General features: G+C 45.8%; 44 protein-coding genes and 1 pseudogene (1 of these 45 only partly in view). 12 read left to right on the top strand and 33 right to left on the bottom strand.

Features of this window, described 5'->3' with window-relative positions; genetic code table 11:
- The 6 genes from BN1360_RS07590 to BN1360_RS07570 all read right to left on the bottom strand — a co-directional run.
- Nucleotides 1–1264, bottom strand: the 5' portion of a protein-coding gene (locus BN1360_RS07590; RefSeq protein WP_229520893.1) for a hypothetical protein. The gene continues 290 nt to the left of window position 1, outside the view; the window shows 1264 of its 1554 coding nt (coding positions 1–1264); its start codon is at nucleotides 1262–1264; its stop codon lies beyond the left edge, outside the window.
- A 311-nt stretch (nucleotides 1265–1575) separates the two neighbouring features.
- The gene (locus BN1360_RS07585) at nucleotides 1576–4371 is read right to left on the bottom strand and encodes an AAA domain-containing protein (protein ID WP_068779278.1); all 2796 of its coding nucleotides are present in this window, start codon (nucleotides 4369–4371) and stop codon (nucleotides 1576–1578) included.
- Between the two features lie 312 nt (nucleotides 4372–4683).
- On the bottom strand, nucleotides 4684–5322 hold the full coding sequence (locus tag BN1360_RS07580) for a hypothetical protein (RefSeq protein ID WP_068779277.1): 639 nt from the start codon (nucleotides 5320–5322) through the stop codon (nucleotides 4684–4686).
- A gap of 869 nt (nucleotides 5323–6191) precedes the next feature.
- A complete protein-coding gene (locus BN1360_RS25895) occupies nucleotides 6192–6974 on the bottom strand; it encodes an ATP-dependent nuclease (protein ID WP_229520891.1) in 783 nt (260 codons plus the stop codon).
- A gap of 8 nt (nucleotides 6975–6982) precedes the next feature.
- Nucleotides 6983–7915 (bottom strand): ATP-dependent nuclease, encoded by a 933-nt coding sequence (locus BN1360_RS25890; protein WP_229520889.1) that lies wholly within the window; start codon nucleotides 7913–7915, stop codon nucleotides 6983–6985.
- A 302-nt stretch (nucleotides 7916–8217) separates the two neighbouring features.
- Nucleotides 8218–8667 carry a VOC family protein gene (locus BN1360_RS07570; protein WP_068779276.1) on the bottom strand — a complete coding sequence of 150 codons (450 nt, stop codon included), beginning with the start codon at nucleotides 8665–8667 and terminating at the stop codon, nucleotides 8218–8220.
- Nucleotides 8668–8762: 95 nt separating this feature from the next.
- On the opposite strand from BN1360_RS07570, the gene BN1360_RS07565 reads away from it, so the two are divergent.
- Together BN1360_RS07565 and BN1360_RS07560 are read left to right on the top strand one after the other, a co-directional pair.
- Nucleotides 8763–9701, top strand: coding sequence for a helix-turn-helix transcriptional regulator (locus BN1360_RS07565; protein WP_068779275.1), 939 nt, complete (start codon nucleotides 8763–8765; stop codon nucleotides 9699–9701).
- 80 nt (nucleotides 9702–9781) lie between these two features.
- Nucleotides 9782–10045: an IS110 family transposase gene (locus BN1360_RS07560; protein ID WP_068779274.1), complete on the top strand. Its 264-nt coding sequence runs from the start codon at nucleotides 9782–9784 to the stop codon at nucleotides 10043–10045.
- Between the two features lie 278 nt (nucleotides 10046–10323).
- Here BN1360_RS07560 and BN1360_RS07555 read toward each other — a convergent pair whose 3' ends face one another.
- From BN1360_RS07555 to BN1360_RS07545, 3 genes are all read right to left on the bottom strand, one after another.
- A complete protein-coding gene (locus tag BN1360_RS07555; RefSeq protein WP_229520887.1) occupies nucleotides 10324–11985 on the bottom strand; it encodes an RNA-binding domain-containing protein in 1662 nt (553 codons plus the stop codon).
- A gap of 501 nt (nucleotides 11986–12486) precedes the next feature.
- Nucleotides 12487–13740, bottom strand: a complete 1254-nt coding sequence (locus tag BN1360_RS07550) for a copper amine oxidase N-terminal domain-containing protein (protein WP_068779272.1) — start codon at nucleotides 13738–13740, stop codon at nucleotides 12487–12489.
- Between the two features lie 148 nt (nucleotides 13741–13888).
- A complete protein-coding gene (locus tag BN1360_RS07545) occupies nucleotides 13889–14827 on the bottom strand; it encodes a VanZ family protein (RefSeq protein WP_068779271.1) in 939 nt (312 codons plus the stop codon).
- Between the two features lie 324 nt (nucleotides 14828–15151).
- Here BN1360_RS07545 and BN1360_RS07540 point away from each other — a divergent pair, with 324 nt between their 5' ends.
- Both BN1360_RS07540 and BN1360_RS07535 read left to right on the top strand, forming a co-directional pair.
- Nucleotides 15152–15415 carry an AbrB/MazE/SpoVT family DNA-binding domain-containing protein gene (locus tag BN1360_RS07540; protein WP_068779270.1) on the top strand — a complete coding sequence of 88 codons (264 nt, stop codon included), beginning with the start codon at nucleotides 15152–15154 and terminating at the stop codon, nucleotides 15413–15415.
- A 1-nt stretch (nucleotide 15416) separates the two neighbouring features.
- Nucleotides 15417–15818, top strand: coding sequence for a type II toxin-antitoxin system death-on-curing family toxin (locus BN1360_RS07535; RefSeq protein ID WP_068779269.1), 402 nt, complete (start codon nucleotides 15417–15419; stop codon nucleotides 15816–15818).
- Between the two features lie 10 nt (nucleotides 15819–15828).
- Here the strand turns inward: BN1360_RS07535 and BN1360_RS07530 are convergent, their stop codons facing one another.
- The 3 genes from BN1360_RS07530 to BN1360_RS07515 all read right to left on the bottom strand — a co-directional run bounded on the left by BN1360_RS07530 (nucleotide 15829) and on the right by BN1360_RS07515 (nucleotide 19130).
- Nucleotides 15829–16665: a YitT family protein gene (locus tag BN1360_RS07530; RefSeq protein WP_068779268.1), complete on the bottom strand. Its 837-nt coding sequence runs from the start codon at nucleotides 16663–16665 to the stop codon at nucleotides 15829–15831.
- Nucleotides 16666–17007: 342 nt separating this feature from the next.
- The gene (locus BN1360_RS07525; protein ID WP_068779469.1) at nucleotides 17008–17859 is read right to left on the bottom strand and encodes a DUF2785 domain-containing protein; all 852 of its coding nucleotides are present in this window, start codon (nucleotides 17857–17859) and stop codon (nucleotides 17008–17010) included.
- A 350-nt stretch (nucleotides 17860–18209) separates the two neighbouring features.
- The gene (locus tag BN1360_RS07515) at nucleotides 18210–19130 is read right to left on the bottom strand and encodes a helix-turn-helix transcriptional regulator (RefSeq protein ID WP_068779267.1); all 921 of its coding nucleotides are present in this window, start codon (nucleotides 19128–19130) and stop codon (nucleotides 18210–18212) included.
- Between the two features lie 281 nt (nucleotides 19131–19411).
- On the opposite strand from BN1360_RS07515, the gene BN1360_RS07510 reads away from it, so the two are divergent.
- A complete protein-coding gene (locus BN1360_RS07510; protein ID WP_068779266.1) occupies nucleotides 19412–20764 on the top strand; it encodes a TrkH family potassium uptake protein in 1353 nt (450 codons plus the stop codon).
- Between the two features lie 225 nt (nucleotides 20765–20989).
- On the opposite strand, the gene splB is transcribed toward BN1360_RS07510, so the two are convergent.
- Both splB and BN1360_RS07500 read right to left on the bottom strand, forming a co-directional pair.
- Entirely contained in the window at nucleotides 20990–22015 is a 1026-nt protein-coding gene (gene splB, locus BN1360_RS07505; protein ID WP_068779265.1) for a spore photoproduct lyase, read from the bottom strand.
- Nucleotides 22012–22275 carry a transcriptional regulator SplA domain-containing protein gene (locus BN1360_RS07500; RefSeq protein ID WP_068779264.1) on the bottom strand — a complete coding sequence of 88 codons (264 nt, stop codon included), beginning with the start codon at nucleotides 22273–22275 and terminating at the stop codon, nucleotides 22012–22014. The genes splB and BN1360_RS07500 overlap by 4 nt, the downstream gene beginning before the upstream one ends.
- Before the next feature lie 193 nt (nucleotides 22276–22468).
- On the opposite strand from BN1360_RS07500, the pseudogene shc reads away from it, so the two are divergent.
- A pseudogene (shc, locus tag BN1360_RS07495) lies at nucleotides 22469–24363 on the top strand (squalene--hopene cyclase).
- 107 nt (nucleotides 24364–24470) lie between these two features.
- Here the strand turns inward: shc and BN1360_RS07490 are convergent.
- The 6 genes from BN1360_RS07490 to BN1360_RS07465 form a co-directional block, all read right to left on the bottom strand.
- The gene (locus tag BN1360_RS07490) at nucleotides 24471–26048 is read right to left on the bottom strand and encodes a choice-of-anchor Q domain-containing protein (RefSeq protein ID WP_420707886.1); all 1578 of its coding nucleotides are present in this window, start codon (nucleotides 26046–26048) and stop codon (nucleotides 24471–24473) included.
- A gap of 42 nt (nucleotides 26049–26090) precedes the next feature.
- The gene (locus tag BN1360_RS07485) at nucleotides 26091–27017 is read right to left on the bottom strand and encodes a carbohydrate kinase family protein (protein WP_068779263.1); all 927 of its coding nucleotides are present in this window, start codon (nucleotides 27015–27017) and stop codon (nucleotides 26091–26093) included.
- A 79-nt stretch (nucleotides 27018–27096) separates the two neighbouring features.
- Entirely contained in the window at nucleotides 27097–28398 is a 1302-nt protein-coding gene (melA, locus tag BN1360_RS07480; RefSeq protein WP_068779262.1) for an alpha-galactosidase, read from the bottom strand.
- Nucleotides 28399–28441: 43 nt separating this feature from the next.
- Complete coding sequence (locus BN1360_RS07475; protein ID WP_068779261.1) at nucleotides 28442–29266, bottom strand: carbohydrate ABC transporter permease; 825 nt, start codon at nucleotides 29264–29266, stop codon at nucleotides 28442–28444.
- Nucleotides 29267–29285: 19 nt separating this feature from the next.
- Nucleotides 29286–30221: a carbohydrate ABC transporter permease gene (locus BN1360_RS07470; protein ID WP_068779260.1), complete on the bottom strand. Its 936-nt coding sequence runs from the start codon at nucleotides 30219–30221 to the stop codon at nucleotides 29286–29288.
- A 17-nt stretch (nucleotides 30222–30238) separates the two neighbouring features.
- The gene (locus BN1360_RS07465; protein WP_068779259.1) at nucleotides 30239–31543 is read right to left on the bottom strand and encodes an ABC transporter substrate-binding protein; all 1305 of its coding nucleotides are present in this window, start codon (nucleotides 31541–31543) and stop codon (nucleotides 30239–30241) included.
- Nucleotides 31544–31752: 209 nt separating this feature from the next.
- Between BN1360_RS07465 and BN1360_RS07460 the strand changes: the two genes are divergently transcribed.
- Entirely contained in the window at nucleotides 31753–32844 is a 1092-nt protein-coding gene (locus BN1360_RS07460) for a LacI family DNA-binding transcriptional regulator (RefSeq protein WP_229520884.1), read from the top strand.
- A 445-nt stretch (nucleotides 32845–33289) separates the two neighbouring features.
- Here the strand turns inward: BN1360_RS07460 and ahpF are convergent, their stop codons facing one another.
- Both ahpF and ahpC read right to left on the bottom strand, forming a co-directional pair.
- Nucleotides 33290–34822 (bottom strand): alkyl hydroperoxide reductase subunit F, encoded by a 1533-nt coding sequence (gene ahpF, locus BN1360_RS07455; protein WP_068779258.1) that lies wholly within the window; start codon nucleotides 34820–34822, stop codon nucleotides 33290–33292.
- An 11-nt stretch (nucleotides 34823–34833) separates the two neighbouring features.
- The gene (ahpC, locus tag BN1360_RS07450) at nucleotides 34834–35397 is read right to left on the bottom strand and encodes an alkyl hydroperoxide reductase subunit C (protein WP_068779257.1); all 564 of its coding nucleotides are present in this window, start codon (nucleotides 35395–35397) and stop codon (nucleotides 34834–34836) included.
- A 587-nt stretch (nucleotides 35398–35984) separates the two neighbouring features.
- On the opposite strand from ahpC, the gene BN1360_RS07445 reads away from it, so the two are divergent.
- A complete protein-coding gene (locus tag BN1360_RS07445; RefSeq protein WP_068779466.1) occupies nucleotides 35985–39947 on the top strand; it encodes an endo-1,4-beta-xylanase in 3963 nt (1320 codons plus the stop codon).
- A gap of 66 nt (nucleotides 39948–40013) precedes the next feature.
- Here BN1360_RS07445 and BN1360_RS07440 read toward each other — a convergent pair whose 3' ends face one another.
- Both BN1360_RS07440 and BN1360_RS07435 read right to left on the bottom strand, forming a co-directional pair.
- The gene (locus BN1360_RS07440; protein ID WP_068779256.1) at nucleotides 40014–40988 is read right to left on the bottom strand and encodes an ABC transporter substrate-binding protein; all 975 of its coding nucleotides are present in this window, start codon (nucleotides 40986–40988) and stop codon (nucleotides 40014–40016) included.
- A gap of 120 nt (nucleotides 40989–41108) precedes the next feature.
- On the bottom strand, nucleotides 41109–42710 hold the full coding sequence (locus BN1360_RS07435; RefSeq protein ID WP_148466532.1) for an AraC family transcriptional regulator: 1602 nt from the start codon (nucleotides 42708–42710) through the stop codon (nucleotides 41109–41111).
- 205 nt (nucleotides 42711–42915) lie between these two features.
- Between BN1360_RS07435 and BN1360_RS07430 the strand changes: the two genes are divergently transcribed.
- Nucleotides 42916–43371, top strand: a complete 456-nt coding sequence (locus BN1360_RS07430; protein WP_068779254.1) for a hypothetical protein — start codon at nucleotides 42916–42918, stop codon at nucleotides 43369–43371.
- Between the two features lie 68 nt (nucleotides 43372–43439).
- Here BN1360_RS07430 and BN1360_RS07425 read toward each other — a convergent pair whose 3' ends face one another.
- The 6 genes from BN1360_RS07425 to BN1360_RS07400 form a co-directional block, all read right to left on the bottom strand.
- Complete coding sequence (locus BN1360_RS07425; RefSeq protein WP_372775198.1) at nucleotides 43440–44003, bottom strand: cupin domain-containing protein; 564 nt, start codon at nucleotides 44001–44003, stop codon at nucleotides 43440–43442.
- A 202-nt stretch (nucleotides 44004–44205) separates the two neighbouring features.
- Nucleotides 44206–45027 (bottom strand): phosphonoacetaldehyde hydrolase, encoded by an 822-nt coding sequence (phnX, locus tag BN1360_RS07420; RefSeq protein WP_068779252.1) that lies wholly within the window; start codon nucleotides 45025–45027, stop codon nucleotides 44206–44208.
- Nucleotides 45024–46118 (bottom strand): 2-aminoethylphosphonate--pyruvate transaminase, encoded by a 1095-nt coding sequence (gene phnW / locus BN1360_RS07415; protein WP_068779251.1) that lies wholly within the window; start codon nucleotides 46116–46118, stop codon nucleotides 45024–45026. The genes phnX and phnW overlap by 4 nt, the downstream gene beginning before the upstream one ends.
- A 78-nt stretch (nucleotides 46119–46196) precedes the next feature.
- Nucleotides 46197–47222 carry an extracellular solute-binding protein gene (locus tag BN1360_RS07410; RefSeq protein WP_229520882.1) on the bottom strand — a complete coding sequence of 342 codons (1026 nt, stop codon included), beginning with the start codon at nucleotides 47220–47222 and terminating at the stop codon, nucleotides 46197–46199.
- A 71-nt stretch (nucleotides 47223–47293) separates the two neighbouring features.
- A complete protein-coding gene (locus BN1360_RS07405) occupies nucleotides 47294–48907 on the bottom strand; it encodes an ABC transporter permease subunit (RefSeq protein ID WP_068779249.1) in 1614 nt (537 codons plus the stop codon).
- A complete protein-coding gene (locus BN1360_RS07400) occupies nucleotides 48900–49658 on the bottom strand; it encodes an ABC transporter ATP-binding protein (protein ID WP_068779248.1) in 759 nt (252 codons plus the stop codon). Before BN1360_RS07400 ends, BN1360_RS07405 begins: the two co-directional genes overlap by 8 nt.
- A gap of 348 nt (nucleotides 49659–50006) precedes the next feature.
- Between BN1360_RS07400 and BN1360_RS07395 the strand changes: the two genes are divergently transcribed.
- Nucleotides 50007–50768: a DeoR/GlpR family DNA-binding transcription regulator gene (locus BN1360_RS07395; protein WP_068779247.1), complete on the top strand. Its 762-nt coding sequence runs from the start codon at nucleotides 50007–50009 to the stop codon at nucleotides 50766–50768.
- Between the two features lie 120 nt (nucleotides 50769–50888).
- On the opposite strand, the gene BN1360_RS07390 is transcribed toward BN1360_RS07395, so the two are convergent.
- From BN1360_RS07390 to BN1360_RS07380, 3 genes are all read right to left on the bottom strand, one after another.
- Nucleotides 50889–52373, bottom strand: coding sequence for a sensor histidine kinase (locus tag BN1360_RS07390; RefSeq protein WP_069188303.1), 1485 nt, complete (start codon nucleotides 52371–52373; stop codon nucleotides 50889–50891).
- Nucleotides 52340–53032 carry a response regulator transcription factor gene (locus tag BN1360_RS07385; protein WP_068779245.1) on the bottom strand — a complete coding sequence of 231 codons (693 nt, stop codon included), beginning with the start codon at nucleotides 53030–53032 and terminating at the stop codon, nucleotides 52340–52342. Before BN1360_RS07385 ends, BN1360_RS07390 begins: the two co-directional genes overlap by 34 nt.
- 103 nt (nucleotides 53033–53135) lie before the next feature.
- On the bottom strand, nucleotides 53136–54506 hold the full coding sequence (locus BN1360_RS07380; protein WP_068779244.1) for an erythromycin esterase family protein: 1371 nt from the start codon (nucleotides 54504–54506) through the stop codon (nucleotides 53136–53138).
- A gap of 1010 nt (nucleotides 54507–55516) precedes the next feature.
- Here BN1360_RS07380 and BN1360_RS07375 point away from each other — a divergent pair.
- Entirely contained in the window at nucleotides 55517–56773 is a 1257-nt protein-coding gene (locus BN1360_RS07375; protein WP_068779243.1) for a saccharopine dehydrogenase family protein, read from the top strand.
- Between the two features lies 1 nt (nucleotide 56774).
- The coding region (locus tag BN1360_RS07370) for a carboxynorspermidine decarboxylase (protein WP_068779242.1) at nucleotides 56775–57671 on the top strand (897 nt) is incomplete at its 3' end.

Raw genomic sequence — 57671 nt, 5'->3', positions numbered from 1 at the left:
TTACATGACTTCTTCTATTGACTCTAGATAAAAAAACTTGACCTTTTAACCTTTTAGCATCTTCTATGCTAATATCCTTAATATCAGAAATAGTATATTCTTCTTTAATGATAGGGGGGTATACTCTAAATGTATCTTCAATTAGATTTCTATTCTCATCATTAACTGGCCATAACATCAAATTTTGTTCTTTTGTGGTTATTTGGATCAACTCTTCATTTGAAATTTCCCCCAAACTTAATTTGACTATATCTTCTACTCTATACCGAATAAAAGATTTAATTGTTTTCGGGGAAGTAAATGAAATGTTTATGTTATCTTTAGAATTTAATTGTTCAAAATCAACTATCATTTTTGCTATTTCTTGTGAAAAGAAAATTCGGCTACTTTCATCTAAATCAATACTACTATTACAACCCACATTTAATTGTTTGCTTTCATTTCCTATACTAATAGTAAAATAATCAATACATTTATTATTAAAAGTTGAAAGTATGTGTTTTTTAAAATGAAGTTGAATTTCTTCAGGTAATGAATCAATGTTCAAGTTTTTACGATTAACCAATAAAAAATGATATATTGAAAAGAAAACTCCTGAAATACAATCCAATAAACTATAGAGAGAATCTTCCATAGTATAGATTTCAATTTCCAATTGATGAACCTCTTGGCCTTTTCTGTATTTGAAGGTTATTCCATTGTTATCAATTATATAGTTCCCATGAGATAATGAGTTCCTTATATTATTGTCAGTATGACTCAAAATTAAATCATATTCTCTTTTGGAAAGACATTCTACGATTGGAGTGAGTGTCTTTTGCATTAAATTTTTATTTTCTTTGATTCCCTCTATGATTAAATAATTTTTTAACAAGTGTGTATAAACATCATTTAACAACTGATTATACAATGGTAGGATAAATATTTTTGTTTTTAGTTGTGAATCCCCATTAAATGCCTCCATTAGTTCCAAACTTAACAAGATATGATTAAAATTCCTTTCTGATATTACTAGATTCTCTAGAAATAAATGCATTTTGGTAGTATCAGCTATTAAATCAACTGAACAAAGTTTGTTATAAGAAAAATTTTCGACGTTTCTGTTAAAATATTTTTTGAAGTTCCGAAAATAATATTCTTCAAATATTTGTATAGAAAATTCATGATTATCGTGACCATTATAATCTTTCAAGTCTTTAATGTTATTTAATACGTCATCATAGTGATTTTCTTGTGTTGTTTCCCACCATTTAATAAACGACAACATTTTGTCCCCCTCTATTTCTCCACTATGTTTTAAAGTTTTATCTTATCAAAAATAATAAATGAAGAACAAAAACCCGGATGATCCCCCCAAGGAGGTGTTTTTGCCGACTGTGTACTTTTCTCCATGGTGTCTTCGGCGATTATGATTCTTGTCTTTCCGATGGTTAAGACGGAGTGGGAAATATAATTCTTGTTTTCCCCCGTAAGCTGGAACGAGTAGTCGCCTTTAGCCATGTCTTTGTAAGTAATGTATTGTTATGAATGTTTTATATGATAGAAGATCGTATAACCCTCCACCTTTACAATTTTTCATTTATCTACTCTCTTTGAAATTTCAGAATCTAACAGTTCCCTGAGCCTTCTCTCCTCATCACTTTCATTGGTTCGAAATCGGTGCAAATCTAGCCCAAACTTCTTGAAGATTCTTTCTTTCCTTTTATCACGCTCTAGTTGTTCCGGTTTGTTCTCATGAAAGGCAAAGCCGTCTACCTCAATTGCAAAGACAGGCGATCTATCTAATTTGTAGTAAATTACAAAGTCAACTGAAGATCTATGCCTAATAAACTTACGCTCATCTTCTTCTAATCTATCCAGATTGGGAAATAAGTTCATCAGAAATACCTGGTTGCTTAATTCAAAGTTTCTGAATTTAGGGTCCTGTAAAATCCCATCCAGCAAAGCATGCATAATGTTCTCACTTCTATGTCTTTCCCTATTAAAAAGCTTCACCTTGTCTCTAAATGATCTGAGTTTATCCGAGTATTCTTTGTATAACAAGTCAAAGACTGAGATAACCTCACTTTCCACCACATTATCATCCAAGGTGCTGTATTCCATGTATCGCATAAGGTCCCCGACTTCGTTACCATATTTACGAAACGCAGACTGATCGGTAACTAGAATAAATTTATTTTGAGCCCTTGAGACAGCAACGTTAATCTTGCAAGGATCGTTAACAAACTTCATTCCCTTTTTTCCTGACTTTGTCTTGTCCAGAACCGAAGTCATAATCATAATAGGCTTCTCACGCCCTTGATACTTGTGGATGGTATCACTCTCGATTTCTGAACTGAACTGTTTAGATGCTTTTTCCACTTGCTTTCGATAAGGGGTTACAATACCTACATCTTCATGGCTCGCCGACACTTCAGCAAGACCTAGAAGGACCTCTCTTTCAATGACTTCTAGTTCTCTCTGGTTGAACTTTCCCTTCTGATAATGAGTTAATTCCCGCATATGGTTGCCTGGAGCTGTTCTGTAAATTGCTAAAGGGAAATCTGAGTCGGACTCAGTTGTAAATGTAATCAATTCTCCATCATAGTACTTTCTATTACAAAACTCGATAATTTTGGGATGGCAACGGTAATGCTCTCTTAACATCACTTGCGGTATAGAATCTCCATACAAAGACATCATGGAGGACAGCAAATTATGGTTAAAGTAATTATAAGGACTGTCTGAATTCACAGATAAATCGTCCTTTATGATCTTCTTAATGTCTTGATCTACAATCTGCGGCAGTTGTTTAGTATCACCTACGACTATAGCTTGCTTACAACAAGATAAAGCCAAAACCCCAGATAATAAATCAACTTGAGAAGACTCATCAATAATACAGTAATCAAACAGGAAGTTTGTTGGTGCGCAATTTCTCAAAGAATGAGTAGTGCTAAGTATGAAAGGGTAATCCTCAATAAACGATTTAAAATTATTATTTCTTCTGTATGTATTAGCTCTGTATTCAACAAAAGTACGATTTTGATACATATCGTATAACTTGTTACGAAATAACTTCTCAGAGTATTTTTGATGTTGTTCTATTAATTCTTGGTAGGACTGTGAGCTTAATTCCTCTTCAAGGACTGTAATTTTCTCAGATAGTTCTTCGATTTTCAATTCATAAAACTTTCGTTGAAAATTTAAAATCACATCAAGTTCTTGATCCCTTATTGCCTTCAGATTGATAAATCCATGTTTGAAAAAAAGCTTGAACATAAACAAAAGTTTGTTTCCTTTTTTCATTTCTACAGATAGAAAACTGTCTTTCATAAACTCCAGAACTTTGTCAGGTGTCTGCCGATAAAGTGAGAGCTTCTCAAAATGTTGTGTTCCTTGCTTATTAAAGAAATGTTCAAAGTGCTCTTGTTCTAAAAGATAGGCCGAGAGCTCTTGTTTTAGTTGTGCTGTTTCTCTGTGAATTTCCATCAACTGTGTAATTTGACTGTCTAGATCTCTTACTTTAATTTGCAACTCGCTTTCAGTTTCGTCACTTTTCCAACCCACAACATTCCGGTTTGGTAATTTAGAGAAGAAGCGCTCTTTATTTTCTCGTCTTCCTAAACCAGCAACAAAAAAGTGGTATCCTTCACGTTCTAACTTCTCCCCTACATTTTGTACAGCGGAGTTGTTCCCAGATACAACAGCTACCTTCTTTTGCTGAAGCATCAGATTAGCCAAAATATTTAAAATCGTTTGGGTTTTACCAGTCCCAGGTGGTCCTTGAATTATACTAATTTTACTCCGTAACGCTTGTTCAAGAGCCTTCTTCTGACTTAAGTTATAGCTAAAGGGAAAGATAGGTTCGGATGAAAATCGATCCTCGTCGTCTTTTATCGATTTTGCATTTATGTAATGGTTCAAGACACTGTCTGGGTGGACATAATTTAACTTAGCAAATTCTTTTGTAATAAATCCTTCTTGATCCTCAGTTTCTTCTCCACTTTTCACATGCTTAGAAATGGCCTTCCAATAATTTAAAATCTTTTCTGCATTAGAGCCTTGAATGCCGTTCCTTTTTATCTGAATATTCTCTCGATCATATAATCTATTACTACCATTTTTGAAATAAACCTTAATCTTTGGTCCAAAGTCCAATACTCGCTGCACATTATTGAAAGGAAAGCCATCCTTGAAAATAACTATGTCTTCAGTTATTTCTAACACTCTAGGCTCTTTTAGGATCAACACATCCGATAAATTGTAAAAGTAAACCTGCGTTGAACTTTTGAATTGAATTTGCACCCTTGAATCAGTTTTATCATATGAGGAAATTTCACTTGTCCTGTCATCACCCTTCAAGATGATGAGATATTTTTCTTCATCCATGGTAAACCTCGCTGTATATTATTTGAAAATATCCATAATGTAGAAGATTTGATATTAGGGAGGGTATTTCCTTGATAATCGGTAATATTTATTGAATATATTCTACAACCAGGAGTTTAAGATAAATATAAAAAACTAAATTACAGAGTTATTCCCTACACATACATAACAATGAAATGGTAACCATTGCTATTGTAGGTGTTGCCAATTGATGTTTTTTCCTTAAATACAAAAAGCACCGAAAGGTGCATTTTTGTATAAAAAATTCCTTATAAGACCTCTACATTGATACCGCATATTATATAGAAAGCATCACCGTTTTTTTAGATTGTTTTCCCTTTGTTTTTTTATTTCAGTGACATACTCTTTCTTCACATTATACGCATCTCCAACACAAGCATTTAAACTAAAAAGCCATTTGTATCTCAAAAAAACAAACATAAAGATTAATATGAATGGAACTATTATAGTAACTAACATATTTCCTTGATGTTTCTGTAATCTTAACAATCCACTTTGATACTCCTTAATATCTTTATCTATTGTTTCTTTTAAACGAATCAGTACATTTTCTTTCTCTGTACTATTTTGAGTAATAGCAAGTTCTTCCTTTGCAATCATTATCCTTAGTTCGTGTTGCCAATCTATTGGTTTTACTGATTGTTGCAAATAAAATGTTAATGGTGCAAGTATAGTAGACAATACAAAAGTACAAATTGCTATCATTAAGTTTATTTGCTTTCCAAACTCGACTTGCGTTTCAATTCCAGATTTTAATGCTATAAGTTCTGATAAACTATTTTCCTGAACGAGTGCTTTTCTAACCCGGATTGCGTTATTAAGTGAAATGCTACCGAATATCCATAAAAGTCCTGTTGCATGATAGTGTGAGTACAAGACTCTACTAGCTGATTCGTGCTTAAATTTGTTTTCTATTAAATCTTCCTTCATGCGGTCCTCCAATAGTAAAATTATTACTTCTTAAGCTTTTTAATAAACTCTATTTCACATACCTATCAGGAAAAAATACTCACGTATAACTTTTACTTCAATGGGAAACGGTTATATATTTTTATCCCTCAACGGGATGTTTCACCATCGATGATTTCTAAAGCAAGCGTCCTTGTTCCATTGAGAAAAAACACTGATATTTCGATAGAATTTATATAACGAAATATATGAAAGTCATGACCATTTTCATTGAAAGTAATATACGGAAACCCCTAAGAATCCATAATCCTGTGTATTAGAAAAATTATATTTTTTTATTGATCGCGTTAACCAGGGGTTTAAGTTATACGTACCTAATGTTTCGGCATACCATTTAATCATAATTCGAGCTCTGAATAATTTAGACCAAAACACTTTCGAGACAATTCTATATTTTCCTCAAAATGATGCGAATGCTCCGTTTCGATTCCATTTTCAATACCAAAATAAGAACTATTGACTGTCGGTAGTGTCATTATGTAATCATTAAGCTGTTTAAAAACTTTCTTCACTGTAAAATTTATGTTCGACAAATCTAGTTAATAAAATGCAACCATTCTTTATGCGAAAACCTAATGAAAATTGACTATTATTTGTTGTATGTTTGCCTTGTAAATAATATGGCCATCATTTTTAAAAAAACTTGATCTCTGTCCCTGCTATATATACCAGAATAGCAGAATAATTCTCCTTGTTTAGAAAAGTATATTGCTTACATCCCCACCTTGATCGGCAAGAATATTATCCAATAGCAATGATTGATTACGGCTAGATTTCATCAAGTTAACTTTCTAGATGATTAAGTTAAAGTAAGTTTTTATCTGCCAAGCTCAAACCTTTAATGCATCTTTCTTCTCTTTTTCTGCTTCTTCACGCATTTTCTGATCGATCAAGCCAATAAATAATTTATCGTAATCTTCAGAAGTTGTGACTTTTTTGAACCCTTCAGTTAAAGTCACCTCCTTATTACGATCTATTATCTGTTCAAATATATTTTCAATCAAAGCTCTAGCTTCACTATATTTGAACGTTTTAGAATCGTCTTGTTCTTGTCCACGTAAAATTTGATAGATTACTTTTGTTTTTTGATCATTTGAGACATCTCCGATGCCGATAGCATTTTCAAAGTGAGTTATTGAACAGAATACTCTAATGTTATTGCTCTGTTTAGAACTATATATTTTTTTGCAATTTGTCAACTGAGCTTTAAGAGTAGAGGAAGAATGTTTATCATGATTATCTACATCATGCAGTACATCATAAGAAGAATTGAATTGATTGAGAACCTTCATTAAAGTTACAATGGTGGCCTTACCTCTGGCACGAATTATATGAATGTTAAGGCCCTTCTCTTTAGCAAGATGCTTAAAGGCGATATACTCAGTATCCCCCTCCACAATTACCACTTTATCAGCAAAGAAGAATTCATTTACATAGGAGTCCACGTAATTTAAAATTTTCATATTTGCTATGTCATCATCATCGAATTGCTCACTTACAGACTTGTACAACTGAATAGCCTCTTTTTCGCCTACTCTGAAAACCTGAATGGAGGTGTGTCTTTCAGATAAATCTATAAGTATTGGTGAATGAGTTGATATCATTAATGGCATTTTTTCGCCTATCTGATAAAGGGACGACTTAATGCTCGAACTGCCTCGGGATGTAAAAATGCTTCTGGCTCATCTATTAGTAGTAATTTATTGTCATTTTCACCCAAAAGTCTCTTCTCTATCATATTCTGAATGAGATATATAAGACTCATTCTTTGGAGACCAGTACCTTGGTTAGCTAAAGGCATTTTTTCTTGTTTGTTACTATCAATATGTACACTTGAATTTGTGGACTTTAATAAGTCTGCTGATGAAAATCCCTCACTTTCACCACCTATTACATTTAGTGATAGGTGATTATTAGAAAACAGTATTCTTAAATTATCAGAAACATCCTTACTTACCTGTGATAGTATGCTGTCTGTACTTTGTTTGACTTTTCTTAAAAATGCGGGATACGCCTCTTTTAATCTAGAATATTCTTTAGCCAGTTCAAAGGTATCTTTATCTTCTTCTGAATCCCCATCGAAGCCCTCAAGTTTTAGCAGATCATTTTTTATTATTTCAGAGTATATATCTTGAATTAAATCGTTTATGTCATCAGGTAACATGGAGGGAGTTATGTAAAAAGGCTTATTGTTTAAGATTTCCTCCAACTTATCATATAATTCGTGTGTTTTTTTGATATCTTTCCCTTGCTCATCACAAAAAATCGGGGCACTTTCTTCCTTGTACTTCTTTTTAATAGTTATTTTATCTTCATCATCAGATTCAAATACTGCCTCGAATAATATTTCTGTTCTACGCTGGGAAAAGCAGTCATTTGGTATAGTTTTGGCTTTAGTTTCCTTTTGAAAAAAACAATTAATAGCTTCTAATATAGTTGATTTGCCTGTGTTATTTCTTCCGGTTAGAATAACGATAGAATCTTTTGAAAAATCAATCGTAAACTTCTCTTTAAAAACCTTATAATTTGTCACACTAAATTTAATTAATCTCATAAGTTTTTCTCCTTCATATCTATGAAATTAGCATTGTTTTTTATGTGATACTAAATTTTATAATAAAACCCTTTTCTCCCTACAGATGCACCAACCCCTGACTTAGAAAGTTGAGTCTCAATCCTCTATACTAATTTAAAAAAAGCCCCCTATCCTATTTACTTCCACACCATCCGACATATTCCTTTAGAAAACCAGTTTCTTGTCACTTCATCAAAGACAAATAGGGCTTGGTTACCCTAAGCCCTTAAATTACCAGTATTCTTATTCTAATTTCCCTTTTAATATTTATACTTAAATCCTCACCCCAACCTCTCATCCACCATCAACTGCAATTGCACCCCAAACGGATCCTCGATAATCCCGTACGCCTTGCTAAACACATTGCTAGCTAATGGAACAATGACCCTCACCCGATCATCCGATGTTAAGCTTTCATAAAAGTTCGTGATCTCCTCCAAATCCGCGCTTTGAATGCACAGGGAGGTGTTGTTGCCGACGGTGTATTTTGCACGGGGGTCCATGGTATCTTCGGCGATCATGATTTTGGTTTTTCCGATTCTTAAGACGGAGTGGGTAATGTGATGCTTATTCTCCTCCGTAAGCGGGAACGAAGGGTCTCGTTGAACCATGTCCTCGTAGGTGACGAACAGTAGTTGCTCGGCGTTGAGGTGTTTTTTGTAAAAGTCGATTGCCTCTTGGGCTCTGCCATTCATGGATAAGAATATCGCTACTTCTAGTGTTGCGCTCATGGGATCGATCTCCTTTAAGTTTGATTTTTGATCTTGAATTCATAATAATACATATAGGTAGCAAAACATGACACCTTTAAGCAAGGAGATTATGGATGAAGAAATCGGAAAGATTGAACGACATGATCCGGTATTTAAACGGGCGGGAGTTCTTTAATTTACATGATCTGATGGATAAATATCATATCTCCAAAAGCACAGCGCTGCGGGATATCAGCTCATTAGAGCAATTGGGCATGCCGATTTATTCGGAGTATGGAAGACATGGGCGGTATGGGATTCTGCAGAATCGGTTGCTGTCCCCTATTATTTTCACAATGGATGAAGTGTATGCTCTGTATTTTGCCATGCTTACGCTGGAGGCTTATCAATCAACGCCCTTCCATCTCAGTGTGAATCAACTAAATGAGAAGTTTGAGCACTGTCTATCTGATGGGCAGATCGAGCAGATTCGCAAGATGAAGCAGGTGCTGCAATTTGAGATGTATCAGCATCATCATGAGAGTCGTTATTTGGATCAGATTCTAATGAGCATTCTTAATGAGAGCTCCTGCAGGATTCACTATTTGAAAAATAGTCAGGAAACAAGCTACGAGGTGCAATTCTTCAAAATCTCGGCCAGGTTCGGTCAATGGTATGCCACTGGAATCGAGCTAAGCACGAATAAGTACCGGGTATTTAGATGTGACCGAATCACTTCAATTGAGGAAGCGGACACGCAATCCCGCTTTTCTATAGATGAGCTTGTGAGTCGTTCCATGGAGATGTATCAATCTATGAATAGTATTCACTTCGAGGTGGAGATCTCCGAGCAAGCCGAGGATCTGTTCTATAAGGAGCATTATCCATCCATGCAGCTAGAAACGGGTGATAAGACCGTCATTAAAGGGTTCTACAATCCGGAAGAAGAGGAATTTATAGCGGATTATTTCATAAGGTATGGCGAGGATGTCGTATCCGTGGAACCAGCATCCCTGCGGCAACTGATCCGGGGTCGAGTGGAGAAGCTGCTAAGACATTATCAAGAGTTATAAATCAACCTCGTATTATTAAGTAGTAGTTATTAAGGTCCCTCTCCAAGGACGATATGCTAACGCTGTAAGGGAGAATAGCCATGATTTATGTGGGAATTGACGTAGCCAAGGACAAGCATGATTGCTGCATCATGAATGCAAAAAGTGAATTTCTGGATGAGATATTCACGATCTCAAACACCCTGGAAGAGTTCAACAATCTGTTCCTGAAGATTTCCACCACATCTCAAGAGCTGAGTAACATCAAAGTAGGGCTTGAAGCTACTGGACATTACAGCTACAATCTGCTCGGATTTCTGCTCGACAAAGGTCTTACTCCCATTGTCATCAACCCTCTTGTGTAATTTAAGAAAGGAAGAGCTTTTTGTTTAAGCTATCTTCCTTTCTTAAGTGATAATAAACAAACAAGGATATTGTCAGCTTTTTGGGAATGCAAGGGTCTCTTTCGTCCTACTTATGATACAGTTCCCCGTATCTAGAAAGCTAAACAGCGAAGGATCGGCTTTACGACTTCTTCAACTATTTTTAGATTAATATGTCGACATATGATTTTGCAGACTTCTGTAGCGTTACAACTTATTTATAACTTATTTATAACTTATTTACTACTTATTTTCTAAACTTAAGTTAGAACCCACTTTGGTTTTTTAGATGATCCTGAATTTATAATCGTGCCATCTTTTTTTGACATTTCAAACAATAAGTTGTTAATCTTTTTCCTCTTCTGAGCATGATCCAAAGTATCTGATAGCTTGCTCATTAATAGGTTATCTATATCTTGTCTGTTCGCGGATTGATACTGTTCAAGAAATTTAATGATTAAACTCTTATAAAAATCTTTATCTAACGCTCTATTTTTAATGTATGTTGTCTTATCTCCGGTAATTTCAGCGATTTTTGCAGCAACATAGAGGTTAGGTGACTTTCCCTCAACAAGCCTTTGTGCTCTTAGCTTTCTTACTTCCTCTGGTTTGATTTTTTCTCGCTTCTGCACCTTATCAAGCAAAATCACCGTTGATAAATCTAACTCAGTATGATTGATCAACATTCGAGTATAATTTTCATCAAGTATTTTCCCAATTACCCTCACCCGGACCTTCTTAGGATCAGATAGATCATAATCGGGCAAAGGAAAGTACCGTTTCTTTTGTGTGAAAAACATTCTTTTGATCCCCGAACCAATTGTATCTATCATATTTAGGTTCACCATCGCTTCTGCTAAGAAACGATTACGGTAATACTCTGGAGGTGAGTCTCTCTCAATAACAGCTTCAATACTTTTAGGAATGAAATCACCTAAATTGGTAAAGATAAGCTCATCTGCTTTTTCAATAATGTTGATTCTTCCATGCATTTCATAATCCTGATGTGCAATACAATTATGCAGAGCTTCCCTAATTACATAAGCATCATACTGGTTAACCTCTATTGGAAATAAACTGTTATCCGGCATATATCTGTATTTTAGATTTCGTATTTTAGAGAATAGTAATTCACTGTTTATGATAAATGGTGGGCTGAAGTGTTCATAATCCTGCTCAATGTTATCTTTGTCTTTTAAGATCCAGCTCATTTTGGCTACAGCCGGATGTACAAAGTGTTCTGATTCAGGCTTCCCTAACAATATTATCGCTGTATTTGTAACTTTCCCTTGAATGGTAACCTTTGCTTTATTTAAAAAAGTTGTATCATCCCAATCATCAACTTCATCAGTTAACCGAGGGTACTTCTTCTTATACTCTACACGAGCCCGTTGAACTGCATTAGGTTCCAGATCATGGATAGTAGCAGATTCACAAATTTGAGCCGACCAGTCTTCTCGTACTCCTTGACTTCGTATTTGTTCTATCTCTTGAAGATTCAGGGCAACAATCGAGCTTCCGTTCCGACCGTAAAAATGTCCTTCCCATGCCGTTGGAATACCAGGTGGTGCAGCCGGAATTTGAAACAAAAGCACTCTGCCTTCAGGTAGTATGAGTTCGTGGATATCCATAAATGTTAACCCACCTGAAGTTTTAATCGCGACCTCATGTTTCAAATTATCCAGGTCTGCTCGCTTAGACCTATATTGAGTACCAACAATTTTCCGATCATCAGTAACGCCAAATACGAGCCATCCATATTGTCTCCCCTTTAGATTCGATTCATTGCTTATTGCAGAAAAATACTTCCCAACCTTACGGAAATCATAATCAGATTTTGCTTCTTTATACTCAAGCCATTCCGTTTCTGCTGGCATTCTCAGTAGCTCATCAAGAAGCTGTAGCATTTGATATTGATCCACGAAAGTCACCTCCTTTTTAGTTACATTGTCTCTTTTTACTCACAAAACTAAACCTGATTATCCCCTGCTTGTTGCCCCTTGACAATCTCTAATACTTTCTCGCAATTGTTGTCCACGTTGTACTTAAACATGTAATACCACCAAAGAAATAATAAACGTGGAGAAAATCAAAGAATTGTTTGCTGTACCATATATCCTCCCAAAGTATCAAATTCAATATTAGATATTTACTATATTCTATTCTATTCTTTAGTATCCTCCCTTTTCTGACAATAGCAATAAAGCAAAAGGTAGCCTTCATCCGGACTCTCTTGTGAGTCTTCTTCACCCTATCGATGATGGTGCCGGCTACAGTTCACATGGTGTGGACTATCCATTCGCATTTCGTCAATAATGAACGATTCTGCATAAGCTAAATCCCCCTATTCTGCAAAGTCAGAAAATGCTCTCTTCTACTTGCCGACTTGGCTATAGAAGAGAGCATCTTTTATGTTCAAAAGATTATTTTTTGGGGGCAGATGCCTTGATCGTCAGGGTTGTTGTGCTCTTATCCCATTTCACCTCAGCCCCGAGCAATGGGGATAGATCGCGGGCCATGATGTAGGAGACCCCTGAAAAGGTATAAAAATGGGTTACCATTTTGCCGTTTATCGTTGGCGCTTTTTGGGCGCTGTCATAACCTACATCAACTCCCAATAGCTTGCTGACAGACCGCAATGGAACGTAAACGGTGCCGTCAAACAGTCGTCCGGGCTCCGCGGTTTTGCCATTCACCTTTATCTGAACAGCAGTAGCTGCTGCGAAGCTTCTCTCATTCGGGATCCTTGTTATGATGACACGGATTACTTCTTCTTCAGTTAATTCGGGGGCGTTCGCCGGGTAGACCGCAACTTCATGTTTGCCAGTGACAGAACCTAAAGTGGCCGTGACCGAAGCTTTTCCTAAACCAACTGCCTGAATATTTCCCTGGGCCGGGGCCTTTATAACCTGTGGGTCTGTCGTTTCCCAAGATGTTAGCTCAGTCACATAAGCAGTGTCCCCATTATCGAAACCCGCCAGCGCATTTAATTCCATACCGTTATTTATGCTTAGCTTGAATGGATCCGAGGTGGGCGGAAGAGTCCCGCGAACAATTTCAATTTTTTGAGGAGCGCCTACAAGAAGATGCGCAGAGGTTGTGACATAGCCGTTAACGGGCTTTCCTGCGGCATCCTCCAGCATGGTTCCCTCAGATACGATATGGATTGAAGTATCCTGGGTCTTGACCTCTTTTTTGACCGTTAGGAAAAAGGAGGCAAACGCCTCATCGGTCGCCTGATGGATCGTTTTGTTATTTAGCGCTGATATGGACAGCACCACTTCTTGCCTACCATCGGCAGGATTGGAATCCTCTGGATACGGATTTTCGATACGATAATCGGTGGTCTCGAAGGTTTTGGAAGGAATGAAGAAGGTATCGTCTCTCCATATGTACTTCCCAAGATCCTCATCGAAGCGTATGTTACCCTCGGTCGTAAACACATTCTCATCATAGCTTAGGACAACTTTGGCGGAACGAAGCCCACCCAGATCAGAGGGGATATTCAAGATTTTGACGTTCACCAAGACGCTTTGTCCGGGAACCAAGGTCGTATAATTGGTTGCAACATCAACGGATACCTTCTTAGCGTCCGCTGCTGATACTATACCTGCCAAGCTGGCGGTCGACACGAGCAAAGCAAGCAGCGCCGCTGTTATTTTCCTTAAGAGATACATCTAATAAAACCCCCATCCTTAATAAACAGTTAAAATTTATATCGGCCGGATGGAGGAATCTTTAAATTTGTGAATAATTTCACTTAATAACTATAATATATTTCCTTATTTATAAATCTACTACTCTATGACGCTAATGAGAACCGCTTCAGCCACTTGCTGATAACCAAACCCTAACCGAAGGAGCTCTATCCCCAGTCTCTAGCAAGGAGGATATATCAGAACTTGTTACTTCTTCATACTTGCTGATCACGGTATTTTTATCGGAAGAGATATATCTAGTAAATATTTTAGTTGCATCATCTATTTGTATATGAATATACTCCTTGTCCGTTTCTTTCTCTGTTGTTCGCACAGATTTAGGATTCATATACATGGTGATCTGATTGGCTTCAGCAGCTTCCAAATCTCCAAACAAGCCTGCCTCTGCTTCATTCCATCCCGCCATGATCTCATTATTTTCATAAATATATTCGACCTTAGAATTCGTAAGAGACAACAGCTCAGGCTCTACCATTCTAATAACGACACCCCCAGAAAGCCCTGCAACCAAGAGGAAACCAACAAGAGACATCACGAATTGATTCTGGGAGGATGTTGATTTATGGAGCCATTTATATACACCTACACCTATAGCCCCGCCAGCACAATTCAATAGAATATCATCGATGTCGCTGCTCCCCAAAGCAAACACATACTGAATAACTTCGAACGCAAATGAGGTCAGCAGCAGGCAAAGAAATGAAAAACGCAGAGGCTTGCTCCGTGCAGCATAAGCTACGAAAATCCCCAAAGGAACAAAGATAGCAATATTCCCCCCTATATTGGCCAACGCCCTCCCCATGTCAATATTCTCGCTTGTCATAAATTCAATAATCGTATTAAAAGGAATGATATGAATGCTTCTTAATGCTGACATGATGCCTGAATGAAACAGTGCTGACAAAGGAATGGTCTTAAACAAAATAACTTTAATGGCCATAAAAGCATAGGCGATAAACATGGCGTAAAATAGGACAAGCCATAATCTGTTGGCACCGGCTTTTCCCGGGTTGTCCCCCCATCTTTTGTTCATCTCAGAATTCACGCTGCAGTCACCTTTCTTTAGATTCTTTTTTCGTGTCCAAACAAATGATTCAATTATATGGAAAACGTTTATCTTCAATAATTAGTTACATTTCTCTTATTTTCTTTTTTTTGTAATCCCTAAAGATCGTAATCATTCATTCCAAATGAGCACTACCCTTCTATAAATCTAGGAACTGGCAATAGGAGCGTCACTAGTAACAGGATATCAGAGATACTGTTACAATCCAGAATGAGTCGAACGTTGACCTTGCTGTTTATTATTTCCTACAACCTATGTATAATTGTTATAACAGTTGAATAGTATGATGAGGAGGGAAAATAATTGTCCAAGGTGATCGAAATGGAACGTAAAGTAACAAAGTTCGGAAATAGCCTCGGGATTACCATGACCGAAGCCTTGAAGCAAATCGGACTTGAACTCGGAGACGTAGTGCTTATCGACGTGAAGGAAGCCGATGGAGAGATCGTTATTCGCAAGGCCAATAAGGTTACTTTGCCAGCAGGAATAAGTACTGAATTTCTTGAAACGCTCTCCAATGTGATGGAAGAGTACGATGAAACATTGAAAGGCCTGAAGGATCGTTAACATGACCGTACGATACCTATCCGTCCAAGAGGTTATTGCCATTAATGTCGCAATGGTACAGAAATATAGTCCCAGGGAAGATGTCGGCGTTAAAGATGGAGGCATGTTAGAATCTGCGGTATTTCGGCCGCAATCCTCTGCTTTTGGCGAAGAGGCATACCCTTCTTTGTTTGAGAAAGCTGCCGCGCTGTTTCAATCCCTGGGACAGAATCATCCCTTTCAAAACGCTAACAAACGGACCGCGTTTACCGCTTTAGTAATCTTTTTACGGCTGAATGACTACTCCTTTGTCATGGACCAGAAAGCAGCCGAAGATTTTACCGTCAACATGGTAAACCATCATTATGAATTTCAAGAACTCGCACAAGTGATTCAACAGTATTCTAACAAAACCCAACAATGATGGACTGCACTTACTTCGAAATATCCAGAAAGCCTTCTCCAAACACATCCCGTACTTCGTGGATGGTAAGGAACGCAGCTTGATCGATGGATTTGACGATCTTCTTCAGCGTGGATACCTCTTGCTTGCTGATGACGATATAGAGGACTTCCTTCGGGTTCTTCGTATAATACCCATGGCCCGACAGCACGGTAACTCCGCGGTCCATCTCGGTAATGACCATCTCGGCGATGTCGTTCTGCTTCTCGGAAATGATCATAATCGCCTTCTTAGGGTTCAGCCCTTCGATAATGAAGTCCATCACCTTGGTGCCTACATACAAAGCAACGATGGTCAGCATCAGCTTTTCCGGACCGATAATGAAGTATGAGGAAAGGGCCACAATCAAATCGAAAAACAAGAGCGCATAGCTGATATTCCAGTCAAGATATTTATTAGCAATCCGGGCCAAAATGACGGTTCCCGCCGTCGTTCCCCCAACCCGTACAATCAGGCCAATTCCGGTTCCCACAAGCACACCCGCGAAAACCGCATTAATGGTTGGCTCATGCGAAGCGATCGTCCAGCCTTCCGTTAAATGCAGAAACAGCGAGTTAAAAGCGACCGCGAGAATCGTATACACCGTCGTCTGCCGATCCAGAAACTTGTAGCCAACAATCAGCAGCAAGCCATTGATCACGATGTTAACGATGGAAGGAGACCACTTGAACAAATAATACAGAATAATGGTGACCCCTGTAACGCCCCCCTCGCCGAACTCATTCGGGATGACAAACAGGTTGACGGCCAACGCAAATAAGAAGGCACCTACAATTATCGTAGCGATATCCGCAATTCTCTTTTTCATATCTACTCTGATCCTCCTGCAGCATTTCTAGCCTTACAACCAGATCATCGTATCTGACTTGCAACTAGGAAGTCAATATGGCTTTGACACTTTAATTCGCTATCTAATTCACTCAAAAAAGAACAGGCGAAGCAAGAGAGAACCCTCCTGGCCGCCCATTCTTCCCGGTGGATCTATGGCTTTTATGCCTGCAAAACATTACAACAAGCTCCCCCAACACCCTGTCGCCTTGTATTCTTTACCTCTTCCCCTCAACCTACTCATGAAAACAGCCCTCTCCGCCAAAAAGCAGAAGAAGGCTTATAGCGAGCATTCCGAAAAGTAACTGCCAATAAACTGAGTTTAATCTTCTCCCCTGGCAAACCTGTTCAATTTAGCCTCTCCTGCAAGGATAGCAGCATCAATGATATTTCCACGGCTAATCTTCCCTCTTCTGAAATACAGGCTGCGGAGAAAGTTTTTGCTATTTACGCGGGCGATCCTCGGACCACGGCTTTGCGGCACATCAGCGCAGTGTGTCAGCCCACCGATCCAGTCAGCGATCTCCTGCGGCGGGAGCAGGCTTTTGTCAATCATCGTATCCACGATTCTGGCCATCCGCTCGTCTTCTTCTTCGTTAAAAATCTGCATCCCGTTATGTAACTTCCCTTGGATTGCAGCAAGTACCTCATGCTGTAGCGCACCATCGCTCTCCGGACACTGCACCAGCTCATCCAAAGCATCCGCACCGTGTGCCGCGCTGTGGGCCCAACCTTCTTCCGGCAGGTAGCCGCGCAGATCCTTCTCCTCTCTATAGTAGCGGAGCACCGAATACTTAAGATGCTGAAATTCGGCTTGATCCAGAAAAGGCTGTTTTCTATGGCGTTCCGCAATCAATGCAATGGGCAGAATGGAGAATGCTCTCGTAAATACAGACGAATCATTCACACTGCCAATCTGATAGAATAAATGCTGCTCATCGGTCAGAACAGCCAGAAGACTGTGCAATTCCGTTGCCGTCAACATATTCTCGTCTTGAAACCATTCATAAAATGTCGTACAGATCAGATCATCCCGCAATTCCGGCTGAGGGTCCCCGATATATTGCAGCATCCAAGTTAAAAAATCCTGCAATTGCTCACCTTCACGAAGCTGGTAATGCTCCTTCCCGATTCTTTGCAGCTCCGTCATGAGTTTTAACCTTGTATTGTCCACAATTCCATCCCCTTTTAACATACTAACAATCTCCTCTACAACAATCTCCGGTTCATCATGATGAATATAGTGTCCGCTTCGTTCCGCGATTCTGATCTTGCTTATCGTTGACAGCCGACGAAAAAAAGGTTGAGGCAACCTGCGATATCCGGTCCTGTACCACATCCCATGACTCTGAGCTATCGCCTAACCCTGCGATAAATATTACGCTTGGTGTGCCTTTTAACGAATATTTGCTGAACAACTCGTGGTCATGACAAGTATGGAGGGCCTCAACGATACGTATGGGTGTTCCACTCCTTATACCGTGTATACCTCTACAATAAAACAAAACGACTGACATCATTATGTCAGCCATTGTATAGGTGCAATATTTTCTTTACATAGTCTCGTAATTCATCTCTTAAATAACGGGGCTCTAGGATCTCGCATTCCTGGCCAAAACTTAAAATATATTTGAGCAATCCTTCCTCATACGGAAAATGATCTACAACAATATATTGGCCTTCTTCCGTTTGTTGAATGTCCTCCTCTTGAAAATACTCGGTTAGCTGCTTGCCCATTCGCTTGGAAAATTTCAAAGTAACCCTAATACTGGACTTGCGGTAGCCTTCGTCAAAAATTTCCTCGATTTCTTCCCTCGTGATATCTCTCTGGGCAAAGCTGTCGCCCAGCTTCAGATTATTGATCCGTACCAGCTTGAACCTTCTGTAATCATCCCGATACCTGCAAAACCCCACCAAAAACCACTGGCCGGCGGTAAATGCAATTTGAATCGGCTCGACTATTCTTTCGGAATACTCCATTTGTCTGTTGCAATAATCAAATACCAGCAGCTTATTTTCTTCAATGGCCTGATTGATCAGAAACAGGTACTCCTTTAATTCATTTTCCATACTGAAATGGGACATGTTAATACTCAGCTTATCGGTATTTTTCTCTCGGTTATATGTATTCTCGATCTTTAGAACCATATCATTAAAATGTGCGTTGTTGCCAAACAGGAAATTCAGGTTATTCATGATCGCCATGAACGTCGAAGCCTCATCTTTTTTCAGAAAAAGATTGTCCACATTATAGTTCTCCATCATGTAATAACCTCCGCCTTTACCCCCTATAGATGCGATCGGAATACCCGCTTCGCCTAATTTTTCTATATCCCTGTATATGGTTCGTAATGAGACCTCAAAATGTTCCGCAAGCTCTTTGCCTGTCACCATCCCCTTTTTTGAAATAATGAGTAACATGGAGAGCAATCGATCTACTCGCATGGTTCACCGCCCTGAAATGATAAGCCAAGTATAGCATAATGACCTCATCCGCCCACTTCCCCAAGCAGATAGTCTTTTCCTCATTTCCTGAACATACTCATTAAAATTGGATAGTCAAAAATATTGTTATTTACTACCCTTTACAAGCTGAAATACCAAGGGTATGATAGACACGATTCAAATAAAAATTCCTTTGAAGCTGTCGGGAGAGCAAGCTCTTTCGTTGGCTTCTTTTTACGATATATGAATTGGAGGACATGTTGTTGGCTCTACTTAGTAAAATGCGAGGTTGGCTGGAGAAACGCTCACCTGCTCAGGTGATCACCGGCTATTATCTACTTGCCGTAACCATATCTGTTGGATTATTCAGCCTTCCGGGCGTATATCGACGCGGTACAGAGGTTAGCTTCTTTGATACGGTATTCACTGCGGTAAGCGTAGTCAGCGACACCGGGCTTGCCGTACTGAATGTGGCAAATACGTTTAGCGTATTTGGATATTTCATTATTATGTTAGTACTGCAATTTGGTGGTCTTGGGATTATGGCGATGAGCACCTTCTTCTGGATCCTCATCGGACGCAAGATTGGACTGCGCGAACGGCAGCTGATCATGATTGACAACAACCAGTTTCAATTATCAGGACTGGTTCAATTTATCAAGGAAATTTTAAAAATTATTTTGCTTACAGAGCTCATTGGAGCTGTTATTTTTGGACTTCATTTTCTTAATTATTTTCCGACCTGGCATGAGGCCTTCCTGCAAGGTTTATTCGCATCCGTCAGTGCTACGACAAACGCCGGGGTAGATATTACAGGGCAATCGCTGGTGCCTTTCGCCAATGATTATTTTGTACAAGTCGTTACCAGTATCTTGATCATATTTGGAGCCATCGGATTCCCTGTACTAATTGAGATCAAGACTTTTTTATCGAGAAGAAGGGACAAGCAGGCTCCGCCCTTTCGCTTCTCCCTATTTGCTAAATTAACGACATCGACGTATCTCATTCTTTTGGTCATTGGGACGATTCTTATTTTCTTGCTTGAGTTTCAGCATTATTTTAAGGGCATGTCCTGGCATGAGAGGTTCTTCTACTCGTTCTTCCAATCGACTTCAACCCGAAGCGCCGGATTAACGACGATGGATATCACTCAATTGTCAGAGCCTACCCTGCTTGTCATGAGTATCTACATGTTTATTGGCGGATCTCCAAACTCTGTAGGCGGAGGAATTCGAACCACTACCTTTGCAGTGTGCATCTTGTTTATGTATAACTACGTCAGAGGGAATCGTGAGATCAAAATATTCAATCGGGAGGTTCACCCGGATGATGTTATGAAATCACTAGCCATTATGCTGCTGGCCATTGTGATGTGCGGGGCTTCCGCCATTGTGATCAACATTACCGATCCGCAGCATCAGCTGATATCGATCATCTTGGAGGTATGCTCTGCCTTTGGTACGGTAGGCATGTCCACGGGCATCACGCCAGAGCTAAGCGTCTTTGCCAAATTTCTGCTGATGATGCTTATGTTCATTGGTAGAATCGGTCTGACATCGTTCATCTTCATTATTGGAGGCAAAAAGAAGAAACCAAAGATTAACTATCCTGTAGAAAGAGTAATCTCCGGATAAGATAGACAACAAACTTTCAGCCCTTTCGCCTCCGGTAGGAGGTCGGAAGGGCTTTATGGTATATCCCGCGCCACGCCACGCCAACACATTTCTCAACCACCACGGCTGATATTCGTTATTGTGAAGTTGCTTAGTCCCGCTTCTGATCCCGAAGCCGCAGCGTACTGAGGACCCAGGTTGGTTTAAAACTTGTATTTACTGTCTCAAGACCTGAACCGATCCCTATCAAGTAAAGTACTCCAGCTTGGCCTGCGGAAAAAACTTTCTCATGTAGGCGGAAAGATGGCTTTTGATATCTTCTTCCTCTTCTCTGGAATAAATGTATTTGCCGATTCCGTATCTTCCCCACTTGTATCTTCGCTTTTCCTCATCCAGCTCCAGCTTGGTCATCGGGTAATTCTTCTCAATCACCCGTTTGGCAGGCTTTGTGAACCGATGCTGTATAAATTCAAACGTAATATCATCCCGCACGTTGGCGGGCAGCTCGGCATCAAGGCGTTCGAACATGTGATAATAGCCCTCCTGCCAGCCCTCATGGAGGTAGATCGGGGCAACGATAAATCCGAGCGGATATCCTGCTCTGGCCACTTTTCCTGCCGCTTCAATTCTTAAATGCAATGGCGAAGTTCCAGGTTCAAAGTTCTTAATAACATAGTCGGCATTCACACTAAAGCGGAATCGGGTCCTGCCCTGGTGATTGGCATCCAGCAAATGATCGACATGATGGAATTTCGTAACAAACCGCAGTCTCCCGAGTTCAGATTTGCCGAAATGTTCTATGGCGTGTTTTAAGGTATGCGTCAGGTGGTCAATCCCTACAATATCGGAAGTGCAGGATGCTTCAAAGCGGGTGATGTCCGGAGCCCGTTCCGCCATATACTTGTCCGCCGCTTCCAAGATCTCCTCTACATTAACGTAAGTCCGAATATACGGCTTGCTGCCCATCGTCGTCTGCAAATAGCAATAATGGCAGTGCCCCATACATCCGGTAGCAAAAGGGATCGCATATTCTGCCGACGGCTTGGACGTATCGAACTTTAAGGTCTTGCGGATCCCCACGACCAGGGTCGACTTGGCTACCCGATATTTCTGGAAGTCATTATCCCCGGGGAGATTGCGTACCTGGTTATGAGAGGTAGTCTGGCGAATTTCAACATCCATCTGTTCGAACTTCTGCAGCAGCTTTTGTCCGAGCGGGTAATCCAGAGCATCCGGTTCAAAATAAACCAGCTTGGGCATAAAAGGGTTCATTCAAAGCTCTCCTCTTGACTAGAACCGAAATAATAGGCATAGGCCTGCTCCGCTTCGGCGGCTGTCGAATAGATCGCCATATCGCTGGATAACGGATAATACGTCTCATACAGAAATACAGCCAGCTCACCGGGCTGCTCCGGACTGTTGATCACTGCGGCTTGCTGAATATTGGCTACATCTTGCGTATGCGGGTTGCGGTAAAATACATAAACAACATCCCCTGCCTGATAAGTCCCTTGTGTTCCGGACATGCTCATCATTCCCTTCTTTTTCTAAATTAAGTGTCCATTCTTAGAATCTTCCCCATTCTAGCTGGTAATTATGTTTCCTTTTTCCATTGCATAATCCTGATTGATTCTCATAGCTGCGATGAATCGGCATTCCCTCGCTCATTTCCCCTTCACCCTCTTCATATAATGAGTTAAAAAGAGGCCCGGAGGTAACCAGCAAATGCGCGATGTGCAAAGTAACGTGAAGGGGGAACTAGAGCGGCTGACGATAGCGCTGATCGAGCAGCAGCGGGAAGATGGGTCCTGGCGTTATTGCTTTGAGAACGGGACGGCTATCGATGCTTATGTGGTCATTCCTTTCGAGTGCTGAATATCCCGAACGAGGCGCTGATTCGGCAGCTGCATGACCGGATTGTTGCTGCCCAGCAGCCCGATGGCTGCTGGAGGCTGTTCGCCGATGAAGAGGAAGGGAACCTGTCCGCTTCGGTTGAAGCCTATTATGCCCTGCTCTATTCCGGGTACAGTCAGGCAACTGATGAGCCGATCCAGCGGGCCAGACGATATATTTTATCCCAAGGCGGTCTTGGCAAAATCACCAATATTCTGACGAAGGCCATCCTCTCCATTACCGGACAACGCAAATGGCCAACATCCATCTCCTCGATTCCGCTTGAGATTATGCTATTCCCCCAATATTTTCCGATCAATATATATGATTTCTCGGGATACTCCAGGATTCACCTGATCCCGATGCTTATTATGGGCGACAAGCAGTTCTTGATCACTAACGCTCATACGCCGGATTTGTCAGATCTTTATGTGCGACCATGCGATGAGCAAGAACCGCTCCCCCGCGGATATCAGGAGTTGCAGAATAACATCAAGACAGGTCTCAGCTGGCTGATCGGCACTCCCCGCCATATCCATGAGATCGCGATAACCAAGGCAGAGAATTTCATACTGAAGCGAATTGAAGCCGATGGCACGCTCTACAGCTACGCGAGCTGTACCATTCTCATGATCTTCGCCCTGCTGGCCCTGGGGTATGAACAGCAGCATCCCAGGATCAAGGCTGCCATTCAGGGACTTACCGAGATTCAGTTCCGTTATGACGAGACAACGACGATACAGAACTCTCCTTCGACAGTATGGGATACGGCGCTGCTCGCCTACGCTCTACAGGAAGCGGGTATTCCCGCTGATCATCCGGCGATCCGGCGTGCCGCCGCTTATCTATTGCCCAGACAACAGCATAAGACCGCCGATTGGAGCGTCCACAATCCGGGAACGCAGCCCGGGGGCTGGGGTTTCTCGGAGAGCAACACGATCAATCCCGACGTGGATGATTCAACCGCGGCGCTAAGGGCGATTCTAGACTTCTCCAATACCGGTAGTCCTGCCTATCTGGAAGCGTGGAATCGCGGCCTGAACTGGGTACTGTCAATGCAAAATAAAGACGGTGGCTGGCCCGCGTTTGAGAAGGATACCAACAACGAAATGCTCACCTGGCTGGCTATCGACGGGGCCAAGTCGGCAGCCATTGACCCTTCAGAAGCGGACCTGACCGGTCGCACTCTGGAGTATCTTGGGAACTTCTCCGGACTGGACCTTCGGTACCCCTTTATCAAGCGGGGAGCCGATTGGCTAATCGGACACCAGGAGCAGGACGGTTCCTGGTACGGAAGATGGGGCGTCTGTTATATCTACGGAACCTGGGCATCGTTAACCGGGTTAGCGGCTGTGGGCCTCCCCGGTAGCCATAAGACTGTACAACAAGGAGTAAGTTGGCTCCTGGATATTCAGAACGCGGATGGCGGATGGGGAGAATCCTGCCGCAGCGATCGGCTGCAGCGTTATGTGCCTTTAGGGGAAAGCACACCTTCTCAAACCGCGTGGGCATTGGACGCGCTAATCGCTGTTCAGGCGCAGCCAACCGCAGCGATCGATCGAGGAATACAGAGGCTGATCACCTTAATGCACGAAGAGGACTGGAAGAGCACTTACCCGACAGGGGCCGGCCTTCCCGGTCACTTTTATTCCCATTATCATAGTTATCGTTACATCTGGCCGCTTCTTACGCTAAGCCATTACAAACAGAAATATGGAATTAATTGATATTAAGCCACAGCCTTGCAGACCTCTGATTAGATGACCGTTATATTCGCAACAAAGAAACCTCCGCCCAATGGCGGAGGTTCTTATGTGGACTAACCTAATGCTGCCTAATATTCGTCTGCTCCAATATCTATGTTTCCGCCTTTCACGCGATCGCTTCCTTTGAAGTCCTTGTCTCCCACGATCGGGCCCAAATTTTCTCCGCCATTTATCGCCGGGGAAGAGGCGCTGAGCGTATAGTTTCCAGTGTTCGGGTCAACGAGCAGTGGATCGGCAAATACGGAGTGGCTATCCAGGGATGTGCCCGATTTATAAGCGGCAAAGCCTGTGTAGCTGACATTTTTCCACTGCCATTCGGCCGTGTTGGCCCCGCTCGTTACATAATACAGGTTATAATCCACCTGGTTGCCGGTATTTTGGGTAAATGGATTCGAGATCATCAGCTTGGAGCTGCTTGCTACAAAAATATTATTCTTGATAACATTATTCTTCGTATCATATTGCAGCAGCATTTGACCGCCATCCAGGTCCTTCGTATCGTTCTTGTATAAAGTGTTGCCGGTGATTGTACAATTCACGGTAGAGCCGCGCTTCTTATCATAACCCCCCATAGCGATGCCCGTATAATTATTGTTCGCCACGATATTGTTCCTCACGACGATATTGCTGGTGGACTTCCCGCTATGCTCGCTGGCAATCTCAATGCCAATATCATTGTTATAGCTCATATTGCGTTCGATAATCGTGTCCTTGCCGCCGTCGACATAGATGCCGTCCGCCCCGTAGGAATCGTTGGGCATCGGCTTGCCGTAAGACGGATTGTTAATCGAAGTAATATTGTACACCCGATTCTCTCTGATGATGCCATTGCGCGCCTGGTCGTAAGCAGAGTTAGGCGACGTACCCTCGAAGCCGATCACATCAATTCCGATATTGTCATTGTCGTGGACGACGTTTCCTTCGATCAAGAAGCCATCCACATTGCCGTTGACGACCATCGACTCGCTGGAGCCGAGGATGAGATTGCTTAATGTATTGCCAACAATCGAAATGTTGCTAAGCGACTGGGGCGCCTTCGTGCCATATACCGCAATCCCGTGCGCATCGCGTCCGGACAGATCACTGCGCAGGGTCGCGTTATTTTCGATCGCATGGATATAGTTGTTGCGAATCGTAATGTTGCTGCCGGCCCCGGTAATCAGAATCCCTGACGGGACTTTATCCTTGGTAGTGGTTTTATAATTGCGAATTTCAAAATCTTCAAGAACGATATGACTGGCATCGGTTATTTCAATCAAGCCTTCTGAATCCGCTACAGATAGTCCTGTTCCGTCCAGAATAGCGGTTTGCGGGGCATAACTCTTGAACGTAATCGGCCCCTCCGCTGCCGACCCGGAATGCGTAATCTTCAGCTTCTGCTGATACACGCCGTCCATGACATATACGGTATCGCCCGCGCCCGCACTGTCAGCCGCATGCTGCAAGGTTTTCCAAGCCTTACTGGTGCTTGTGCCTGAGTTGCTGTCACTGCCGGTCGGCGATACATAGTAGTTCGCACCCGCAGCATAGGTTGTTGCTCCCCCCAAGCCAATACCTCCCAGCACCATACTTGCCGTAAGCATCAATACTGTCCCACACATTCTCAGCTTTCTCCAAGCCGTCTTGCGAGCTGCTGTTGTTAACATTCGTATCCTCTCCTTCGTTTTAAAATACAAACTCCGCTTGCTTCATCTCTGCATTAAACGCTCAGCACCCGCAACAGTAGGCAGACTACCCGTTCCTCCAATCGCCTGAACCGACAATGCGCCGCAGGCACAGGCGAAGCGCAGCAGTTCCTCCGCCCGAAGCCCTGTTCCATAACCGTAGATCAGCCCTGCATTGAAGCAGTCCCCGGCCCCTGTCGTATCCTTGACATCTACAGTATAGGCCGGCACCTTGATCAAAGGTTGATGCCGCTTGAACAGGGCTGCACCCCGCGAGCCGCATTTCACAGCCACCGTCCCGGTTAACGCCTCAGACGGCAGCGCTGCCCAGACGTCGTCCAGCGCCTCAGCCCGGTACAGATGCATCAGCTCCTCCTCGCTCGGAATAAACAGATCCGTTACAGGAAGGAGACGGTTAATCCCTTCATGCCGCCATTCGTCCGATACGTCCCAACCTGTATCAAAGGAAGTCGTCTTCCCCGAGCGTTGAACCTTGGCAAACAAGGAGGCCCATTCCTCCCTCATCCGCGCCTGCAAGAAGTAAGAGCCAAAATGAACATGATCCGCTTCCTCCAGCAGCGCTTCAGGGATATGCTCCGGGGCAAGAAGCGAAATGGTCCCCGGATAGGTGAGCAGGCTGCGGTCGCCTCCTGCCGAGAACGACAAGGTAATCCCTGTCTGCAGCCTGGCATCAACGGTTACAAATCGGGTCGACACCCCCATTCTCCGCAGCTCTGCGAGACAAAACCGGCCGTAATCATCGTCGCCGACCAGACTGACGAATTCCACCTCTGCCCCAAGCGAGGCCAGAGCACAGGCCGTAATCGCCGAGGAGGAGCCCAGCACCAGTTCCATGCCGTCAAGCAGCTTCTCCCGATTCATCTCCGGCATGATATCCGAACCCGTCAAGATCATATCCACATTCAATTCACCCAATACAGCTACTTTCATCGCTTCATTCCACTCCTTGAATGTATTGCTCTCTGAGCTGTTTGCTTCTATCCGTCCTCTATCGTGCGGTCTGCGCCCCTTACTTCATTTCCGGCATAAAGCGACGCTCCGCTTCATACAGCTCTTCGAACATGTCCTTGATTTCTTCCAACGAGCATACCGCTGAGGTTAGCGGATCAACCATCAGCGCGTGCATCGCCATCTCTTTATCCTTACTCAGTACCGCCGATACGGCAAGCTCAAAGAAAGCCATATTGCTGCGGCATAACGCGGCAAGATGCTCAGGCAGCGCTCCGAATTGGCATGGATTCACCCCGTTGCGGTCCACCATACAGGCGACTTCCACTACGCCATCCAGCGGGAGGTTCGAGATCAATCCGCCATTCGGAACACTTCCGTAGATCGTTTTCACTTCATTTTTTACCATCGCTTCAATAATGATCGGCGCATATTCATGACTGGACTTCAGCTCAATCGGCCGTTCTCCCGAAAGCTGCTGCTTGATCTCCTCGTCATTCGTACGGCGCCAGATCGGCCAGTTGTCCGCATAATAACCCGTAGCACCGTTATAACCTGTACTGCAATGGCGGTCAATCAAGTCTTGCCGCTTGCGATAATACGGGATGTATTCCGAGAAGTGTCCGCTGGATTCCGAGACAAAGGCGCCCAAATACTTCATCGCATCAAATCGTACCGGATCTTTGGCCAGAAGACTCGGATCTGCAATTTTCTCTAATAAGACAGGATACAGATCCCGACCTTGATGAGTCAGCTCCACAAACCATGACATATGGTTGATACCGCCTGCACGCCACTGCATTTCTTCATAGGGTACGCCTGCGTATTTTGCTAGCTGTCTGGAGGTGTTCTGGATGGAATGGCAGAGCCCCACCACCGGCAGCTCCGTAATCCGGGAAGTAAGCAGCGTAACCGCGGACATCGGATTGGTATAGTTCAGAATGATGCAGTCCGGACAGAGCTCCTCCACATCGCGGACAATTTCGATCCAGCTCGGTAATGTACGCAGCGTTTTGAATAATCCGCCCGGACCCAGCGTGTCGCCAATACACTGATTCACCCCGTATTTAAGCGGAATTTCGTACTCGTAGCGAACCGTCTCCAGCCCAACAACCTCAATCTGGTTGATCACAAAATTCGAGCCAGCTATCACCTCGCGACGATCAGTAGATGCTAGCACCTGCCACTTCTTTCCGGTCATTTCTATAATCTTGTTCACCAAGTCACGGGCAATCGCCAGCCGTTCCGGATCGATGTCGACCAGAGCGATAGTTCCCTCCTCAAAGTCTTCAATCTTAAAAATATCTACAATAATTTCCCGGGTAAATGCGCTTCCAGCGCCGATAATCGAAATTTTGGTCATAAGTATTTTCTCCATTCCTGGTTTTTAGGTATCTCTGCCGGCTCTACTTCATGCCTGTCATGGTCAGCCCTTTAATAAATTGCTTCTGGAAAATAAGGAACACGATAATAACAGGCAATGTAATAAGCACAGCGGCAGACATGACTACGTTGTAATTCACCTGATGCGCACCATTGAAGAAGACAAGCGCCATCGGTACCGTCATTCGATCCATATCATTGATGGCAATCAGCGGCCATAAATAGTTGTTCCACGCGGCCATAAAGGTGAAGATGCCAAGGGCCGACAGCATCGGCAAAATCAGCGGCATGACAATACCCCACATAATACGAAGCTCTCCCGCGCCGTCGATGCGTGCCGCCTCAAGCAAATCCCGCGGAATATCTTCAATAAACTGCTTCGCCAGAAATACCCCGTAAGAGCTGATTAAGCTGGGTACAATGATGGCCGCCAAATTGTTGATCAGACCCAGCTTGGAAATAATCAAATACGTTGGAATCATAATCACTTGAAACGGAATCATCATCGTCGCCAGTACAAGCAAAAACATCAGCTTCTTGCCCGGGAATGTAAATTTAGCAAAAATGTAGCCGGCCAACGCACTTGTAAACAAGGTGGCAGCCGTAATAATAATGGCCGTTATAGCACTGTTAAGCAGCCAGGTGAGAAATGGCGCCTCTTCAAACACCGCTCGGTAGCCTTCCAATGTCGGGTTTTGCGGTACAAAAGAAGTTGCCGACGAAATGATCTCCAAATTGCTCTTGAAGGAAGACAGCACCATCCACAAATACGGCAGCAGCATGATCGCTGCACAGACCAGCAGGACAGCAATAATTACTCCTTCAAGCCATGTGAAACGTCTGGTCATTCTGATCCCCTCCTTCCGTTCAATGTTCCCATTGGGAGCGCCCTGCTCTTAACTGGATTAACGTGACCAGCAGAATAATGAGCAGCAGGACAGCCGCCATTGCAGACGCATAACCCATATTGGAGTTGGAGAAGGCCTGATCATAGATGTGGAGCGCCAGTACCCTCGTCTCGTTGAACGGCTCGCCCTTGGTCATAATCTGGAATTGCGGAAAAGCCTGAAAATAAGACACAATCGTCGTCACCGAAACAAACAGTGTTGTCCTGCTCAAAAGCGGCAGCGTAATATGCCAAAATGTCTGCAGCCGGGTCGCGCCTTCAAGCCGGGCGGCTTCATAATACATATCCGGCACCGAATCCAGGCCGGCCATGAACAAAACCACGTTATAGCCGATATCAGCCCATAACGTCAGCATAATAACGGAAAAGAGGGCATATGCCGGGTCGCCCAGCCAGTTGATCGGCGCCAGATGGAACTGGGCCAGAATCATGTTGAAGAGCCCGTTATCATAATTAAACATGGTGCTCCAGACCACCGCTGTACCTGCCAGCGGCGCAATCGCCGGAAGGAAGAAGACTGTGCGGAACAGGCTGCGCAGACTGCGGAAGCGCACACTGTTGATCGCGATCGCAATCAGCAGCGTAATGATAATGTTGGAAATGACCGCTGCTGCGACAAATTTAAACGTGACTCCCAGCGATTTCAGGAACAGCTCATCACTGAACAATCGGATGTAATTCTCCAGCCCAATAAAAGGCGATTCCTCACGCAGCGGACTGTATTGGTAGAAGGACAAAATGAGGCTCCAGACAATCGGAACAAATGCAAATACGGTAAACAGAATAAAGATAGGCGTCAGGGACGCGGTTACGAACAGACGCTGCTTGCGATGGACGGTCTGGGAGCGGAGCCTCCGACCCGACCCGCCCTCCCGCTTCAAACTGCTGATTTCCATATGTGAACACTCCCGGTTTACTTATGTTGGTCTTGACTCGTATTGACCGCCTCTTCGATCTTGCGCAAGCCATCCTCCACCGTGATTTTGCCGGCAACGATAAGCTGGAAATGATCATTAATCTGCTTGAACAGATAGTCGCGATCCCAGATAGGCCCAATCCAGCGGCCATATTCCAGAATATCGATAGACGTCTTCATGTACGGGTTTTCCTTTACGAACTCCGGATCGCTGGCAACCTCCTTCTTGGCCGGCACCGTAAATGTATCCAGATTCCATTTGCGAAGCTGCTCCTTGCTCGTCACATAGTTGATGAAATCCCATGCTTCCCTGGCATGCTTGCTTTTCTTGGAGACGACGAGCCCCCATCCCGATTCCGCTGCAAACAGCGGCGGCTCCGAGGTATAGGAGGGCACGGGGATATACTCGAAATCGTCTACCTTATAGCTGTCCAGACCCGTAGCGATCGTCCAGGGACCGCGATAGGCCATCGCCGATCCGCCCTTGAAGAAGTAATCCGAGGTGTCGAGCTGTCCGCCAAAGGTTGTTAAATCAGCTACTTTATCCTCTACAATCAGATTTTTCAACTCTGTCATTGCCTTAACGGCTTCCGGCGTCTGGAAATTGACATGGCCATTCTCGCCCCAATAATCGCCCTTCTGCTGCAAAATAAAGGACAAGAAGGTAAAGGTAATATTGTCGCCGGACACAAAATCAAAGCCTTTAACCTTAAGGCTGTCCCCATTCGCTACCGTCAGCTTCTTGGCCGCCTCCACAAGCTCAGGCCATGTGGCCAGCGGATAAGCAATCCCTTTGTCCTTGAACATTTGCGGATGAATCAGCATCCCACCGTTCTCGATGTTATATTCCATCGGCAAGCCATACAGCTTGCCATCATGCATATATCCGCCCAGCGGCGCTTCAAAATACTCCTCCTTCCTGCTTTCGCCCTCCGGCACCTCGGCCAGCAGTCCATTGTTCGAGTATTCCGGAACCCAGGTTCCAAACACCTCGGCCAGATCAGGCGGATGGCTTGCGGAAAACGACGCCTTCAGCTTCTGGTTGTATGCATCATAAGGATAGTTCTGAAAGTCAATCTTCACATTGGGATGATCCTGCTCATACTGATCGATCATGGAACGATAGCTTTTGATAAAGGCATCTGCCTGGTGGCTCCAGAATACAAGCTTCACTTGTTCATCTTTGCCTCCTGCCCCGCCGGAATCTTTGCCCACTTTTGCATTCGAGCAACCGCTCAGGGCAAAAGCTGCAAAAATAGCGGCAAGCAAACAAAAAACAGCCGTATTTCTAACGTTTTTCATTGCAAACCCCTTCCTCTTTTTTATGTTTAACCGCTTTCATAGTGTAGAATGTAACTTTTTTCTAGACAAATGTCAATGCATATTTCTCATTAATTTGCGGCAAATAAATAATAATTTTGCGCGCAAAATTTCACATGGTTTTCCGCAATATTTCAGTTGACCTTGTTGTTTTTTTTGCTTAACATATAGAAGTGAGAAGTTGCAGGCATATGGAAAAAGCAGTTGCAACTTTAAGTGCAACATGCACCAAATGCAACCAGAAAGGGACGGTTGATGATATGGCGACTTTAAAAGATATAGCGGTCAAGGTAGGAGTGTCCGTCTCCACGGTTTCCCGCGTGCTGGCCAACGATTCCAACCGGCTCGTGAATACAGATACCAAGCAAAGAATTTGGGATGTTGCAAATGAGCTCGGCTACCAGGTGAAGTCCCCGTCATCGAACACCTCCCAGGCTGTAAGGCAGATTGGCTGTGTGGTGTCGACCATGCAAAAGCGCCACTACCATCCGTACTTCTCCGTGATCTTTGACGGGATCGAGAAGGAATTGTCCAAGCATGGCTACAAGATTGCTTATACCTATACACAAGAGGAGCTGCAAAGGCCTGAAGTGCTGCGCAGCGCGCTGCATGACAGTCCTCTGTACGGCCTGATCGTTATCGAGGGAATCGATAACAAAATTTATCAGCATTTCAAGAAGCATGTGAAGGCGATCGTTGGTATTGATGTCTCCGATCCGGAGATCCCGTGCATTGCATATGATCGGGTAGAAGCAGCACGAGTTGCCGTCACGCATATGATTGATCAGGGATATCGGGATATTATGTTTATTGGCGGAACGGGGTTGTCGGGCCGCTTCGAGAAGGAGAAACGCTATCGGGGGTATAAGCTCGCCCTGGAGCAGGCGGGATTATCGGTGCGGGAGGACCGCGTTCTGGACGCCTCCTGGGAGCCGGATAATGCCTATCGCCTCATGCTGCAATATTTGGAGAAACATGCGGGGAATTTGCCAACCGCTGTCTTTGCAGCAAGCGACATTATGGCGATGGCCAGCATGCGGGCTATCTCCGAGAAGGGCTACAGCATCCCGGATGATTTTGCCGTCATGGGGTTTGATGATAATGAGCCCTCTCGCTATACGGTGCCGCCGCTGTCTACGATTCGCATCCCGACCTTCGAGATCGGCGTCATAGCAGCAAAGACGATGCTGCAGTGCATTCGCGATCCGTATCCGCTGCCGATTCGGATTCATGTGCCGTTTGAGCCGATCTTCCGCCAGTCGACAGCGAAGGCTGGAGATTAATCAAGCGAAGCGGCTGTAGGCTTTATTCAATTGGCGATTGCTCCCCCTGTACCAGCCGTTTTCTAACGGATTGCGTTTTCTAACGGAACTGAGCGCCGTTATTTCTACCAAATCAGGCATTTTTGCAATCTAACGGAAATAGGGGGCCTTATTCGTCCGTTTTCTTGGGTTAACTGCCCTTTTTCAGGCAAATAAGTGCACTCATTTCCGTTAGATTGCAAAACACCACGTTTAGCGCAAAATAACGCCCCTCAGTTCCGTTAGAATTCCAATGAGCGCAAACACAACAAAAAGCAGGAAAAAAACCCCAGCCCTCACCCGGGCTGGGGTTCTTCAATGGACGCGGGGGCCCTCCTTCCAGGAACGCCTGTATAAGCGGCTCCCAAGCAGGTACATTCACGGTGCTGTCGTGAATTTAGGCTCTTGCTCCATGATCTGATAAAGATTATTGATTCCGGATCATATAATCGAATGCGCCAAGCGCTGCAGTAGCACCTGAGCCCATCGAAATAATGATCTGCTTAAATGGCGAATTCGTGCAGTCACCTGCGGCAAATACGCCAGGAACGGACGTTGCGCCGCGGTTGTCGACGACAATCTCTCCCATACGAGTACGTTCTACAGTGTCGGCTAACCAATCTGTATTTGGGACAAGCCCGATTTGGACAAATACCCCTTGCAGATCGATATGCTTCTCTTCACCGCTCTCACGCTCGATGTAAGTTACACCGTCCACCTTATTGGTGCCGGTAATTTCCTTCACTTGAGCATTCTTGATCACCGTGGTGTTCGGCAAGCTGTTCAGGCGTTCCTGAAGAACAGAATCCGCCTTGAGCTCTGGCATGAATTCAAGAACAGTAACATGGCCGGCAACGCCTGCCAGATCAATAGCTGCCTCAATACCAGAGTTGCCGCCGCCAACAACGGCGACATGCTTGCCAGCGAACAGAGGACCATCACAGTGCGGGCAATAAGCCACGCCTTTGTTCTTGAACTCCGCTTCGCCAGGTACACCCAGGTTACGCCAACGAGCACCTGTGGACACAATGACGGTCTTACTCTTCAGAATCGCACCGTTCTCCAATTCAACCTCAACGAAATCCTTCTTCTCAAGACGCTTCGCCATCTGAGATTTCATGATGTCAATGTTGTATTCCTTCGCATGCTCCTCGAGGCTGGCAGCAAGCTTGGGGCCTTCTGTGTATTTCGTACCGATCAGGTTCTCAATACCCAGTGTATCATTTACTTGTCCGCCGAAGCGTTCAGCAATAATACCTGTGCGAATGCCTTTGCGTGCCGCGTAGATCGCTGCGCTCGCGCCAGCTGGACCACCACCGACAACCAATACGTCATATGGCTCTTTATTCTCAAACTCGGAAGTATCCTCCGAGCTGCCCATTTTATTTAAAATATCTTCCACCGTCATACGGCCGCTCTCGAAGAATTCAGCGTTGAGATAGACACTTGGCACGGCCATAATGTCCTTGCTCTCCACTTCTTCCTTGAAGGCTGCGCCGTCAATCATGGTGTGAGTGATGTTAGGATTAAGCACGCTCATCATGTTCAGCGCCTGCACCACGTCAGGACAGTTGTGGCAGGACAAGCTGACATAAGTTTCAAAGTGATATTCCCCTTGAATCGCCTTAACCCGGTCAATGACGCTCTGCTCCACCTTAGGCGGTCTACCGCTAACTTGAAGCAAGGCGAGTACCAACGAAGTGAACTCATGGCCTAATGGTACCCCAGCAAATGTAACGCCAGTGTCTTCACCTGCACGGTTTACGCTAAAGCTTGGAGTTCTGGGCAATGTAGTATGCTCTACCGTAATTTTATCAGACATGCCGGATAATTCATTTACTAAATCCAGCATGTCGTTAGATACCGAATCGGATCCTGCACTGACTTTCAGCAGAACATTGCCTTCCAAGAGCTGGAGATATTGCGCCAGTTGTGATTTGATGTCTGCATCCAGTTTCATGATCTCTCTCCTTAAATCTTGCCTACAAGGTCAAGGCTAGGCTTCAAGGTTTCTCCGCCTTCCTTCCACTTAGCAGGGCAAACTTCACCCGGATGGTTGCGAACATATTGAGCAGCCTTGATCTTGTCGATCAGAATGCTTGCGTCACGTCCGATGCCGCCGGCAGTAATTTCAACCGCTTGGATCACTCCGTCTGGGTCGATAATGAAGGTACCGCGGTCTGCCACGCCTTCTTCTTCGATCAAGACATCAAAGTTGCGGGAAATGGTATGTGAAGGGTCGCCAATCATAATGTAAGTAACTTTGCCGATCGCTTCGGAGCTATCGTGCCAAGCTTTGTGTACGAAATGGGAATCCGTAGATACGGAGTATACTTCAACGCCAAGCTCTTTCAAAGTTGCATATTGATCTTGCAAGTCTTCAAGCTCAGTAGGGCACACGAATGTGAAGTCTGCAGGGTAGAAGCAAACTACACTCCATTTTCCTTTGAAATTCTCTTCAGAGACTTCGATGAAATCCCCGTTGTGATAAGCATTAGCTTTAAATGGTAGTACTTCTTTTCCAATCAATGACATGATTATTCGTACCTCCCAGGTATATTGTTTTATTGAAGAATTAGCATAGAGACATTTGAGCAGTGCATGCACATTTCCCAGGTGAGCTATACTAATTTCTTATTTATAATAATTATTATATATTAATCATTCTCAATGTCAAACCAGTTCACCAAGTCTTCATATTCTTAGTATTCACAGGAATTCCGTTCCCATTCTTCCGGATGATCATAAATTTCCTATCTATAATATAACCACTGCCAGTCCCGTTCTCAGCGCATAGACTCCCTCCAATACAAGTTCGTTCTACGTCTCCACTTGTCAGCAAGGATAGCTCGTACCACTGCTCTTGCACACATGGTCTCTATATTTAATAGAATAACTCTTTTTTTGGAAAATAGATGTAGCTATTCTCGCAAAATAGGCGCGAGGCCACAAGAAAATCTACTTTTTTTACAATGATATGTAATAATATCGGAACCTTCTTTAATTCCGAACTAGATGCATGAGGGGATAAATAATATGATTTGATTCTGAAAGGAGGACCAGTTCGACCATATATGAAAGCGCTTAACCATAATATTTATAAGGGAGGGTGCAAAGAACGCATGAGTAAGATGATCAAACGATCCATCGCGATTCTGCTCGCGGCAATCCTGTTCATCCCTTCGGGCTGGATAGCTTTAGGAGCCAAGGCTGATACTGGAAGCGCTTCGGAACCGGTAGTGGTATATCATGAGGACTTTGCTAACGGTAAAGGTGCTGCAACACAATCGGGTAGCGCCACACTGGAACATGTCACAGGGAAGGTTTTTGAAGGAAATGAAGACGGCGGGGCTTTATATGTAGGCAACCGAGCTGCAAACTATGATGCCGCTGATTTCAAATTTGCGGATATCGGGCTGAAAGATGGTAAGGAATATACGGTGACCGTAGCTGTTTATGTTGATGCTAATGTTAATGTACCGGGTGATGCTCAAGCATACTTACAAACGGTAGATAGTTATGCATGGCTGGACGGCGCGAAGTTTGAAGCAGGCAAGGCCTTAACCCTATCCAAAACGTTTACCGTTGATACCTCCAAAGATCGGGCTCTTCGGGTCCAATCCAACGACCCCGGTGCCACCGTCCCCTTCTACATTGGAGATATCCTGATCACTGAGGATTCCGGCAGTACTCAACCGGAACAACCTAGACCGCCAGCAAAGGCATTTACTACGATTACCTTTGAAGATTTGGAGATGGGCGGTTTTGGAGGCAGGTCAGGCAAGGAAACATTGACCATTACAAATGAAGCTAACCATACCGAAGGCGGCTCTTACGCTTTGAAAGTCGAAGACAGAACCGAGACTTGGCACGGCCCGTCACTGCGTGTCGAGCAATATGTCGACAAGGGTAGTGAATATAAGGTGTCAGCATGGGTCAAGCTGATCAGTCCGGCAAGCTCACAACTTCAATTGTCCACGCAGATTGGCGATGGAGGCAGCGCGAATTATGTTGCCCTCTCCCCTAAGACTATCAGCACCAATGACGGCTGGGTGCAATTCGAAGGCAGCTACCGTTATAACAGCGTCGGTGGCGAATATCTGACAATCTACGTTGAAAGCTCAAATAATGCGACGGCCTCTTTCTATATTGACGATATCAGCTTCGTGAAGACCGCAGGTCCGATCGATATCCAGCGGGATCTAACCCCGATCAAGGAGGTATACAACCATGACTTCCTGATCGGTAATGCTATTTCAGCAGAGGATTTGGGCGGTATGCGGATGGACCTGCTGAGCATGCATTATAATGTTGCTACCGCAGGCAATGCGATGAAGCCGGATGCGCTGCAGCGTGAGAAAGGCCAATTTACTTTTGACGCCGCAGACGACATGGTAAATCAAGTGCTGGATGCAGGCATACAAATGCACGGTCATGTCCTGGTATGGCACCAGCAATCGCCGACTTGGATGAATACAACTGTAAATTCGGAAGGAAACAGCGCACCTCTGAGTCGGGACGAAGCTCTTGAGAACATGCAGACTCATATTAAGACAGTGATGGAGCATTTCGGCGACAAAGTGATTTCCTGGGATGTCGTTAACGAAGCGATGAACGATAATCCGAATAACCCTTCCGACTGGCAGGGAGCACTGCGCAAATCTCCTTGGTATCAAGCCATCGGCCCCGACTATATTGAGCAAGCCTTCCTCGCAGCCAGAGAGGTGCTGAATGAGAAGGGCTGGGATATTAAGCTGTATTATAACGACTACAACGATGATAACCCGAATAAAGCGGAAGCCATCTACCAAATGGTCAAAGAGATCAACGACAATTACGCCACCGCTCATCCAGGCCAGCTGCTCATCGATGGCGTTGGCATGCAGGCCCACTATTCAATAAATACCAACCCGGTAAATGTGGAGCTGTCGCTGGAGAAATTCATCTCGCTTGGTGTCGAGGTCAGCATCACCGAGCTGGACATTCAGGCCGGAAGCGACTATCAGCTTCCTGCCAATCTTGCGAATGCTCAAGGATATCTGTATGCCCAGATATTCAATATTTATAAAGAGCATTCCGATCATATCAAGCGCGTTACTTTCTGGGGATTGGATGATGGCACGAGCTGGAGATCCTCAACGAATCCACTGCTGTTTGATAAAAATCTGCAAGCCAAACCAGCTTATTATGCCGTCATTGATCCGGATCGATTTATCGAAGAGCATCGGCCTGATGAGACTGATGCCAATCATTCGACAGCGAATTATGCTACACCAACTATTGATGGAACCGTAGATGCAGCCTGGAGCAAGGCCCCAGAGATGCCGATCAACCGGTACCAATCAGCCTGGCAGGGAGCTACCGGAGTAGCTAAAGCACTATGGGACGATGAGAACCTGTATGTATTGATACAGGTAAGCGACTCACAGCTAGACAAATCAAGTGCTAATGAATGGGAGCAGGATTCGGTTGAAGTCTTCCTTGACGAGAATAACAGAAAGACTACTTTCTATCAGGATGACGACGGGCAATATCGAGTGAACTTCGACAACGAGACTTCTTTCAAGCCTGAAGGCATGGCCGAAGGGTTCGAATCGGCGACCAAGGTATCCGGCTCCAATTATACGGTTGAGATGAAGATCCCGTTCAAGACGATCACTCCGGCTAATAATACAAAAGTAGGCTTCGATGCGCAGATCAACGATGCCAAGGACGGCGCCCGCCAGAGCGTCGCAGCTTGGAATGACACAACAGGCAACGGCTTCCAAGACACCTCCGTCTTTGGTGTCCTTACGCTCGCCGGCAAGCCCGGGGGCTCCAATGGCGGCGGGAGCAATGGCAGCGATTACGGCAGCAGCAATAATAGCAGCAGTAGCCCTGGCAGCAGCAGTTCTGTTCCGTCGGCGCCTGCCGTAGGGAATAAAGACGGTGTAATAACGATCACGCCGCCTGTAAAGAACGAAAACGGGGTAGCCAAAGCTGCGATCTCCAAGGAGACGCTGAGCAAGGCCCTTGAGCAGGCAACAACCGAAGCTAACGGCAAGAAGCAAATCGTCATCGACGTGCCGAAGCAGACGAATGCAGAATCTTACGAGGTGCAATTGCCGTCTCAATATTTGACGGGCCAAGTCAACCTGGACCTGCTGTTGCAAACAGAGCATGGCTCCGTTCGAATTCCAGGCCAAATGCTATCTAATATAACCATGGATGAAGAGCAAGTAACGTTCCGTATCGCCAAAGTCTCCGCAGACGGTCTATCGGGCTCTGTCCGCGAGCGGGTTGGCGATCGTCCGATGATCGATCTGAGTATATCAGTCGGAGATCGGGTAATCGCCTGGAATAACCCTGCGGCACCTATCACGGTATCCATCCCTTATACACCATTAGCAGATGAACTAAGCCATCTGAACAATCTCGTCATCTGGCATATCGACAGCAAAGGCAAGGCCACGCCTATTCCAAATGGACGATATAATGCGGCAAGTGAAGCGGTTGTATTCCGTACAACTCATTTCAGCACGTATGCTATAGCCTACGCATCCAGGACCTTCGAGGATCTGACTGGCGTTGCTTCGGGTAAACAAGCGATTGAGACGTTGGCAGCCCGCGAAATTATCAAGGGGATGAATGAGAATAGCTTCTCCCCGGAATCTCCAATCAGAAGGGCCGATCTTATTGTACTTCTGGTGAGAACCCTTAAACTGCAAGGAAATGGCAGCAATGAAGCGAGCTTTAACGACACTCCTGCTGGTGCTTATTATAGTAAGGAACTGGCCATCGCCAAGGAACTCGGCATTGCCATCGGCTATCAGGACAACACATTCAAACCCAGCAGCACAGTCTCCCGGCAGGATATGATGGTCATGACGACGCGTGCGCTCGCTGCAGCCGGCATACAGCTGGAGGACAGCGACGGGCTTGATGCCTATTCGGATGCAGTGAGCCTGTCGGGCTACGCCTTAGACAGCGCCACTACGCTGCTCGGGAACAGAATTGTAAGCGGTAAAGATAATAAGGTCGCTCCTCAGGACCCGGTTACGCGGGCTGAAGCGGCAGTTATCTTATACAATGTCTGGAGCCTGTAATCTCCAGCTTAGAGAAGATAAAGACCTCCTGTCCGCCTTTGGCGGACAGGAGGTCTTTATTTAACTTTATACTGCAGGCGCCAGCCAAGCGGCCAGCTCCTCTGTCTGGGACAGTACAGCTACCGGATCATAGTACCAGGAGCGCTCCTCCTTCCAGACATAGACCTGGCCGTTCTTGATCGCAGGCAGTGTGCCCCACATCGGGTCCTGACGCAAATCCTCCAATGTAAGATTGTTCGAGGTGATCACCAGATAGTCGCCGGCATAATCCGGCAGCTTCTCCGCACTGATCTCTGCCCACTGCTTCTCCATAATCTCCGCCGCTACTTTTTCCGGAGCCTTGCGCCCCAGAGCCTGATATACTGGCTGACCGCCGCGGCCGAAGTTGTCCCCATACACGAAGATCGACTTGTCCGTGACCTCCAGGATCGAGAAGCTGGCTTCCGCAGGGATCGCCTGCTCAACACGCGCCCGCGCCGCAGCAATCCGCTCATCATAGCTTTGCAGCCAGGCCGCTGCTTTCTCTCGCTTGTCCAGCAGCTCTCCGAAATAAGTTAACTCCTCGTGAGCGTTCTTCAAATTCCCCCAAGGTACAACGACTGTAGGCGCAATCTTGCTAAGCTGCGCATAGTTGTCGTTATTGGCGGACAGAATCAAGTCGGGATTCAGATCCAGAATTCTCTCCAGATTCATTTTCCCATAGTCGCCGGTATCGGCCACTCCCTTCAAGGCTTCCTTGAAGTAGACGTTGTTAAGCGTCAATCCGGGTGCCCCTACCGGAATAACCTCAAGCGGAATCAAGCTGCCCAAGTATTCCTCAGCTACAATCCGCAAGGGGTGAGCAGGAATTTCGATCTCTCCGTTCACAGTCTGAACACTCTTTACCTCCGACTGGGAGGAGGTTGACCGGTTAGGATCGGATTCGGAAGAAGCGCTGTTCTCCGTCTTATTTCCGCTAGCTTCGTCCGCGCTTTCACAAGCAGACAGCAACAGCGGTAAGGCCAGACAGCCTGCCGCCAGTAGTTTATGCCATGATTTCATGCTTGAAGCCCCCTGTTTCATTGATATTCATTCTCAATTACAGAATACACAGGGTCCTGACGCTTGACCATGACTGTCCGTGATATTCGGCCATAGATTATTATGATCATGCTGTTGTTGTCATCTATGCAGCAGCACTCGTTCAAGCACTGCGAGCTGTTCGTGGCTCGACAAGGGATCGTAGCCGAAAAATAGTTCGGGATTGTCCAGCATATAGACATTCCCGGAGCTTGCCGCCTTCAAGCTGCACCATTTCCTGGATTGCAGCATTGTCCCCAGCCTTAAAGCCACCTCTCTGGAGCGAGGCATCCCGGTCAAGAAGATCAAATCCGCCTCAAACTCAGGCATCTCGCTTATTCCGGTCTGGACGTATCCTCGTTCCAGCAATCCCCGCTCGAGCAGCGAGTCCGGCATCTGAAAGCCCAGCTCGCCATACAGCAGCTGCGCTCCCCGTCCGTTACTCGCTCCAATAGCATAGGCCGTTCCGTTATTGCCGATCTCCCAGACAATAACGCTGCGGCCTGTTCCATAACACTGAAGCAGCTCCCCCCGCAGCCTGTCGGCTCTCTCGCCGATCTGCTCAAGGAGTTCTTCCGCTTGACGGCTGCGGCCGACGAGATCAGCGATGCGTCTGAACTGGCCCTGCCAATCGAGCCGCTTATGCGGCAGCTGTATAATTGGCGCAAGCTCAAGTAAACTTGTAGCCGGGCGCTCCAGTTCATAGCTGATGAATACATCCGGCCGCCCACTGCAGGATTGTCGGCTGCAGTCACCGATCAGCAAAACATCGGGACTGTATCTTGCTTGCGCTCCATGAGCTTGTGTCAGCCAGTCGGAGAATACGCCCCACTCCGGATGGATGCCAAGTGCCCATAACGAAGCGCTATGATTCACGTTAAGCGCTGCCGGGCGGACGGATACCTTCCGGTAGAGCGTCGGGGCAACGCCTGTCGTTTGCTTGAATCTTCTGCTTAAATACATCCCCTCGCGGTAACCGACCTCCCTAGCCACTTGATCCAATGTAACGGGGCGGCCGGACAGCAGAATTTCCTGCGCCTTGCGCACTCGAAGCAAGGTTAAATATTCGGTCAGCGTATGCCCTGTATGAACACGAAAGCAGCGGGAATAATGCTCCGGGCTTACCCCGGCCCGCTCCGCCAGCCTCTCCCGGCTTAATTCGTTATGATACTGTGCGTGAATATAATTCAAGCTCTCCTCCAGCCAGGAGCCGGATCGCTCCTGCCCCATCCTGGAGGCTTCCTCGACCTGCTGCATCAGATCCATGAACAGCCATTGCAGCTCCCACGGCTGTCTCGACCCGAGCCTCCAATGCTGAGTCATCCGTTGGGCTGTTTCTGTTATTTTGTCTGCCTGGCGAAGCAGCAGAGGATTTAAGCCCAGCATGGGGGAATCAGCAGCTCCGGTAATAAGGAACTCCAGTAGACATCCCTCTACGGACTCCTCCGGGTCCACCTCGACCTGGATGCGGTCTCCTGGAGAAAGAATCAACAAATCACCTTCACACAACCACAGCAGCCCACCCGCTTCAGCGTCAGGCCGCGGGATCCCCAGCTTGCCTTTCCATACCGCTAACAGCTTCCGAAGGCTGTCCGCTCCTTCTGATTCCAAAGTAGACGGCTCCAGGTCCTCTAAGGCCAGCAGCCGAACGGGCATCCCAAATATCGCTCCCTGTGGACTCTGTGGACTTGTACTCTTTATCACCTCAGCGCCCCCTCTGTCTCCCAATTGATAATCATTCTCAATTATTATCTCTAGCCATCTAACCCTTGTCAATGAAGTATGCGCTGGGTACAGGATATTTCAGGAAAGTAACTATTCATTTACCTTTTATGTATCATCTTGTATAGGGCATTTCCCCTTAATCTGATAGACTAGCAAATGTACATATATATACTAGGAGGAAACCATGAAAAACTTTGCAAAATTTCTGTCCATTTTATTTGCCGCTGTGATTATATTATCTGGATGCTCCAGCAATAATGCTGCCGACTCGAAGAAGCTATCCTCGGATGAGAAGCTGGCATTGTCCTATGTCACCGATTTCTACAATGGAACAAAGGAAGACAGGGAGAAGTTCGTTGAAGAGAGTGTGCATCCTGAAATTCAGGCCCTATTCCGCTTAGGGGCCGCGTCTGAAGCTTCGGAGGACAAGAAGCTGAAGGATCCAAAGGTAGCCGAATCAGTACCCTATGATGACGAAGACGGGAAAGGGGCCGTAGTACTCATTCAGGCCGCAAACCATCAGGAAATGATTGTGCTGATTATCGATAATAAAGTAGCTTTTGGTTATGCTGCATCCGAGAATGCCGAGTCTCAAGAATTGTTCGATCAAATGCGCAGTCAATTCAAAGCAGCTAAATAGTAACCCATACATTTCATCAGCCAGTCGCCGCATTCATCGGCAACTGGCTGTTCTATTATTGATGTAAATTACTTCTCTGCCCCTTCCTCAGCCATAGCAATGGCCTTGGTCGCTTGGACAGTTCCATGCGGATGGTTAGGCGGAGCATAGATGGTGTAGAGCTTAAGCGGCTTCCTGCCTGTATTGGTCACATTATGCCAGGTTCCGGCTGGAACGATAATAGCGTCGTCTTCATGAACCTTCTCCTGAAAATTCAAATGGTCTTTCTTGTCCCCCATCTGGACAAGTCCTTCCCCTTCTTCAATCCGCAGAAATTGATCGACATTAGGATGAACCTCCAGACCGATGTCCTCGCCAACCTGGATACTCATCAAGGTAACTTGCAGATGATCCCCTGTCCATATAGCAGTACGGTAATTTTTATTCCGTTCTGTGGCTTCTTCAATATTGATGACGAACGGCCTTGGTCCGTAATCCTCAACTGTATTAGCTCTGTAGAATGGGCTCCAGCTATGCTCACTCGTACTGCTCGAGCTACAGTATGAATTGCCGCCATGACTCCAATCGTAACCATTCCAGCCGTATTGTCCAGGATTACCCCACTGCTGCGGGTCCCACGGTTTGTCGTGCAACATTCATTCTCCTCTCATAGCCTATAACTTTTTGTAGTCATCCTATGCGGGTGCCTATTTATCGGGAACCTGTCCTCCCGAAATAATATAAAACACCCCCAGGGCTCCGCCTCTCTTGCGATAGGCGTCATTCCTTGAAGGTGCTTCAAAGGGGACAAACTACCTGAATTTATCAATTTTCATGCCCCGGTCTGACTGTATCTTACTCCTTGACACTGCCAGGTCTTTTGCCTTCCGCCAGCCATCCGTTGATCCGCTCAATCAACGGCGGAAGCTCCGACATTGTATGGATTGTGAAATCGGCTCCCTGCTGCATGAAGCCTTGTTTCGTCCTGGCAATAACTGCCTCTTTATCCGCATCGGACAAGGCCTGGTACTCCTGCTCGCTAAGCCCCATCTCCGAACTTCCAACCGCAACGCCAACTGACCATACGCCAGCCTGCACGCCTTCCTTAATATCGGAGGGGGTATCCCCTACCTTCACGACCTTCCATGCCGCGGATAACTTTAAAGCTTCCATATTGCGATAGATCATATAAGGATAAGGTCTTCCATAGGAATCCGTGTCATCCGGTGTAACAACATGATCCGGGCTGTAGCCTTTAGCCTTGGCGCCAGAGATGACAACCTCCATCATGGAATTGGTATAGCCTGTCGAAGATCCGATCTTCAAACCTTGCGAGCGCAGCGCCTCAACGGTATGGATCACGCCTGGTATCGGCTCTGTATATTCAGACAAGGAGGCCATAAGCGCGGGCTCAAATTCGCCATACAAGCGATTTACATCTTCCTCGTTAGAAGCTCTACCGTACTTCTCATCCCATAACGCCGCTACTCTCGGCATGGACAGCATGGCGCGAATATGATCGATCTTCAGCATCCCCATCGGGGCCCTGGCTTCCTCCATCGTCACCTCAATGCCAGCCTGCTTAAAAATATCAACAAATACATTCACCGGAGCAAAGCATCCGAAATCTACCGCAGTCCCCGCCCAATCCAAAATAACGCCCTCGATTTGATTCATTGTTCAGTTCCTCCCATGTAATCGCTAATAATGCTGCATAATTGTTCGATGTCTTGCAGGTAAATCTCCCCGATATTGCCGATCCGGAACGTATCCGCATCCGTCAGCTTGCCCGGATAAATCACATATCCCCGCCCCTTCACATATTTGTAGAACTCAGTGAAATCGAAGCTTGCATTCGGGAATAGGAATGTTGTAATTATCGGCGACTGCTTATCCTCTGAAATATAAGCTTCAATACCTATTTCAGCAAGTTTGCTTCGCAGGATGCGATTGTTCTCGCTGTAGCGTGCATTCCGTGCGGATACCCCGCCCTCCTCAATAAGCTCGTCAATGGCTTTGGCAAAAGCAGCTACGACATGCGTGGGTGATGTGAAGCGCCATTTGCCGTCCTTGTCCATTCCCTTCCACTGATCGTACAGATCGAGTGACAAGCTGTGCGCTACCCCTTGGCAGGCTTTCAGCCGCTCGAGCTTGGCAATGACAAAGCCGAAGCCAGGCACACCCTGGATACATTTATTTGCACTGCTGATCAAATAGTCGATTCCCAGTCCGGCCACATCGATCTCAATCCCGCCAAAGCTGCTCATGGCATCGATGATCAAGGTTTTGCCATATTCCCGGGACAACCCAGCTACCATCTCAAGCGGATTTAAAATACCTGTTGTCGTCTCACAGTGGACCATAGCGATGTGGGTAATCGCTGCATCTTCCTCCAGCAGCGCCCGAAGCGCCGCTTCCTTGGGTTGCTTGTCATAACTGACCCGGTGCTCGGAATAATTCAGGTCGAGATACTCCGCCATTTGCACGATCCGTTCACCATAAGCTCCATTAGTGATGATCAGCAGCTTATCTGTCCTGGACACCGCCGAGGTCATAACCGACTCCACCGCGAAGGTGCCGCTGCCTTGCATCAGCACAGCTGTGTACTCTGTCGAATCAGCTCCGGCAATCGTCAAAAGCTGAGACCTGATCTTCTGCGTAATTGATTTATAATCCTCATCCCATGTACAGCGGTCCAGAAGCATCTCTTTCTTAACGGTGCTAGTCGTAGTGAGCGGTCCTGGGGTCAATAGCTTGTATGCATTCATTTTGCCTTACTCCCTTGTTAGATGGATTTAACGCCTAAATTGGGTCATCAATCGATCTGTAGCTTTCTAATCTATGAATTATTGTTGAGCGCTCTTGAAAAATTCCTGATGTTCTTTAAGCAGCTCCACCGTCAGCGATTGCTCAAACTTCAACGATTGAGCCGGTTTGTTCACATCGTCTACGCTCTCGCCGTCGTACAGAGCTACCGGATAGTTAGCGATCAGGTCCTTACGTGCGTCCTTAATAATGACTTCCGCCATTTTCATAGCCAACTCTGTCGTAGCATTCTTCTTATCCACTACAGCGAGGGATTCTGTCAGAGAGAAATTCCCCTCAATCGGGTCCACATAATCGATCGGCGCACCTGCCGCCTTCGCTTTAACCGCCTGGTGGCGCAGACCAAATCCGGCAGCAACCTCGCCCGCTTGAACCTTCTTGAGCGGGCCGGAACCCGAGCTCTCCAGATGCGGACCTACATTAGTAATCAGGTCATGCAATACCGTCTTGCCCTCGTCTTGCCCATATTGGCCAATAATGGCTTGAACAAGCAGCCAGGCGGTAGAAGAGTCCATAATGTTCGGGATGGAGACGAGCCCTTTAAACTCAGGGGCAGTCAAATCCTTGATGGAGGTCGGCAACGACAGTCCTTTCTCCTTCAACACTTCCGTGTTTATAAAGATTGAGCCGGTATTTGCCAAGATTGGCGTATAATAAGCCGGGTACTGCTCCAGTGCACCCGTCTTAAAGGAGAGATCTTTGAACATCGGGTGCTGGCTCTGCGAGCTTTCGATAAAATAAGAGCTCATTGTGATCAAATCGGCTTCTATGTTGTCTCCCTCAGCCATCAGCTTGCCGCCAAGCTCTGAGGTCCCAAACGTTTGCAGCACGTATTTCCCGTCATAGCCGGCACTTTTTAGCGCGGTCTCCATGGAGGTTACCGCCTCTTCATCAGCATTTGTATAGATAACTACCTTCTTTGCTTCCTCCGCTTTGCTGCTGCCGCTGCCGCAGCCCGCCATTGCGAGAACCAGACTTATCGCCAAAAGTGTAAGCAACATACCTTTCATTGATTTGAACACTGTATAATCCCTCTCTCTTTTCATAATTTTGATATGGATGATTCAACTAATCATGATATGCGGCTACATGACTTGCCATATTCAGCTTGGGCTGATCAGGACACCGCCCTTCTTCTCTGCATCCAATCGCAAAGGATCTTTATGACCAGATTGGTGAGGAAGATCAGCAGCGACAGGACAAAAATCTCGTTAAACTTGGCAAAGTGCTGCAACTCCTTGATTTTGCTAGCCATAACGGATGTCTGCGCCGATACGAGGAAAATAATCCCGCTGATCGTCACCATCGAATTGACAAAGTAATAACTGAACATCTCCAGCACCGTTGATACCGAGTTCGGCAGAACGATCCGGCGCACGGTCTTGAACCAGCTGTCACCCAGCAGTTCTCCTGTCGTCTCCCAAGAAGGATTCATCTTGGACAAAGAATTTTTGGCCATGAGATAGGGCGTCGTGAACAGGTGAACGATATTGCATAATACGATAATTGTGAAGGTTCCCTTCAAGCTGCTGCCGTTGAACAAGAGCAGATACGAGATCCCGAGTACCATGCCCGGCACAGTATTGGTAATCATCGACACGATATCGCTTGCCTCCCTGCCCTTCAGCTTGGTCCGCACATTCAGCAGCGCGGCTCCATAGGCCATTACTGTCCCGAACAGAGACGTTAACAGCGCCACCCCTAGCGAATTCTTATATACTCCCGTCAAATCGGAGGTGAGTACATCCCTTACATGCTTGAAGGTGAAGTGAAGGTCGTAGGGAAAGCTGTTCAAGAACGGTGCGATGAACATGATCGCAAAGATCGATAGCAATCCCAGTACAATCGCGCAGGAGATTACTCCCAACGCGATATCACGGGTGCGGTGTCTCGGCAGCTCGATGTCGCTGATCTTGTCATAATGGAAGTTAAGCCGCTCCAGGTAATTTAACAGCCAGATCCCGAACACCGCTGGAATCAGCATCAGCACGGCAATAACCGCTCCCTGATTAAAGTTCGGGATAGCACCGAGCATAACCTGATAGAGCCGGGTAGCAACGACCGGGTAGGTTCCTCCTACGGAGGCCGGGATCCCGAAATCCGTGAAGCTCAGAATAAAGGAGAGGACAAACGCCCCGCCCAGCGCCCCAACGAGCGGCCGCACAATCGTGTTGGCGAAGCTTCTCACCGCTCCATCACCCATTAGCCGCGAGACAATAATGATCTTTTTATCGATATAACCGAAGGCGTTATGGATCAGCAGGAATGCCGAGGGCAATGTATAAATGACATAGCCTGTCAGCAGGCCGTTAAAGCCATAAATTTCAAACAGGTTCCTGCCAAACAGCTTGGTCAGCAAGCCCTGGTTGCCGAACGAGTACATTATGGCAAAGCCATAAGTGATCGTCGGTAATAACATGGGTAGAATAATTGCCGTTCGCAGCGCCCCCTTGATCGGGCTGTATATTCTAGTACAGTGAATCGAATAAGCTAGAATGAAGCCTGATACCGTGGCGATGATCGCCGCCGCAGCTGAAACTTTGACACTATTCCAGGCAGCCGCGAGCATATCTGGCTCTTTCCAGACGGCGATATAATTGGCGAGTGAGATTCCTTGATCCGTCTCGAAGGAACGAATCAGTAATATGATCAACGGTAAGAACAGGAACACAGCGAACAACAGCAGAATCAGGATGAATACCACCCGCATCTCGGGCTTGATTTTATGCATGTGCATACAGCTCACCGAACAGGTTATAGATGTTTTGCCGTTTGATTAGCAACTGCTTAATAATGAATTGCTTCACGAACTCATTTTCCGGCTGATTAATAATTTGCTGCGGTGATCCAAATTGCGAGATTTTGCCCTGATTGATAATCAATATTTTGTCAGACAGGGTTAAGGCTTCCTCCGGATCATGCGTTACAATAATTGTCGTCAGCTTGAACTCTCTGGCAATCGATTGAATTCGCTGTTTGATAGATTCCTTAATGACCCCGTCCAGCGCGCTTAGCGGCTCATCGAGCAGCAGGATTTTCGGCTTTGTAACCAACGTTCTTGCCAAAGCCACCCGTTGCTTCTGTCCTCCGGACAACTCACCTATTCTTTTATTCAGATGCGGGGCCAACTCCAGAAAGTCGATATATTCTTGAACCTCTTGTTCACTTGCAGTCCCTTTCTTATTGCGAAGACCGTATACGATGTTGTCATACGCACTCAAGTTCGGAAACAGGGCGTAGTCCTGGAACACGATGTTGAATCCGCGCTTCTTCATGGGCACATGGGTCAGATCCTCTTCACCGAAGATGATGCTTCCGCGATCAGCTCCCGTCAGGCCAAGAATCAGATGGAGCAGGGTTGTCTTCCCGCTTCCGCTTGGACCGAGGAGCGACATAATCTCACCTGAACCCATCTCGAAGCTGATGTCATCAAGAACTGTTTTGCCGTCAAATTGTTTGCTAATATTTTGCAGCTTCAGCAAGCCGCCCACCTCCTTCAACACAATCCCAGTATAAAAACCGTATGTCATCCGGAATGAGCGACTATGTAAAATTTAAGTAAATCTTGCATATATGATTCATTACTTATGCATAACTCTAGCCCATATTGGGCAGTTGAACATGCCGATCTTTGTAAACTCTATTGAATCTTGAAGAGGTAGCCGATACACTGAAATTGTTCTAATACTAATGCGTGCTCAAAAAGGACGGTATGGAATTCTTCCCTTAATTCGCGGTCACTCATCCCTGAACTGACCTCGATCTGGATTCTTTTATCCAAACCGAACTTTTTAAGCTGCCTCTAAAATCTGTATTTAGCAGGTGAGAAGATGCTGCCACTAGAAAGGCAAAAGAAAATGCTTGATCTGTTAACCGTTAGAGAGGTACTCAAAATCAATGAGCTGACCGAAGCGCTGGATATATCGATCGACACCCTTAGAAGAGATATCAATCTGCTTACCAAACAGGGGAAAATCGAAAAAATATATGGCGGCATCAAGCTGGTGGGGCGGTTCGGAGAGTCCTCAATGGAGGAACGGATGATCAATCATCTGGAAGAGAAGGAACAGATTGCTCGCAAGTGCTGTGAATTTATTGAGGATGGCGACTGTATCTATATTGATAGCGGGTCCACCACCTACCAAATTGCCAAGTATATGAAGCATAAAAAGAAGCTCACGGTCATCACGAGCTCCATCCCTGTCATCCAAGAGCTTGTCCATAGTGATGTGGATCTCATTATTATCGGAGGGAAAATTCGAAAAGAAGAGCAATCCGTGGTGGCTTATGACTATATCTTCAATTTTCATGAGTTGAATATCCGGAAGGCGTTCATCTGCTGTAGCGGGATCACCATCGAGAGAGGAATCTCGGATTATAACATGGAGGAGGCCATCACCCGTAAAAAGATGATTGACCTTGCTAGCGAGGTCTACGTCGCCGCCGATAGTACCAAATTCGGCAAAGATGTCATGGTCTCCATTGCGCCGCTGGAGCGAATTGACACCATCGTGACGGATGTGAATGTTGATCGCAGCTATCAAGCCAAATTCAGGAAGACCGACACCAAATTGATAATTGCAGACGCTTGAAGATGTACGAATTCAAAGCATCGATTATGAACCAACATCCGAGGCATTCCCATTTCCATACAATATGAGTGATAGTCAAAGAGCCACCGGATTCCGGTGGCTCTTATCTGGATATGAGCCCTATGAAGCACACTTATAGGGTACAGTAAGGCTTACCCAAGCGCCGCCTTGAGTACGATTCCCGGCTTCGATCTTTCCGCCGTGCTTCTCCACGAGCAGCTTCGCTGTGTACAGGCCCAGTCCGGAGTGGCCTTGAGCCTGAGATCTGGAGGTATCCCCGGAATAGAATCTATCGAACATGAAGCGCAGATCTTGCTCGCTGAAGCCCGGCCCCGTATCCTTTACCTCGAAAATAATATGCTGCTCATATACCGAGATCGTCCACTCTATTTCTCCACCTATTGGTGTAAATCTTAATCCGTTTGTAATGACGTTATCGAGAACTTGCTCCAGCCTTGCGGAATCGAGAAGAAGCAGATGCTCTGCATGGTGATGCCACTGCTGGCGTGAACAGCAAAGCGTAACCCCTTTTTCGCGGCACAGCAGATCGAACTCTTGCCTCTTCCGTTCACAGAAGGCGGCTAAATCCGTCGGCAGATACTCCAAGATGAAGTCAGGCATATCGATCCGGTTTAGGAACAGCAGCTCGGTCAGCATTTTATCGGCACGCTGGGTGCTATTTCGAATAGTCAGCAGATACCGCTCCAGCCGCTCGGGATGTCGTGCGCCGTTCTCGATCAGGTTATCCGCGTGGCCCTGGATAATCGTCAACGGGGTCCGCAGATCATGGGCAATCGCCGAGATCATATCGCGTCTTTCTTGCTCCAACTGCCATTCACGCTTCAAAGACTGCTCCAGCGCACTTCGCATCTCTTCAAAAGCGTTCGAAAGCTCGGTCAATTCCTTTGACCCGCCCTCTCCAGCGACTGAGAAATTAAGATCATTCTGCTGAATTCGCCGCGCCCCCCCAATAATCCGGGTAATCGACGGTTCGAGCCGCTTGCCTAGCCTCCTGGCGAAGATCGCAGAGAACAGGACTATAAATACGAATGGGGCGATCAGGCTGCCCAATACGAGACTAACGAGCAACCCATTCCTAGGATTATTGGCAGTCACATTAAGACTATAGCGGAGCAGGAGCATCCCCTTCAGCCGCTGCTGTGCATCAAGAATAGGACTGAACTTAACAAATCTGCCGTTATAACTATCCGTCCTGTTCAGCTTTTCGATCAAATCCTCCGGACCATTGACATAGCTCTCTCCCTTCCATCCGTAGACAATCCGTCCGTCGAGATCGATAACTTGATATTGGATGCCCTGAAGCGGGATCACTTTCTCCAGTTCATCCTGCATCTGAGGAGATAACAAGGCAGCCTGCTGCCTAGCGGCATATTCCAGAATCCGCGGGATTTGCCGCTCGTAATGATTAGCCGGAAGGACCCCCCTCCCCGTCTGATGAATCAAAAAATAAAGAGTAACCCCCCATACCATAAGTGAACATAGGAAACTAAATAACAGGATAAGCACAAACGCGCTCATAAATTGTCGGCGCAGCGGCCTTCTACTCGTCTTCACGGTCTGTTGAATTTGTATCCTACCCCCCATACCGTCGTCACAAATGTCTGCTCAGGCGCTGCCGTTGTCAGCTTGGCACGGATGTTCTTAATATGCTCTGTCACCGTAGCGGCGTCTCCCTCGGCATCATACCCCCAAACTTTCTCATACATCTGTTCGCGGGAGAATACCTGGTTCGGGTGCATGAAGAGAAGCTGGAGCAATTCGAATTCCCGACTGGTTAAAGGGATAAGGATGTTCTTGTAAAATAATTGCAGGCTATCCAGGTCCATCGTCAGATGGCCGTGATGGAGCAGCTTCGGATGTCGGCCCATGTGCCCCCGCTGCTCGCGGCGCAGATGCGCTCTGATTCTCGCCTTGAGCTCCTGCATACTAAAGGGCTTAACGATATAATCGTCACCGCCGACAGCAAGTCCCCGGATGCGATCGGCTTCGGCGGAGCGTGCGCTTAAGAACAAAATAGGGCAAGCTACCCGATCCCTAATCACCTGACACACCTCAAGGCCATCGAGATGAGGCATCATAATATCTAAAATGATCAGATCAAGCTGCTCATGCTCTTCAAGCCGGTCCAGCACCTGGCTGCCGTCATATGCGATCCGCACATCGTAACCATCATCCTCCAGTGCGTCGCGCATGAACTCTACAATTTCCCGCTCATCGTCAGCAATCAGAATCTTTTCTCTCATTTTCACAGATGTCCTTTCAACTACTATCCCTTTTATTGTACATGCACACACGGCAAAAATCCCCCTGAAATGCAACATCGCTGCCACTTCACGGGGATTCGTATTAATATTCCGTCGTCGGCTCCTTCACCTGATCGAAGACGATAATGCCATCATACTGCTCTCTGGGGATAAACCTCATCGCGTTCGGGGCAATAATCTCCGAGGTCATTCCATCCTCAGCGGCATAGTTCATTCTGAACATCCAGGAGTTGCTCTTGTCCGGCGTCTTATGCTGGGACAGATCGGCGAAGGCAATCTTATAACCGCTGCCCATTACGATCTGCTCCAGGCTGCCCTTCGGCATCGGCTTGATATCGAAGAGCTGCTGCGTCGTAATCGTGCTCGCTCTACCGCTGTTCATATAGAAGCCAATTACATATCCCTTGTCCCTGAGCTTCTTATGAAGCAGCTCTCCCATGCTGGTGAAGCTGTGAATCCACTTGCCCTGCTCCTTCGTCATCATTCCCGACGTATTTTTGGCCAGGTGATCGTTATGCGCCCATAAAATCACTTTTTTGCCCGGGTACATCACCTGCATCAGCCACTCGACATTATCGGCCATGATCCGATCTCTGAATTCATAGCTCTCCTTCGTGCCGTACAACCCCATTTTGATAAAGCTGATCCGGTCCTCCAACGTTTTCAGAGCAATATCGACCATCTTGGCATTTTGCGGAAATGCTGCGGCGAGCTGCTCCTTGTTCTCTTGGATAAACTGAATGAGCGCTCTATATTTAGGTTCATACTTATTCAATACTTTTTGAATCTCCTGCTTCGCTTGAGGATTGTTGTCAAAGTCTAGGCCATATTCGTTAATCACCGTATAAAAGTCAGTTATTGCCTGCATCTCGAAGTCAAAGTAATCCTTGCCTTGCTGCTCATCTACCTTGGCGATCCAGCCGGCAATAAACTGAGTCAAGTATCCCGATGTAAACTGCATATCATACCCGGCAAGATACAGGGGATTCTCCGTGCTCTTCTGCTGCTTAATATAATCGAACAGCTCCAGCGTCTCCTTGGAGTGCCAGATCGGGAAGATGGAGCCCTCCATCATTCCTTTGGCCGGTAAAATATCGGCATTCTCGTAAGCCATAAAGGAATCACCCAGCCCGGACTCGAACATAACGACATCAAAATCAAGCTCTTCATGCAAATACTTAATCAACCTCGTCTTCATGCTGCTGTATTCCGCCACACGGTGGAAGTTCTCGCCCAGGCTGACGACGGTCTTATCCTTCAATAACGGCTTAAGAAACTCCAGATCCGTATAATCCTCTGACGTTGCCGATTTGATCTCGCGGAAATTGTCCTGGAACCCCGTGTTGATCCCCGTTTCCTGCTGCCCAGCCGCTGAGACATTTATCGGCGATAGCAGCAACGTCAAGGCCATTCCCGCCGCCACGATCCCTGCTAATCTCTTGCTTGCTTTCATTGCTTTTTCCTCCCTATAAAATCCATTGAATTGTTCACGTATCCACCTTCCCGGTTATCGTAGCAACTATTTCTAAGGAATTTATAAAGACTGCACTGACATGCCAAAAATCGATGTCGATGTATCTCTGCAGGACGCAACGGGAAAAGTATGACGCTCGTCCGTATCCTGTCTAACGAACCGTGGTATCGTTATTTGCGCTAATAAGAGCCGTCTGAAATTTTAACGAAACAGAGGAGCGTTATTTAGGTAAAATAGTGATCTTTTGCTTGATTATTCCGCAAATAACGTTATGGTGTTTCCTTAGGTTCCAACAAGGATCGTTTTTGCAGAAATAGCGCTCTGTAGTTTCGTTACAGAAGACCCACTCTTCAGCTGGTTTCGACGTTCACTGGCAGGTATCACTTTTTTGCGATGTGCTATACTGGTTGTCCTGTCCCAACAATGCCTTCTCAAACCTTTCCACAAAATACCTGTAAATAAAATTTAAAAATTTATATTGCCGAATGAATAAACTCCTGCTAATATAAAAGAGCAATTTGGAAAGTCGGTATTCAATATATTTTGCGAGTCTTTCCAAGCAGATAATTTTTTGACCACTTCCTTCCCGGGGAGTTAAGGCCATACGGACAGCCGGGTCAAATGCCGATCGGCAACCTAGCGTTGCCTTATTGATTGAGTTAAAAGCTCAAATTTTATAAGTTGGTTACTTTACAACCAGTGCATTATGCACATCAACTTGTGAAACGGTCAATAAGAGTGGTAAAGGCGATTATTTGCTATATAGACTCTGATCAAGCAGGATATATTTGAATATTGAGGGATCATTGTGCTTCGCGAATTCGTTATGTGTATTTTGCGTTGGCATGGTGATATATGTCCGATTTCTATTGGAGATACTTAATATCGATATATCAGAAGCAAGTGATGTGTGCGCTAAGCGCATGTATTCACTTGCTTTTTTTGCGTAATTGACCACCAAAAATTCATTGAGATAGGGGATATGGACAATGGGAAAAGCACTAATTATCGGTTGCGGCGGCGTAGCTTCGGTAGCCATCCATAAATGCTGCCAAAACAGTGAGGTTTTTGAGGAAATTTGCATCGCCAGCCGTACGAAATCCAAATGTGATGCGCTTAAGGCAAAGCTGGACGGGGGCAAGACGAAAATTACAACCGCTCAGGTTGATGCCAACAATGTCGACGAGCTGATTGCTCTGATTAACGAAGTCAAGCCGGATATCGTGATGAACCTGGCTCTGCCATATCAAGATTTGACGATCATGGATGCTTGCCTGGCTACCAAGACCAACTATATGGATACCGCGAACTATGAGCCGGAAGATACGGCGAAATTCGAATACAAATGGCAATGGGAATACCGTGAGCGCTTCGAGCAAGCTGGAATCACTGCCTTGCTGGGCAGCGGCTTCGATCCAGGCGTAACCGGTGTATTCTCCGCCCATGCTTTGAAGCATCATTTTGACGAGATTGAATACATCGACATTCTCGACTGCAACGCTGGCGACCACGGGTATCCGTTCGCTACCAACTTCAACCCTGAGATCAATATCCGTGAAGTAACCGCCAACGGCAGCTACTGGGAGAACGGCGAGTGGGTTGAGACTGAACCGATGGAGATCAAACGCGTATACGACTTCCCTGAAATCGGGGAAAAAGATATGTATCTGCTGCACCACGAAGAAATTGAGTCGCTGGCCCTGAACATTCCGGGCGTGAAGCGGATCCGCTTCTTCATGACCTTCGGACAGAGCTACCTGACCCACCTGAAATGCCTTGAAAATGTTGGCATGACCTCGATCGAGCCGATCCAATTTGAAGGCAAGCAGATTATTCCGCTGCAATTCCTGAAGGCGGTATTGCCGGATCCTTCTTCCCTTGGTCCGCGTACGAAGGGCAAGACGAATATTGGCTGTATCTTCAAAGGCAAAAAGGATGGCAAAGACAAGTTGTACTATGTCTACAACGTATGCAACCACGAGGAGTGCTACCAAGAGGTTGGGTCGCAAGCAGTCGCTTATACCACCGGCGTTCCTGCCATGATCGGCGCTATGATGGTAATGACAGGCAAATGGAACAAACCAGGCGTCTACAACATTGAAGAATTCGATCCGGATCCATTTATGGATGCATTGAACAAATGGGGACTTCCATGGCAAGAAAGCTTCAATCCGAATCTCGTGGATGCTTATCCGGAAGACGAAGCAACCGCTGGCAAAGAGCGTGAAACGGAGCTGGTTCGCTAACATGCGCTTCGAAGAACTGCCTACCCCATGTTATGTAGTAGATGAAGCTCTATTGGAACGAAACCTTGAAATATTAGGCGGTATTATGGAGCGCACCGGTGCCAAGATCATACTGGCGCAGAAGGCTTTCTCGATGTATACAACCTACCCGCTGATCGGCCGCTATCTGAGTGGAACAGCCTCCAGCGGTTTGTACGAGGCCCGGTTGGGTCATGAGGAAATGGGCAAGGAGAATCACTGCTTTGCCCCGGCTTACCGGGAGGATCAGATCGATGAGATCATTGAGCTCTGCGATCACATTATTTTCAACTCCTTCTCCCAGGTAGAGAAGTTCGGTCATAAAGTACTGGCCGCAGGCAAGAAGTACGGTCTGCGCATCAATCCGGAATGTTCAACACAGGTTGGGCATGACATTTACAATCCTTGTGCCGTCGGTTCCCGATTTGGCGTGACCCGTGAGCATTTTCGCCCGGATCTGCTGGAGGGAATCTCCGGACTGCACTTCCATACATTGTGCCAGCAGAATTCCGATGATCTGGCGACGACACTGGATGCCGTAGAAGAGAAATTCGGACCGTGGCTGTCGCAAATGGAATGGATCAACTTTGGCGGAGGGCATCATATTACGAGAGAGGATTATGATATCCCTCTGCTGGAGCAATGCATCCGCCGCATGCAGGATAAATACGGCCTCGAGGTCTATCTTGAGCCTGGAGAAGCCGTTGCTCTGAATGCGGGCTTTCTGATCACGTCGGTGCTCGATACGATGAAGAATGGAATGGATATTGCCATTCTGGATACGTCCGCTTCCTGCCATATGCCAGACGTGCTGGAAATGCCGTATCGCCCGCCGCTGCTTGGCTCCGGGGAACCCGGTGAGAAGCCTTATACGTATCGG

The organism is Paenibacillus sp. GM2 (genome assembly GCF_900069005.2).
Lineage (GTDB): Bacteria > Bacillota > Bacilli > Paenibacillales > Paenibacillaceae > Fontibacillus.
Note: the sequence above shows the minus strand (reverse complement) of the source record. Positions and strands in the feature narration are given on the sequence as shown.

Bases quoted from the DNA above. Each gene is read 5' to 3' on its own strand.
- phnW (WP_068779251.1), bottom strand. From the start codon at position 46,118: ATGAATGCATACAAGCTATTGACCCCAGGACCGCTCACTACGACTAGC.
- BN1360_RS07485 (WP_068779263.1), bottom strand. From the start codon at position 27,017: ATGAAAGTAGCTGTATTGGGTGAATTGAATGTGGATATGATCTTGACG.
- BN1360_RS07515 (WP_068779267.1), bottom strand. From the start codon at position 19,130: ATGCGAGTAGATCGATTGCTCTCCATGTTACTCATTATTTCAAAAAAG.
- BN1360_RS07385 (WP_068779245.1), bottom strand. From the start codon at position 53,032: ATGAGAGAAAAGATTCTGATTGCTGACGATGAGCGGGAAATTGTAGAG.
- ahpF (WP_068779258.1), bottom strand. From the start codon at position 34,822: ATGAAACTGGATGCAGACATCAAATCACAACTGGCGCAATATCTCCAG.
- BN1360_RS07410 (WP_229520882.1), bottom strand. From the start codon at position 47,222: ATGAAAAGAGAGAGGGATTATACAGTGTTCAAATCAATGAAAGGTATG.
- BN1360_RS07580 (WP_068779277.1), bottom strand. From the start codon at position 5,322: ATGAAGGAAGATTTAATAGAAAACAAATTTAAGCACGAATCAGCTAGT.
- BN1360_RS07510 (WP_068779266.1), top strand. From the start codon at position 19,412: ATGCGAGGTTGGCTGGAGAAACGCTCACCTGCTCAGGTGATCACCGGC.
- BN1360_RS07535 (WP_068779269.1), top strand. From the start codon at position 15,417: ATGACCGTACGATACCTATCCGTCCAAGAGGTTATTGCCATTAATGTC.
- BN1360_RS25895 (WP_229520891.1), bottom strand. From the start codon at position 6,974: ATGCCATTAATGATATCAACTCATTCACCAATACTTATAGATTTATCT.
- BN1360_RS07585 (WP_068779278.1), bottom strand. From the start codon at position 4,371: ATGGATGAAGAAAAATATCTCATCATCTTGAAGGGTGATGACAGGACA.
- BN1360_RS07460 (WP_229520884.1), top strand. From the start codon at position 31,753: ATGGAAAAAGCAGTTGCAACTTTAAGTGCAACATGCACCAAATGCAAC.
- BN1360_RS07430 (WP_068779254.1), top strand. From the start codon at position 42,916: ATGAAAAACTTTGCAAAATTTCTGTCCATTTTATTTGCCGCTGTGATT.
- BN1360_RS07475 (WP_068779261.1), bottom strand. From the start codon at position 29,266: ATGACCAGACGTTTCACATGGCTTGAAGGAGTAATTATTGCTGTCCTG.
- BN1360_RS07465 (WP_068779259.1), bottom strand. From the start codon at position 31,543: ATGAAAAACGTTAGAAATACGGCTGTTTTTTGTTTGCTTGCCGCTATT.
- BN1360_RS07565 (WP_068779275.1), top strand. From the start codon at position 8,763: ATGAAGAAATCGGAAAGATTGAACGACATGATCCGGTATTTAAACGGG.
- BN1360_RS07395 (WP_068779247.1), top strand. From the start codon at position 50,007: ATGCTGCCACTAGAAAGGCAAAAGAAAATGCTTGATCTGTTAACCGTT.
- BN1360_RS07550 (WP_068779272.1), bottom strand. From the start codon at position 13,740: ATGTATCTCTTAAGGAAAATAACAGCGGCGCTGCTTGCTTTGCTCGTG.
- BN1360_RS07560 (WP_068779274.1), top strand. From the start codon at position 9,782: ATGATTTATGTGGGAATTGACGTAGCCAAGGACAAGCATGATTGCTGC.
- BN1360_RS07405 (WP_068779249.1), bottom strand. From the start codon at position 48,907: ATGCATAAAATCAAGCCCGAGATGCGGGTGGTATTCATCCTGATTCTG.
- BN1360_RS07440 (WP_068779256.1), bottom strand. From the start codon at position 40,988: ATGAAATCATGGCATAAACTACTGGCGGCAGGCTGTCTGGCCTTACCG.
- BN1360_RS07445 (WP_068779466.1), top strand. From the start codon at position 35,985: ATGAGTAAGATGATCAAACGATCCATCGCGATTCTGCTCGCGGCAATC.
- BN1360_RS07390 (WP_069188303.1), bottom strand. From the start codon at position 52,373: ATGGGGGGTAGGATACAAATTCAACAGACCGTGAAGACGAGTAGAAGG.
- phnX (WP_068779252.1), bottom strand. From the start codon at position 45,027: ATGAATCAAATCGAGGGCGTTATTTTGGATTGGGCGGGGACTGCGGTA.
- BN1360_RS25890 (WP_229520889.1), bottom strand. From the start codon at position 7,915: ATGAGATTAATTAAATTTAGTGTGACAAATTATAAGGTTTTTAAAGAG.
- BN1360_RS07530 (WP_068779268.1), bottom strand. From the start codon at position 16,665: ATGAAAAAGAGAATTGCGGATATCGCTACGATAATTGTAGGTGCCTTC.
- BN1360_RS07470 (WP_068779260.1), bottom strand. From the start codon at position 30,221: ATGGAAATCAGCAGTTTGAAGCGGGAGGGCGGGTCGGGTCGGAGGCTC.
- melA (WP_068779262.1), bottom strand. From the start codon at position 28,398: ATGACCAAAATTTCGATTATCGGCGCTGGAAGCGCATTTACCCGGGAA.
- splB (WP_068779265.1), bottom strand. From the start codon at position 22,015: ATGAACCCTTTTATGCCCAAGCTGGTTTATTTTGAACCGGATGCTCTG.
- BN1360_RS07490 (WP_420707886.1), bottom strand. From the start codon at position 26,048: ATGTTAACAACAGCAGCTCGCAAGACGGCTTGGAGAAAGCTGAGAATG.
- BN1360_RS07570 (WP_068779276.1), bottom strand. From the start codon at position 8,667: ATGAGCGCAACACTAGAAGTAGCGATATTCTTATCCATGAATGGCAGA.
- BN1360_RS07500 (WP_068779264.1), bottom strand. From the start codon at position 22,275: ATGAGCATGTCCGGAACACAAGGGACTTATCAGGCAGGGGATGTTGTT.
- BN1360_RS07375 (WP_068779243.1), top strand. From the start codon at position 55,517: ATGGGAAAAGCACTAATTATCGGTTGCGGCGGCGTAGCTTCGGTAGCC.
- BN1360_RS07380 (WP_068779244.1), bottom strand. From the start codon at position 54,506: ATGAAAGCAAGCAAGAGATTAGCAGGGATCGTGGCGGCGGGAATGGCC.
- ahpC (WP_068779257.1), bottom strand. From the start codon at position 35,397: ATGTCATTGATTGGAAAAGAAGTACTACCATTTAAAGCTAATGCTTAT.